55 protein-coding genes, 1 pseudogene and 1 riboswitch are annotated in these 54520 nt (G+C 65.5%); of the genes and pseudogenes, 49 read left to right on the top strand and 7 right to left on the bottom strand.

Annotated elements, in window-relative coordinates; genetic code table 11:
• The first annotated feature begins 200 nt into the window (after positions 1-200).
• A complete protein-coding gene (locus QP413_RS07945) occupies positions 201-1436 on the top strand; it encodes an MFS transporter (protein WP_284781375.1) in 1236 nt (411 codons plus the stop codon).
• A 44-nt stretch (positions 1437-1480) separates the two neighbouring features.
• Positions 1481-2854, top strand: a complete 1374-nt coding sequence (locus QP413_RS07940) for an MFS transporter (protein ID WP_284781374.1) — start codon at positions 1481-1483, stop codon at positions 2852-2854.
• Between the two features lie 176 nt (positions 2855-3030).
• Here QP413_RS07940 and QP413_RS07935 read toward each other — a convergent pair whose 3' ends face one another.
• Positions 3031-3435, bottom strand: a complete 405-nt coding sequence (locus QP413_RS07935; RefSeq protein WP_284781373.1) for a hypothetical protein — start codon at positions 3433-3435, stop codon at positions 3031-3033.
• Between the two features lie 485 nt (positions 3436-3920).
• Here QP413_RS07935 and rplN point away from each other — a divergent pair, with 485 nt between their 5' ends.
• From rplN to QP413_RS07820, 23 genes are all read left to right on the top strand, one after another.
• The gene (gene rplN, locus QP413_RS07930; protein ID WP_070758299.1) at positions 3921-4292 is read left to right on the top strand and encodes a 50S ribosomal protein L14; all 372 of its coding nucleotides are present in this window, start codon (positions 3921-3923) and stop codon (positions 4290-4292) included.
• Positions 4293-4604, top strand: coding sequence for a 50S ribosomal protein L24 (rplX, locus tag QP413_RS07925; protein ID WP_012359597.1), 312 nt, complete (start codon positions 4293-4295; stop codon positions 4602-4604).
• A 2-nt stretch (positions 4605-4606) separates the two neighbouring features.
• On the top strand, positions 4607-5188 hold the full coding sequence (rplE, locus tag QP413_RS07920; RefSeq protein ID WP_012359598.1) for a 50S ribosomal protein L5: 582 nt from the start codon (positions 4607-4609) through the stop codon (positions 5186-5188).
• A 217-nt stretch (positions 5189-5405) separates the two neighbouring features.
• A complete protein-coding gene (locus QP413_RS07915; RefSeq protein WP_284781372.1) occupies positions 5406-5894 on the top strand; it encodes a hypothetical protein in 489 nt (162 codons plus the stop codon).
• A 182-nt stretch (positions 5895-6076) separates the two neighbouring features.
• On the top strand, positions 6077-8140 hold the full coding sequence (locus QP413_RS07910) for a PhoX family phosphatase (protein ID WP_284781378.1): 2064 nt from the start codon (positions 6077-6079) through the stop codon (positions 8138-8140).
• Between the two features lie 422 nt (positions 8141-8562).
• Positions 8563-8970, top strand: a complete 408-nt coding sequence (rpsH, locus tag QP413_RS07905) for a 30S ribosomal protein S8 (RefSeq protein WP_012359601.1) — start codon at positions 8563-8565, stop codon at positions 8968-8970.
• Positions 8971-8988: 18 nt separating this feature from the next.
• Positions 8989-9525 (top strand): 50S ribosomal protein L6, encoded by a 537-nt coding sequence (gene rplF / locus QP413_RS07900; RefSeq protein ID WP_070758302.1) that lies wholly within the window; start codon positions 8989-8991, stop codon positions 9523-9525.
• Positions 9525-9935: a 50S ribosomal protein L18 gene (gene rplR, locus QP413_RS07895; RefSeq protein ID WP_012359603.1), complete on the top strand. Its 411-nt coding sequence runs from the start codon at positions 9525-9527 to the stop codon at positions 9933-9935. Before rplF ends, rplR begins: the two co-directional genes overlap by 1 nt.
• Positions 9936-9975: 40 nt before the next feature.
• On the top strand, positions 9976-10617 hold the full coding sequence (gene rpsE, locus QP413_RS07890) for a 30S ribosomal protein S5 (RefSeq protein WP_148792170.1): 642 nt from the start codon (positions 9976-9978) through the stop codon (positions 10615-10617).
• A 3-nt stretch (positions 10618-10620) separates the two neighbouring features.
• A complete protein-coding gene (rpmD, locus tag QP413_RS07885; RefSeq protein WP_012359605.1) occupies positions 10621-10806 on the top strand; it encodes a 50S ribosomal protein L30 in 186 nt (61 codons plus the stop codon).
• 2 nt (positions 10807-10808) lie between these two features.
• Entirely contained in the window at positions 10809-11255 is a 447-nt protein-coding gene (rplO, locus tag QP413_RS07880) for a 50S ribosomal protein L15 (RefSeq protein ID WP_012359606.1), read from the top strand.
• A 370-nt stretch (positions 11256-11625) separates the two neighbouring features.
• Positions 11626-12960, top strand: coding sequence for a preprotein translocase subunit SecY (secY, locus tag QP413_RS07875; RefSeq protein ID WP_070761545.1), 1335 nt, complete (start codon positions 11626-11628; stop codon positions 12958-12960).
• Entirely contained in the window at positions 12957-13502 is a 546-nt protein-coding gene (locus QP413_RS07870; protein WP_070761544.1) for an adenylate kinase, read from the top strand. Before secY ends, QP413_RS07870 begins: the two co-directional genes overlap by 4 nt.
• A gap of 157 nt (positions 13503-13659) precedes the next feature.
• Complete coding sequence (gene map, locus QP413_RS07865; RefSeq protein WP_284781371.1) at positions 13660-14454, top strand: type I methionyl aminopeptidase; 795 nt, start codon at positions 13660-13662, stop codon at positions 14452-14454.
• Positions 14455-14631: 177 nt separating this feature from the next.
• Positions 14632-14850, top strand: coding sequence for a translation initiation factor IF-1 (gene infA / locus QP413_RS07860; RefSeq protein WP_018018723.1), 219 nt, complete (start codon positions 14632-14634; stop codon positions 14848-14850).
• Between the two features lie 241 nt (positions 14851-15091).
• Entirely contained in the window at positions 15092-15460 is a 369-nt protein-coding gene (gene rpsM / locus QP413_RS07855; RefSeq protein WP_012359611.1) for a 30S ribosomal protein S13, read from the top strand.
• On the top strand, positions 15460-15867 hold the full coding sequence (gene rpsK, locus QP413_RS07850) for a 30S ribosomal protein S11 (RefSeq protein ID WP_070761542.1): 408 nt from the start codon (positions 15460-15462) through the stop codon (positions 15865-15867). The genes rpsM and rpsK overlap by 1 nt, the downstream gene beginning before the upstream one ends.
• A 25-nt stretch (positions 15868-15892) precedes the next feature.
• Positions 15893-16498, top strand: a complete 606-nt coding sequence (gene rpsD, locus QP413_RS07845; protein ID WP_012359613.1) for a 30S ribosomal protein S4 — start codon at positions 15893-15895, stop codon at positions 16496-16498.
• Between the two features lie 113 nt (positions 16499-16611).
• Positions 16612-17625 carry a DNA-directed RNA polymerase subunit alpha gene (locus QP413_RS07840; protein WP_284781370.1) on the top strand — a complete coding sequence of 338 codons (1014 nt, stop codon included), beginning with the start codon at positions 16612-16614 and terminating at the stop codon, positions 17623-17625.
• A gap of 46 nt (positions 17626-17671) precedes the next feature.
• Complete coding sequence (gene rplQ / locus QP413_RS07835) at positions 17672-18142, top strand: 50S ribosomal protein L17 (protein ID WP_070761540.1); 471 nt, start codon at positions 17672-17674, stop codon at positions 18140-18142.
• A 231-nt stretch (positions 18143-18373) separates the two neighbouring features.
• Positions 18374-19342, top strand: coding sequence for a tRNA pseudouridine(38-40) synthase TruA (truA, locus tag QP413_RS07830; protein WP_284781369.1), 969 nt, complete (start codon positions 18374-18376; stop codon positions 19340-19342).
• Positions 19343-19467: 125 nt separating this feature from the next.
• The gene (locus tag QP413_RS07825) at positions 19468-19659 is read left to right on the top strand and encodes a hypothetical protein (protein WP_232620248.1); all 192 of its coding nucleotides are present in this window, start codon (positions 19468-19470) and stop codon (positions 19657-19659) included.
• Positions 19638-20453, top strand: a complete 816-nt coding sequence (locus QP413_RS07820; protein WP_284781368.1) for a hypothetical protein — start codon at positions 19638-19640, stop codon at positions 20451-20453. The genes QP413_RS07825 and QP413_RS07820 overlap by 22 nt, the downstream gene beginning before the upstream one ends.
• Positions 20454-20503: 50 nt before the next feature.
• Here the strand turns inward: QP413_RS07820 and QP413_RS07815 are convergent, their stop codons facing one another.
• Entirely contained in the window at positions 20504-21508 is a 1005-nt protein-coding gene (locus QP413_RS07815; protein ID WP_284781377.1) for a hypothetical protein, read from the bottom strand.
• A 213-nt stretch (positions 21509-21721) separates the two neighbouring features.
• Here QP413_RS07815 and eccB point away from each other — a divergent pair, with 213 nt between their 5' ends.
• A complete protein-coding gene (gene eccB, locus QP413_RS07810) occupies positions 21722-23104 on the top strand; it encodes a type VII secretion protein EccB (protein ID WP_284781367.1) in 1383 nt (460 codons plus the stop codon).
• A 317-nt stretch (positions 23105-23421) separates the two neighbouring features.
• On the opposite strand, the pseudogene QP413_RS07805 reads toward eccB, so the two are convergent.
• Together QP413_RS07805 and QP413_RS07800 are read right to left on the bottom strand one after the other, a co-directional pair.
• A pseudogene (locus QP413_RS07805) lies at positions 23422-24321 on the bottom strand (S8/S53 family peptidase); the annotation flags it as partial.
• A complete protein-coding gene (locus tag QP413_RS07800; RefSeq protein ID WP_284781366.1) occupies positions 24318-25496 on the bottom strand; it encodes an EsaB/YukD family protein in 1179 nt (392 codons plus the stop codon). The pseudogene QP413_RS07805 and the gene QP413_RS07800, both read right to left, overlap by 4 nt.
• Before the next feature lie 282 nt (positions 25497-25778).
• On the opposite strand from QP413_RS07800, the gene QP413_RS07795 reads away from it, so the two are divergent.
• From QP413_RS07795 to QP413_RS07780, 4 genes are all read left to right on the top strand, one after another.
• Positions 25779-29237 carry an FtsK/SpoIIIE domain-containing protein gene (locus QP413_RS07795; protein ID WP_284781365.1) on the top strand — a complete coding sequence of 1153 codons (3459 nt, stop codon included), beginning with the start codon at positions 25779-25781 and terminating at the stop codon, positions 29235-29237.
• Positions 29237-30667 (top strand): type VII secretion-associated protein, encoded by a 1431-nt coding sequence (locus QP413_RS07790; protein ID WP_284781364.1) that lies wholly within the window; start codon positions 29237-29239, stop codon positions 30665-30667. The genes QP413_RS07795 and QP413_RS07790 overlap by 1 nt, the downstream gene beginning before the upstream one ends.
• Before the next feature lie 299 nt (positions 30668-30966).
• Positions 30967-31461 carry a 2'-5' RNA ligase family protein gene (locus QP413_RS07785; protein ID WP_284781376.1) on the top strand — a complete coding sequence of 165 codons (495 nt, stop codon included), beginning with the start codon at positions 30967-30969 and terminating at the stop codon, positions 31459-31461.
• Positions 31462-31540: 79 nt separating this feature from the next.
• Positions 31541-32143 carry a hypothetical protein gene (locus QP413_RS07780; RefSeq protein WP_012359624.1) on the top strand — a complete coding sequence of 201 codons (603 nt, stop codon included), beginning with the start codon at positions 31541-31543 and terminating at the stop codon, positions 32141-32143.
• Between the two features lie 124 nt (positions 32144-32267).
• Here QP413_RS07780 and QP413_RS07775 read toward each other — a convergent pair whose 3' ends face one another.
• Positions 32268-32990 carry a DNA methyltransferase gene (locus tag QP413_RS07775; protein WP_284781363.1) on the bottom strand — a complete coding sequence of 241 codons (723 nt, stop codon included), beginning with the start codon at positions 32988-32990 and terminating at the stop codon, positions 32268-32270.
• 384 nt (positions 32991-33374) lie between these two features.
• On the opposite strand from QP413_RS07775, the gene QP413_RS07770 reads away from it, so the two are divergent.
• From QP413_RS07770 to QP413_RS07730, 9 genes are all read left to right on the top strand, one after another.
• The gene (locus tag QP413_RS07770) at positions 33375-33659 is read left to right on the top strand and encodes a WXG100 family type VII secretion target (protein WP_012359626.1); all 285 of its coding nucleotides are present in this window, start codon (positions 33375-33377) and stop codon (positions 33657-33659) included.
• A gap of 75 nt (positions 33660-33734) precedes the next feature.
• The gene (locus QP413_RS07765; protein WP_012359627.1) at positions 33735-34016 is read left to right on the top strand and encodes a WXG100 family type VII secretion target; all 282 of its coding nucleotides are present in this window, start codon (positions 33735-33737) and stop codon (positions 34014-34016) included.
• A 467-nt stretch (positions 34017-34483) separates the two neighbouring features.
• The gene (rplM, locus tag QP413_RS07760; protein WP_015381272.1) at positions 34484-34927 is read left to right on the top strand and encodes a 50S ribosomal protein L13; all 444 of its coding nucleotides are present in this window, start codon (positions 34484-34486) and stop codon (positions 34925-34927) included.
• A complete protein-coding gene (gene rpsI, locus QP413_RS07755; RefSeq protein ID WP_070758321.1) occupies positions 34927-35472 on the top strand; it encodes a 30S ribosomal protein S9 in 546 nt (181 codons plus the stop codon). The genes rplM and rpsI overlap by 1 nt, the downstream gene beginning before the upstream one ends.
• Positions 35473-35703: 231 nt before the next feature.
• Positions 35704-35854: riboswitch (TPP riboswitch) on the top strand.
• Positions 35848-37443: a bifunctional hydroxymethylpyrimidine kinase/phosphomethylpyrimidine kinase gene (locus QP413_RS07750; RefSeq protein ID WP_284781362.1), complete on the top strand. Its 1596-nt coding sequence runs from the start codon at positions 35848-35850 to the stop codon at positions 37441-37443. Its footprint overlaps the riboswitch before it by 7 nt.
• Positions 37444-37609: 166 nt before the next feature.
• On the top strand, positions 37610-38950 hold the full coding sequence (gene glmM, locus QP413_RS07745) for a phosphoglucosamine mutase (protein ID WP_148813150.1): 1341 nt from the start codon (positions 37610-37612) through the stop codon (positions 38948-38950).
• Between the two features lie 198 nt (positions 38951-39148).
• The gene (locus tag QP413_RS07740; RefSeq protein WP_284781361.1) at positions 39149-39463 is read left to right on the top strand and encodes a hypothetical protein; all 315 of its coding nucleotides are present in this window, start codon (positions 39149-39151) and stop codon (positions 39461-39463) included.
• Positions 39460-40593: a hypothetical protein gene (locus QP413_RS07735; protein WP_284781360.1), complete on the top strand. Its 1134-nt coding sequence runs from the start codon at positions 39460-39462 to the stop codon at positions 40591-40593. The genes QP413_RS07740 and QP413_RS07735 overlap by 4 nt, the downstream gene beginning before the upstream one ends.
• A complete protein-coding gene (locus QP413_RS07730) occupies positions 40587-40931 on the top strand; it encodes a hypothetical protein (RefSeq protein WP_284781359.1) in 345 nt (114 codons plus the stop codon). Before QP413_RS07735 ends, QP413_RS07730 begins: the two co-directional genes overlap by 7 nt.
• 30 nt (positions 40932-40961) lie before the next feature.
• On the opposite strand, the gene QP413_RS07725 is transcribed toward QP413_RS07730, so the two are convergent.
• Positions 40962-41642: an alpha-ketoglutarate-dependent dioxygenase AlkB gene (locus QP413_RS07725; RefSeq protein ID WP_284781358.1), complete on the bottom strand. Its 681-nt coding sequence runs from the start codon at positions 41640-41642 to the stop codon at positions 40962-40964.
• 139 nt (positions 41643-41781) lie between these two features.
• Here QP413_RS07725 and QP413_RS07720 point away from each other — a divergent pair, with 139 nt between their 5' ends.
• The 3 genes from QP413_RS07720 to QP413_RS07710 all read left to right on the top strand — a co-directional run bounded on the left by QP413_RS07720 (position 41782) and on the right by QP413_RS07710 (position 43262).
• Positions 41782-42129 (top strand): helix-turn-helix transcriptional regulator, encoded by a 348-nt coding sequence (locus QP413_RS07720; protein WP_284781357.1) that lies wholly within the window; start codon positions 41782-41784, stop codon positions 42127-42129.
• Positions 42126-42950: an ImmA/IrrE family metallo-endopeptidase gene (locus QP413_RS07715; protein ID WP_284781356.1), complete on the top strand. Its 825-nt coding sequence runs from the start codon at positions 42126-42128 to the stop codon at positions 42948-42950. The genes QP413_RS07720 and QP413_RS07715 overlap by 4 nt, the downstream gene beginning before the upstream one ends.
• Positions 42951-43034: 84 nt before the next feature.
• A complete protein-coding gene (locus QP413_RS07710; RefSeq protein ID WP_187441110.1) occupies positions 43035-43262 on the top strand; it encodes a hypothetical protein in 228 nt (75 codons plus the stop codon).
• A 72-nt stretch (positions 43263-43334) separates the two neighbouring features.
• Here QP413_RS07710 and QP413_RS07705 read toward each other — a convergent pair whose 3' ends face one another.
• Positions 43335-44291 carry an alpha/beta hydrolase gene (locus QP413_RS07705; protein WP_148813163.1) on the bottom strand — a complete coding sequence of 319 codons (957 nt, stop codon included), beginning with the start codon at positions 44289-44291 and terminating at the stop codon, positions 43335-43337.
• 2 nt (positions 44292-44293) lie between these two features.
• Between QP413_RS07705 and glmS the strand changes: the two genes are divergently transcribed.
• The 7 genes from glmS to groL all read left to right on the top strand — a co-directional run bounded on the left by glmS (position 44294) and on the right by groL (position 54101).
• On the top strand, positions 44294-46156 hold the full coding sequence (glmS, locus tag QP413_RS07700) for a glutamine--fructose-6-phosphate transaminase (isomerizing) (RefSeq protein ID WP_284781355.1): 1863 nt from the start codon (positions 44294-44296) through the stop codon (positions 46154-46156).
• Between the two features lie 63 nt (positions 46157-46219).
• Entirely contained in the window at positions 46220-47161 is a 942-nt protein-coding gene (locus QP413_RS07695) for an NAD(P)H-hydrate dehydratase (RefSeq protein WP_284781354.1), read from the top strand.
• Between the two features lie 10 nt (positions 47162-47171).
• Entirely contained in the window at positions 47172-48434 is a 1263-nt protein-coding gene (gene alr / locus QP413_RS07690; RefSeq protein WP_284781353.1) for an alanine racemase, read from the top strand.
• Positions 48421-49065 (top strand): tRNA (adenosine(37)-N6)-threonylcarbamoyltransferase complex ATPase subunit type 1 TsaE, encoded by a 645-nt coding sequence (gene tsaE / locus QP413_RS07685; protein WP_284781352.1) that lies wholly within the window; start codon positions 48421-48423, stop codon positions 49063-49065. The genes alr and tsaE overlap by 14 nt, the downstream gene beginning before the upstream one ends.
• A 90-nt stretch (positions 49066-49155) precedes the next feature.
• A complete protein-coding gene (gene tsaD / locus QP413_RS07680; protein WP_284781351.1) occupies positions 49156-51840 on the top strand; it encodes a tRNA (adenosine(37)-N6)-threonylcarbamoyltransferase complex transferase subunit TsaD in 2685 nt (894 codons plus the stop codon).
• Between the two features lie 339 nt (positions 51841-52179).
• The gene (groES, locus tag QP413_RS07675) at positions 52180-52479 is read left to right on the top strand and encodes a co-chaperone GroES (protein ID WP_041628457.1); all 300 of its coding nucleotides are present in this window, start codon (positions 52180-52182) and stop codon (positions 52477-52479) included.
• A gap of 11 nt (positions 52480-52490) precedes the next feature.
• The gene (groL, locus tag QP413_RS07670) at positions 52491-54101 is read left to right on the top strand and encodes a chaperonin GroEL (protein WP_284781350.1); all 1611 of its coding nucleotides are present in this window, start codon (positions 52491-52493) and stop codon (positions 54099-54101) included.
• Positions 54102-54520: the final 419 nt, after the last annotated feature.

The raw sequence follows: 54520 nt of genomic DNA, 5'->3' as shown, positions 1-54520 counted from the left end.
ACCGGGTGGAAACAAGCCATCAACCAACTAGCTGTGGCATACCCCGACCGATTCGCGGACTACTTGTAAACCAAGCCTCCGCACACAAACAATCGGACACTCTCGGACACACTGTTCTTTACTTAACCCCGTAGCGTGGACAACCGTCTTTTTTAGTGATGCATCACCGCGCCCAACCGCCGAAGGAGGCCATACCGGAATTGAAGGAGAACACCACAGCCACACCCCAGCCTCCAGCAGATGACAAGCTGGTCACCCCTGCATTCGCGCTCGCGTGGGTCATTAACTTCACCCAGTACCTCGCCTTCTACATCCTGGTAACGACGATGGCCCTCTACGCGGTGAAACAGTTCGCCGCCTCGGACGCGGCGGCGGGTTTCGCCTCCAGCTCCTTCGTCGTCGGTGCCACGGTGGCGCGCTTGTTCTCCGGATACCTCGTGGACGCCTTCGGCAGGCGGCGGGTGCTGTGGATCTCCCTGGCGGTGGTTGCGGTCAGCAGCGTGGGCTATCTGGTTGAGGGTTCCTTCTGGGTGCTGATCCTGGTGCGCATGCTGCACGGCCTGAGCTACGCGATCGCGTCAACGGCGGTGATGACGACCGCCCAGCGCGTGATCCCGCCGGCTCGCCGAGCGGAGGGCACGGGCTTCTTCGCGCTGGGTAATACGCTCTCCACGGCGCTGGGCCCGGCATTCGGGCTGTTCCTGGTCGGTCAGTTCAGCTACCGCGCATTGTTCACGACGACGATCGCGGTTGCGGTGGTCAGCCTGGTTCTCGGCGTCCTACTGGGAATGACGGCGGGGGAGCGCGCCGCAGCGGAAGAGGCCCGCGGAGGGGAACGTCCGAGCTTCCACGCCTCGGATATTGCGGACGGTCGGGTCGTGCCGATCGGTGTGTTCATGCTGATCGTGGGTGTGAGCTACTCGGGCGTGATCACGTTCCTGATGAGCTACTCGGAGGATCGGGGCACGCAGACGGGCGCCTCGGTGTTCTTCCTGGCTTATGCCGCCGCGATGTTCATCTCCCGCTTCTTCCTGGGCCGTATCCAGGACGAGCGCGGCGATAACGCGGTGGTGTACTTCGGCGTGGCCATGTTCATCCTGGCGTTGGTGGTGCTGGCACTGGCGGGTAATGACGCGCTGGTGATCGTTGCTGGTGTGTTGAGCGGTCTGGGTTATGGGACGCTGATGCCCGCTTCGCAGGCTATCGCGGTGCGGTTGGTGGATGCCTCTCGGCTGGGCACCGGCATCTCAACCTTGATGTTGCTGGTTGATGTGGGCGTGGCCCTGGGGCCGATCTTCCTGGGCTCCCTGATCAGCGCGACGGGGTATTCGGCGATGTACCTGCTGCTCGCGGGGCTGGTCGCGGTGGCTGGGGTGTTCTACTTCTTTGTCCACGGGCGGCGGCCGCAGGCGAAGCAGGGGTATGCGGAGGCTTAAGCCGACGCCTGGCTGCACAACGCGGTGGGCTAGCGTTAGTTGATATGGCACGTGATGGTGATGAGTTAACGCAGGGGGCAGGAGCACGAGGGGAGGCCGACGGCGCGCAAGCGCTGGTGGCTGGTGGGGAGTCGAGCTCGGCGGCTGGACAGAAGCCCGATGCGGGAGCTGACGACACGCCGGGCTCGGCGAATGCCGAGAAGCCTAGCTCGGCGGTAGCCGAGAAACCAGCGGTACCGCAATCGATCTGGGTGCTGGTGGCCGCGGCGTTCATCATCGCGCTGGGCTATGGGCTGATCGCGCCGATCCTGCCGCAGTTCGCACAGTCCTTCAACGTGGGCGTGGCGGCGGCTGGCGCGGTCATCAGTATCTTCGCTTTCTCTCGCTTGGCTTTCGCCCCGGTCTCTGGGCGGCTGGTGGATCGGCTGGGCTCGCGGCGGATCTATCTTTCGGGCCTGCTCATCGTGGCATTGACCACCGGGCTGGTCGCGTTCGTGGGGGAGTACTGGCATATCCTGCTGCTGCGCGCGGTCGCCGGTATTGGTTCCACGATGTTCACGGTCTCCGCGATGGGGCTGATCGTGCGCCTGTCCCCACCGGAGATCCGCGGCCGCTGCTCCAGCCTGTACGCCACCGCCTTCCTGCTGGGTAATGTGCTGGGGCCGGTGCTGGGTGCGCTGCTGACGGTGCTGGGGATGCGCGCGCCCTTCGCGATCTACGGTGCGGCGGTGTTCCTGGCTGCCCTGGTGGTGTGGTGGCGCATGCCCGCCTCGGTCGGGGTGCGGCCCACCGAGGGTGGGCGGCCGACCACCCCGATGCGTTTCCGTGAGGCCTTCGCGGATTCCGCATATCGCAGCGCCCTGGTTGGTGGCTTCGCCAATGGGTGGCTGAACTTCGGCGTGCGCGTGGCGACGCTACCGCTGCTGGCGGCGGCGATCTTCGAATCCGGTGCGGCTTATGCGGGGCTGGCGATGGCGACTTTTGCTGCGGGCAATGCCGTGGTGCAGCAGTTCAGCGGGCGCGCGGCTGACCGAGTGGGACGCAAGCCGCTGATCCTGGTTGGGCTGCTGGCCAATGGTGCGTTCACGGCGGCGCTGGGCTTTTCGGACCGCGTGTGGTCGCTGTTGCTGCTCAGCGTGCTAGCGGGAGCGGGGGCCGGGCTGTTCAACCCGGCGCAGCAGGCGGTGCTGGCGGATGTGATCGGTGCGGAGCGTTCGGGTGGCCGGGTGCTCGCGAATTTCCAGATGGCGCAGGACACCGGCTCGATCCTGGGGCCCATCATCGTGGGGCTGCTGATTCAGTGGGCGGGCTTCCGCGCGGGTTTCCTGGCCTGCGGTGTGGTCGCGGGGCTCGCGGTGGTGGCGTGGTGCTTCGGTAGGGAGACGCTGCGCAAGCCGAGCTCGGTCTCTGCGCTGTAGGGGGCTGGCAAGTCTGCTCCCCACGATAGCTGCGCGCCATGGCGAAGCGGGGAGGGAAGCGGAGATAGCGGGGAGTGGGAGTCCAGTGGGAAAGACAAGAAAAAGCGGGGCCCGAGGGTGATCCTCGGGTCCCGCTGGGGCTCAGGCCGGCTTGCTAGCCGGGCAGAGCGGCAGTATTACTTGCCGAAGTTGGAGAACTGCTTGGCGATCTTCTCGATGTTCGCGAAGAGAGCGGAGATGGAACCCAACAGGGTGACAACGCCAGCGATGACAGCAGCGACATCCTTGAACTTGTCCCAGGAGGAGGTCGGCTCCTCGTAGCGGATGTTGCCCTCGGCATCGGTAATGACTTCGCCGTTCTTGTTCTTCAGTGGCTTGTTCTTGCCGTTGCTCCAGCCGAAGAAGTTGTCAGCGGACCCCTTAGCGGAAGGCTTCTCGCCGCCCTGCTTCTTGGAGGAGCCATTAGCGTTCTGCTCAGCGGCGGCAACCTTGTCGTCCTTGATCGGCTCCTGGGCGACGGCGACGCCGTGGGACAGAGCGACGGAGGAAGCAGCTGCGAGTGCGATGATGGTCTTCTTCACGAAGAATCCTTCCCGGCCCCTGATGTCGAGGACCGATTGTGTCAATGAAGTGTGAGAACGATCCGGCGCTGAATCCTCATGCACCACCGGCTCCCCGGTGCTGCCACGAACCCGGCGAAAAATTTTCGACCACGTCCAGCGCGTACGCAGCAAAGTATAAGCGAAAGATGATAAAAAACAACCACTATTTTTATTTCTTTCCAGCTTTTCGTGCAGGTCGCGGGTAAAGCCCCAGCCCGCGCGCGAAAAATGGGTCTAAAAGCGCGCACAATGTGCGGAAATTCACAATCCATCGCTCTGGGGTTTGGCTGAAGCCATAGCACCTCGACGGCCAAGATTTGGGAGGCCAGCCAGCCTGTGCCATAATGTGCAGGTTGCCTCGCGCGGGCACGCTTTGTCGTGCGCGCACAACCGAGGCAAGGACCGCGTGCGTGAGGGTCGGAAATCCCGCGCACACCAACTACTAGGTTCTAGGAGACTCTAAAGTGCTTCAGCAAGAATCGCGCGTGCGAGTAGCTGACAACTCGGGTGCCCGGGAAATCCTGGTCATCCGCGTGCTCGGCGGCTCCGTCAAGCGCAGCGCTGGCATTGGCGATGTCGTGGTTGCAACCGTCAAGGAAGCAGCCCCAGGCGGCACCGTCAAGGAAAACGAAATCGTGCGTGCAGTCATCGTCCGTACCAAGAAGCCAACCCGCCGCCCAGACGGTTCCTACATCTCTTTCGACGAGAACGCAGCCGTCATCATCAAGGCCAACGATAACGACCCACGTGGTACCCGTATCTTCGGCCCAGTCGCTCGTGAGCTTCGCGAGAAGAAGTTCATGAAGATCGTTTCTCTTGCTCCGGAGGTGCTGTAAATGAAGATCCGCAAGGGCGATACCGTCATTGTTATCTCCGGCCCGGACAAGGGTGCTAAGGGCAAGGTCATCGAGGCTTACCCGAAGCGCGACAAGGTTCTTGTCGAGGGCGTCAACCGCATCAAGAAGCACGTAGCCAACTCCGCCCCTGAGCGTGGCGCAGAGTCCGGCGGCATCGTGACCCAGGAGGCACCGATCCACGTCTCCAACGTGATGGTCATCGACTCCGACGGCAACCCGACCCGCATTGGTTACCGCTTCGAAGACGGCAAGAAGATCCGCGTATCCAAGCGCAACGGGAAGGACATCTAAGGATGAGCGACAACTACACTCCTCGTCTGAAGGCTCAGTACCGTGAGGAAATCCGGGAAAAGCTGCAGGCTGAGTTCAACTTCGACAACGTCATGCAGATCCCAGGCGTGACCAAGGTTGTCGTCAACATGGGCGTCGGCGACGCTGCACGTGACTCCAAGATGATCAACGGCGCAATCGCTGACCTGACCGCAATCACCGGCCAGAAGCCGCAGGTCCGCACCGCGAAGAAGGCAATCGCTAACTTCAAGCTGCGCGAGGGCATGCCGATCGGCGCCCGCGTCACCCTGCGTGGCGACCGCATGTGGGAGTTCCTGGACCGCCTGCTCACGATCGCACTGCCGCGTATTCGTGACTTCCGCGGCCTCTCCGACCGCCAGTTCGACGGCCACGGCAACTACACCTTCGGCCTCTCCGAGCAGACCATGTTCTACGAGATCGACGTGGACAAGATGGACCGTCCGCGCGGTATGAACATCACCGTCGTCACCACTGCCACGAACGACGAAGAGGGCCGCGCGCTGCTGCGCCGCCTCGGCTTCCCGTTCAAGGACAAGGACGGCAAGATGCAGCAGGCTGACTAGTTTCTAGTCTTCTGTAGCTGTGTGAAAGCGCTCCACCGGCAACGGTGGGGCGCTTTTGCTATGGAGGGGAGCGGGTGCGGGGACGACGCGCACGGAAAATAAGGTGATACGTCATCGACAGGGGTGGGGTTTCGTCGCTAGGCTGGGGACCATTCTGTATTTATCAGCATCCCGGTGTTTCCGTGCCGGAGGTGCGAAGAACAGCAAAGGAGCAAAAATGTCTTTCCTGCCTAGCGCAATCCTGCGTTCCGTCCCGGGCGCCTACATCGTCAACTCTGCCATCGAGAAGTTCGGCGCCGAGCCAGCCAAGTCCGCCGGTCTTCAGCAGTTCGCCGCCTCTGGCGTGCCTGCCCTGAAGAAGCTGCCCAGCGATCAATTCGCCAATATCCTCGGCGGGGCAGAACTCGCGGTCGGCGGCGCCCTGCTCGCGCCCTTCGTCTCCAACAAGCTCGCCGGCGCGGCCCTGACCACCTTCGGTGCCGGCCTGCTCTCCATGTACTTCCGCAACCCCAACATGACCCACGAGGACGGCATCCGCCCCACCGAGGAGGGCCTGCAGCTTTCCTCCAACGTCTTCCTCGTGGCGATCGGCGCCGGGCTCGTCGCCATGGATGCCGCCGACGGTGCCAATAAGTTCGCCACGAAGCGGAAGATCAAGAAGGCCGAGAAGCGCGCCGAAAAGCGGGCGCTCAAGGCCGACAACTAACCCCGCGCAGGTTCTGGCGTTGCGCACTCCGGGGAGGTTGAACCAGTAGGGGGTAAACCAAGGGGTGCCACGCCAGGGGGGGGGACAGACAATTAACGCCGGATTCACTCTGGCCTCCCTTGCGGGTTACCTCGCTTGCCTATCTTGTTCTTCGCAAGACCCACAAGAAGAAGGACAATTACGTGGCAATCAAGGGCATGAACCTGCTGTTCCAATCTCGTCGCTCGTCCCGCACCTGTACCTACAAGTGCGGTAACGCCTGCTTCGGAGAGTGCTCAAACACCTCCTCGAACCCATACTTCGGGGACATCTCCCGCCGCAGCGTGCTGCGGGGTGCTGGCCTGGCGGCGCTGACGGTCGGCGGCGGAAGTGCACTGGCGGCCTGCGCAGACGGCAGCACCGCCCAGTCCGCGGGCTCGTCGGAGGGCGGCAAAGCCCCCGGCCCGCTCAAGGGCATGCAGTTCGAGCCAGTGGCTGCCAATGAGAAGGACGAGCTCGTGGTTCCCGAGGGCTACGCCTCCGGCGTCCTGATCGCCTGGGGTGACCCGATCTTCCCGGACGCCCCGAAGTTCGACCCGTACAAGCAGACCGCCAAGGCCGCGGAGCGCCAGTTCGGCTTCAACAACGACTTCGCGGGCCTGCTGGAACACCCGAAGGACCCGAACCGCCTGCTGTACGTGTGCTCCCACGAGTACACCACCGAGCCACACATGTTCCCGCGCTACGATGCGGAGAACCCCACCGACGAGCAGATCAACATCGGCCTGGCCAACCACGGCCACACCATCCTCGAGGTCTCCAAGGTCGGCAAGACCGGCGAGCTCAAGCGCGAATTCGGCCCGCTGAACCGCCGCATCACCGGCGAAACCATCTTCGAGATGCGCGGCGTGGCCGCCGGCCACGAACTGGTCAAGACCAAGGCTGACCCGACCGGCAAGAAGGTCCGCGGCACCCTGAACAACTGCTCCGGCGGCATCACCCCGTGGGGCACCTTCCTCTCCGGCGAGGAGAACTTCGAGCAGTACTGGGCCAACGCCGACAAGGCCCAGGTCGAGGGCAAGGCCAAGGAAGACATCAAGCGCTTCGACCCGCCAGAGGGAGCCTCCGAGCGCAAGTGGGAGCGCCTCCACGACCGCTTCGACCTCTCCAAGGAACCCAACGAGTTCCACCGCTTCGGATGGATGGTCGAGGTCGACCCGACCGACCCGTACTCCACCCCGGTCAAGCACACCTCCATGGGCCGCTTCAAGCACGAGGCCGGCAACATCTACGTCACCGACGACGGCACCGTCGTCTGCTACTCCGGCGACGACGCCCGCTTCGAGTACATCTACAAGTTCGTCTCCTCCAAGAAGATCAAGGAGGGGGACATGAAGCACAACATGACCATCCTCGACGAGGGCACTCTCTACGTCGCCACCCTGAAGGGCAACTCCCCGGACAAGGAGATCACCGGCGACGGCGAGCTGCCAGAGGATGGCAAGTTCGACGGCACCGGCCAGTGGAAGAAGCTGCTGACCGTCACCGCGGACGGTGCGGAGTCCCACGTCGAGGGCTTCACCCCGGAGGAGGTCGCCGTCTACACCCGCATGGCTGCAGACAAGGTGGGTGCGACCAAGATGGACCGCCCGGAGGACTTCGAGGCTAACCCGCACACCGGCCTGCTCTACGTCTCCCTGACCAATAACAAGTACCGCGGTGCGACCGGCGAGAACGCCGAGAAGAACCAGGAAGACCCGAAGGAATACGCTCCGATCAAGGAGAACAAGAACGGCCTGGTCATGGAGATCGACGACGAGCACGCGGGGGAGAAGTTCACCTGGAACCTGCTGCTGGTCTGTGGCGACCCGGAGGAAGCCGAGACTTACTTCGGCGGCTTCGATAAATCCAAGGTTTCCCCAATCTCCTGCCCGGATAACCTGGCCTTCGACTCCCACGGCAACCTGTGGATCTCCACCGACGGCAACGCCCTGGACAGCAACGACGGCCTGTACGCGGTCGGCCTGAAGGGCGAGAACCGCGGCGAGACCCGCTGCTTCCTCACCGTTCCGGTGGCTGCGGAGACCTGTGGTCCGATTGTCACCGATGAGCGAGTCATGGTGAACGTCCAGCACCCAGGCGAGGACGACGACGCCACCTTCGAAAAGCCCGCTTCCCACTGGCCGGATGGCGGCAACTCCATCCCGCGCCCGGCCGTGGCTGTGGTCTGGCGCCGTGACGGTAAGAAGATCGGCATCGAGGCCTAGCAGAAAGAGCCCAGCGGAAAGCCCTAGGGGGGATGGCCGCGGCGACCGGTATATCGGCGCCGCGGCTTTGGCGTTAGTTCTCCAGCCGGAGAGCAGGACGGTCGGATGGATACTAGCGGGGCCAACAGACGCCGGCTTGGCAATAAATACGCAGGTTGCTAAGCTTGTTGAGTCTTGTTGCGGGAAAAGTGTGCCCACAGCACACTTGACGTGCGCAGATCTGCTCACACAGTCAACAAGAGCTAGTAAGAAAACATCCACTTTGTTGTAGGCCCCCTGCCCATAGCGGCCGCGGACACATCTTGGTAGCGAGCGCCCCAAGCTATTGGGCTTGGAAGTGCGTTAGTCGCCAGCGAGACGCGGTGCACGCGAAAAGGGTGGGAACGGGAACCGCAACGAGAAAGGTAAAGGTCACCTAAACCATGACCATGACTGACCCGATCGCGGACATGTTGTCCCGCGTGCGGAACGCTTCCAACGCGTTCCACGACAGCGTCACGATGCCTTCCTCCAAGCTCAAGGCTCACATTGCTGAGATCCTGAAGCAGGAAGGCTACATCGAAGACTTTGCCGTCAACGACCGCAAGGATGGCAAGGCAGGCAAGGAGCTTGAGATCACCCTCAAGTACGGCCCGACCCGCGAGCGCGCACTCGCCGGTGTCCGCCGCGTCTCCAAGCCAGGCCTGCGTGTGTACACCAAGTCCACCAATCTGCCAAAGGTTCTCGGTGGCCTGGGCGTGGCAATCATCTCCACGTCCCACGGCCTGCTGACTGACCGTGAGGCCTCGAACAAGGGCGTCGGCGGCGAAGTGCTCGCCTACGTCTGGTAATAGAAGGAGGAACCAAGCATGTCTCGTATCGGCTTCGCTCCGGTGTCCGTCCCTTCTGGCGTCACCGTCACCATCAACGGTCAGAACGTTGAGGTCAAGGGCCCAAAGGGCACCCTCAACACTGACATCCCAGCGCCGATCGCAGTGGCACAGGAAGGCGACGAGATCATCGTCTCCCGCCCGGACGATCACCGCAAGAACCGCTCCCTGCACGGCCTTTCCCGCTCCCTCGTCAACAACATGGTTGTTGGCGTGACCGAGGGGTACACCACGAAGATGGAGATCTTCGGCGTTGGTTACCGTGTGCAGCTCAAGGGCAAGGACCTCGAGTTCTCCCTGGGCTACTCCCACCCAATCCTGATCAAGGCTGACGAAGGTATCACCTTCGCCGTGGACGGAAACACCAAGTTCTCCATCTCTGGCATCGACAAGCAGAAGGTCGGACAGATCGCCGCCAACATTCGTGGCCTGCGTAAGGATGACCCATACAAGGGTAAGGGCATCCGCTACGAGGGCGAGCAGGTCCGTCGCAAGGTCGGAAAGACGGGTAAGTAATGAGCAACAACGATTCCAACAAGGCTGGCAAGCGCCTTCCGCTGGGCAAGGACATCTCCACTCGCCGTCGCGTTGCGCGCTCCCGCCGTCACAACCGCATCCGCAAGACCATCCAGGGCACCCCAGAGACCCCGCGTCTCGTCGTGCACCGTTCTTCTCGCCACATGCACGCACAGATCATCGACGACACCGTCGGTCACACCCTGTGTGCTGCGTCCACCCTCGAAGCAGAGGTCCGTGGAGTCGAGGGCGACAAGAAGGCACGTGGCGCCAAGGTTGGCGAACTGATCGCACAGCGTGCGAAGGAAGCTGGCATTGAGGCAGTCGTCTTCGACCGCGCTGGCTACCAGTACCACGGCCGCGTCGCCGCTCTGGCAGACGCCGCCCGCGAAGGTGGTCTGAAGTTCTAATGATCACCAACACCATGAACTCCAACGGAAGGAACGCGTGATGTCGGAACGTGACCGTAACGGCGGACGCTCCGCCGATAACAACCGCAACGATCGCAACGAGCGCGGCGGCCGCAACGACCGCGGTGGCCGTAACGATCGTCGCAACAACCAGCAGGACGAGCGCAACCAGTACATCGAGCGCGTCGTCACCATCAACCGTGTGTCCAAGGTCGTCAAGGGTGGTCGTCGCTTCAGCTTCACCGCTCTGGTGATCGTGGGTGACGGCCAGGGTATGGTCGGTGTCGGCTACGGCAAGGCCAAGGAAGTCCCGGCTGCTATCCAGAAGGGTGCCGAGGAAGCTCGCAAGAACTTCTTCCGCGTCCCGATGATCAACGGCACCATCACCCACCCGGTGCAGGGCGAGGCCGCAGCAGGCGTCGTCATGCTGCGTCCGGCTGCCCCAGGTACCGGTGTTATCGCCGGTGGCGCAGCCCGCCCGGTGCTGGAGTGCGCTGGCATCCAGGACATTCTCTGCAAGTCGCTCGGCTCGCCGAACGCCATCAACGTTGTTCACGCAACGGTGGCCGGCCTGAAGGAGCTCGTGCGCCCAGAAGAGGTCGCCGCACGTCGTGGCAAGAGCCTCGAAGAGGTTGCTCCGGCAGCCATGCTGCGCGCCCGTGCTGCAGGACAGGGGGCATAACCCATGGCACTGAAGATCCGTCAGATCAAGGGCACTGTTGGTAGGAAGCAGAACCAGCGTGACACGCTGCGTTCCCTCGGCCTGAAGCGCATCGGTCAGGAGGTCATCCGCGAGGACAACTCTGTCACCCGCGGCATGGTCCACACCGTTCGCCACCTGGTCGAGGTCGAAGAAGTGGCAGGGGAGTAAAAATGAGCGATCCAATCAAGCTCCACGACCTCCGTCCGGCCAAGGGTGCAAACAAGGCCAAGACCCGCGTCGGTCGTGGTGAAGCATCCAAGGGTAAGACCGCTGGTCGTGGTACGAAGGGCACCAAGGCCCGCAACAAGGTTCCTGCATACTTTGAGGGTGGCCAGATGCCACTGCAGATGCGTCTGCCGAAGCTCAAGGGATTCAAGAACAACAACAAGGTCATCTTCCAGGTCGTGAACGTCTCCGACCTCGAGAAGGCCTTCCCGAACGGCGGCGACGTCGCAGTTGCCGACCTCGTCGCAGCTGGCCTGGTCCGCGCTAAGCAGCCGGTCAAGGTTCTGGGCAACGGCGAGATCAGCGTCAAGCTGAACGTCACCGCACAGAAGTTCTCGGGCTCCGCTAAGGAGAAGATCGAGAAGGCAGGTGGCTCCGTCACGGAGGCTTAAGCCTGATCAACGCCACCCGGCGAGGGGCTTTCCCCTCCCGGTAGCGTCGCAGCAAGACCCCGCATGGTGCATCACGCACCGGCGGGGTCTTCTGCTTTCTGTGACCTGCGCGCCTAGCAGGCCGAAGACTTTCTAAACCAGTAGCCAAACTGTTACTCTAGTTTGGTTATCTGCCTAGGCGCCTCTCACTCAGTGGCCGCCTAGGGGTGGCATAATAAGCAACCGGCAGCGTGGCAAAGAAAACCGTGTCCGCACCGGCTGCTACTTTGCTACTAGAGACTTCAATTCCAAGGCGCACGCTCTGCGGCATCGGCCCTGCGATAACTCGCGCGGCCACCACGGCGCGGGCCCACCAACACAGGAGGCCAGTTTGTCCGCCATCACCGGGGCGTTCAAAAACGTTGATCTCCGCAAGAAGATCCTTTTCACTCTTGCGATGATCATCCTGTACCGCATCGGCTCGCAGATCCCAACGCCGGGCGTCGACTACGCAAACATCACCAAGCAGATCTCGGAGCTCACCGAATCCTCCGCGGTCTACTCGCTGATCAACCTCTTCTCCGGCGGCGCGCTGCTGCAGCTGTCGATCTTCGCGATCGGCATCATGCCGTACATTACGGCGTCGATCATCGTGCAGCTGCTCACCGTGGTGATCCCGAAGTTCGAACAGCTGAAGAAGGAGGGCCAGACCGGCCAGGCGAAGATGACGGAATACACCCGTTATCTCACCGTCGCGCTGGCCCTGCTGCAGTCCGCGGGCATCGTCGCCCTGGCGGACCGCGAGCAGCTGCTCGGCCAGGGCATCCCGGTCCTCAAGGACGAGGTCGGCATCTTCGGCCTGATCGTCATGGTCCTCATCATGACCTCCGGCGCTGTTCTCGTGATGTGGCTCGGCGAGCTCATCACCGACCGCGGCGTGGGCAACGGCATGTCCCTGCTCATCATGGCGGGTATTGCAACCACCCTGCCGGGGGAGGGTGTGTCCATCCTCTCCAACTCCGGTGGCTTCATCTTCGGTGCGGTGGTCTTCGGCATGCTGCTGCTCATCGTCGGCGTGGTCTTCGTCGAGCAGGGCCAGCGCCGCATCCCGGTGCAGTACGCCAAGCGCATGATCGGCCGCCGACAGTACGGCGAGACCTCCACCTACCTGCCACTCAAGGTCAACCAGGCCGGCGTGATCCCGGTGATCTTCGCGTCCTCCCTGCTGACCGTCCCTATCCTGATCACCCAGATCATCCAGTCCGGCGCTGCTGCCGGCGAGGACGTCGCGAACAACTGGTGGAACCGCAACGTCATGTCCGTGCTGCAGAACCCCGCGGCATGGCAGTACATCCTGGTCTACCTCGCGCTGATCATCTTCTTCTCCTTCTTCTACGTCTCCGTCCAGTACGACCCGTACGACCAGGCGGACAACATGAAGAAGTACGGTGGCTTCATCCCGGGTATCCGCCCGGGTCGCCCGACCGCCGAGTACCTCGGCTACGTCATGAACCGCCTTCTGGTCGTGGGCTCCCTGTACTTGGGTATCATTGCGGTGTTGCCCAACATCCTCATTAACTTGGGAGTGGACACGTCCCAGGCCTCCGGCGGCGGCATGCCGTTCGGTGGTACCGCGGTTCTGATTCTCGTGTCCGTGGCCCTGACCACGGTCAAGCAGATCGAATCGCAAATGATGCAAGCTAACTACGAAGGATTCCTCAAATGAGACTAGTTCTCCTCGGCCCTCCCGGTGCCGGCAAGGGCACCCAGGCCCAGCTGCTCTCCGACGCACTGAACATCCCGCACATCTCCACGGGTGACCTGTTCCGCGCGAACATCTCCCAGGGCACCGAGCTTGGCAAGCAGGCTCAGGAGTACATGGACGCCGGCAAGCTGGTCCCGACCGAGGTCACCGCGAACATGGTTCGTGCCCGCCTCGACGAGGGCGACGCCGCCAACGGCTTCCTGCTGGACGGTTTCCCGCGCACCATCGAGCAGGCCGACCTGCTCGAGGAGATGCTCAAGGATAAGGACCTGAAGCTGGACGCGGTGATCAACTACCAGGTCTCCGAGGACGTCGTGGTCGAGCGCATGCTCTCCCGTGGCCGTAACGACGACAACGAGTCCACGATCCGCACCCGCCTGCAGGTCTACCGCGAGGAGACCGCACCGCTGATCGACTACTACCAGGGCCGCATCCTCAACATCGATGCCGAAGGCTCCGTCGAGGACATCTCCGAGACCACCCTGTCCGCCCTGGACAAGTAAAACCGGGATTAGCCGCCGCCCGCATGCGCGGCGCCGATCCTGGTAGGGCCCAACGGTCCGCCTTTTCCCGCCCATCTTCCGGACGTCACCGGTGGGCGGGTTTAACTTTTGGCCCACCAATCCGGGCTACAAGAACACAAGAACAAGGAGGCTTTCGGTGGCTTTCCGAAAGAAGAGCAAGAAGATCGCCGCGAAGACACCCGCGGAACTGGACGCCATGCAGGCCGCAGGCGAGGTCGTCGGCCGAACACTGCAGGCCGTGAAGGCCGCCGCGAAGCCAGGGGTGAGCACCCTCGACCTCGACGAGATCGCCGAGGCCACCATCCGTGACGCCGGTGCAACCCCAGCCTTCCTCGGCTACCAGGGCTTCCCGGGCTCCATCTGCAGCTCCGTCAACGACATGGTCGTCCACGGCATCCCGGCGGCGGACGTCGTCCTGAAGGAAGGCGACCTCGTCTCCATCGACTGCGGTGCGATCCTCGACGGCTGGGTAGGGGACTCCGCCTGGACCTTCGGCATTGGCGAGATCGCCCGCGAACACGAGCTGCTCAACCAGGCCACCGAGTGGGTCCTCATGGAGGGCCTGAAGGCGATGCGCCCGGGCAACCACCTCACGGATATCTCCCACGCCCTCGAACTCGCGACCCGCAAGGCCGAGGAGAAGTTCGGCGTGCCACTGCACATCATCGACGGCTACGGCGGGCACGGCATCGGCCGCAGCATGCACGAGGACCCGTACCTCGCCAACGAGGGGCGCCCGGGCCGCGGTCCGGTCATCCAGGAGGGCTCCGTGCTCGCGATCGAGCCGATGCTCTCGCTCGGCACCATCGACACCGCCGTCCTCGACGACGATTGGGGAGTGGTCACCGTGGACGGCAGCTACTCCTCCCACTGGGAGCACACCGTCGCCGCCACCGCCGGTGGCCCGCGCATCCTCACTCCGCGCCACTAATCCACCGGCCTCCTCCGCCCTGGCCTGCAGTTGTTAAAGCCCCAGGTCACGTGTACGATAGACCGATGGTGCAGGTGACGCACCCCAAAAACGGGGAGCCAAGCAGACCGCACCATCGTAGCGATACACGCACAAATAGCCGATGACCAGCATGTTCATCGGGGAAATGTGGAGGATATGGCCAAAGAAGGTGCCATTGAGGTTGAGGGCCGCATCGTCGAGCCCCTGCCGAATGCAATGTTCCGAGTCGAGCTGGATAACGGGCACAAGGTGCTCGCACACATCTCTGGCAAGATGCGCCAGCACTACATCCGCATCCTTCCTGAGGATCGCGTTGTAGTCGAGCTTTCTCCATACGACCTCTCCCGTGGTCGTATCGTCTACCGCTACAAGTAAAAAAACTCTGTCAGCCTTCGTGCATCCAAATCTCACCCGCCCATGGTCACATGCGGCACGGCCGCGCAACACGTGGCCATGTGGGTGAGGTTGCCTACCTCTGGCCGCGGCGGCCGGAGCCCGCTGCTGAACCTCTTGAACACGACCCCGCCCCATCGCGGGTGACGTCGTCAAAAGAAGGAAGTAGACCACCGGGATGAGTACGGAGAAAACCGCCGTAAAACCGGAAGGATAATGCCATATGGCACGCCTTGCTGGTGTAGACCTGCCACGCGAAAAGCGCATGGAGGTCGCACTGACCTACATCTTCGGAATCGGCCCAGCCCGATCCAAGGAGCTGCTGGAAAAGACCGGCATCTCCCCGGACCTGCGTTCCAAGGACCTTAGCGACGAGCAGCTCGCAGCTCTGCGTGACGTGATCGAGAACAACTGGAAGGTTGAGGGTGACCTCCGCCGCGAAATCCAGGCCGACATCCGTCGCAAGATCGAAATTGGTTCCTACCAGGGACTGCGCCACCGCCGTGGCCTGCCAGTCCGTGGCCAGCGCACCAAGACCAACGCTCGTACCCGTAAGGGCCCGAAGAAGACGATCGCAGGAAAGAAGAAGTAATGGCTGCACCGAAGAGCACCGCTACGCGCGCCCGCCGCGGCCGTCGCGTAGTCAAGAAGAACGTGACCCAGGGTCACGCGTACATCAAGTCCACCTTCAACAACACCATCGTGTCCATCACGGACCCGAAGGGCCACGTCATCTCGTGGGCATCCTCCGGCCAGGTTGGCTTCAAGGGGTCCCGCAAGTCCACGCCTTTCGCCGCACAGATGGCCGCCGAGTCCGCTGCCCGCAAGGCAATGGAGCACGGCATGAAGAAGGTCGACGTTTTCGTCAAGGGACCGGGCTCTGGTCGCGAGACCGCAATCCGCTCCCTGTCCACCGCTGGGCTTGAGGTCGGCACCATCGCCGACGTCACCCCACAGCCGCACAACGGCTGCCGCCCACCGAAGCGTCGTCGCGTCTAAGAAAAGAAAGGTTAAGGGATAAACAATGGCTCGTTATACCGGCCCAGTTACCCGTAAGTCCCGTCGCCTCCGCGTCGACCTCGTCGGTGGCGACCGTTCCTTCGAGCGCCGCCCGTACCCACCGGGTCAGGCTGGCCGCGCTCGCATCAAGGAGTCGGAGTACCTGATCCAGCTGCAGGAGAAGCAGAAGGCTCGCTTCACCTACGGCGTCATGGAGAAGCAGTTCCGCCGTTACTACGCAGAGGCCAACGCAATGCCGGGCAAGACCGGTGACAACCTGGTCATCCTGCTGGAGGCTCGCCTCGACAACGTGATCTACCGCGCTGGTCTGGCACGCACCCGTCGCCAGGCACGTCAGCTGGTCTCCCACGGTCACTTCACCGTGAACGGCAAGAAGATCAACGTTCCGTCCTTCCGTGTCTCCCAGTACGACATCATCGATGTCCGCGATCGTTCCCGCTCCATGCTGTGGTTCGACGAGGCACAGGACAACCTGGTCGACGCCAACGTTCCGGCGTGGCTGCAGGTCGTTCCGTCCACCCTGCGCATCCTCGTGCACCAGCTGCCCGAGCGCGCTCAGATCGACATCCCGCTGCAGGAGCAGCTCATCGTCGAGTACTACTCCAAGTAGTCCACGACACCGATCTGAAAAACAGACATTTACTCCCCGCCGTCTACCACCACGGTGCACGGCAATCCTGCTACCGGCGTCAAATAGCGGTCGCCGACAAGGAGAAGTAACACATGCTGATTTCCCAGCGTCCAGAGCTGTCCGAGGAGTTCATCGACGACTCCCGCTCCCGGTTCGTCATCGAGCCGCTTGAGCCGGGCTTCGGCTACACCCTCGGCAACTCCCTGCGCCGCACCCTGCTGTCCTCCATCCCAGGTGCAGCCGTGACCTCCCTGCGGATCGATGGTGTGCTCCACGAGTTCACCACCGTCCCGGGCGTGAAGGAGGATGTCTCCGACATCATCCTGAACATCAAGTCCCTCGTCCTGTCGAGCGACTTCGATGAGCCGGTCACCATGTACCTGCGCAAGGAAGGCCCAGGAGCGGTCACCGGCGCAGACATCGAGACCCCAGCAGGCGTGGAGGTCCACAATAAGGACCTGCACATCGCCACCCTCAATGAGCAGGGCAAGCTGGATATCGAGCTGGTCGTTGAGCGCGGCCGTGGCTACGTCCCATCCGCCACCTCCACCGACGAGATCGGTCGCATCCCAGTCGACCAGATCTACTCCCCGGTCCTGAAGGTCAGCTACAAGGTCGAGGCAACCCGTGTCGAGCAGCGCACGGACTTCGACAAGCTGATCCTCGACGTGGAGACCAAGAGCTCCATGTCCGCGCGCGACGCCATGGCGTCCGCCGGCAAGACCCTGGTCGAACTCTTCGGCCTGGCACAGGAGCTCAACACCGAGGCGGAGGGCATCGAAATCGGCCCGTCCCCCCAGGAATCCGAGCACATCGCCGCATACAACATGCCGATCGAGGACCTGGACTTCTCCGTGCGCAGCTACAACTGCCTGAAGCGGGAAGAGATCCACACCGTTGGTGAGCTGGCTGCTCGCACCGAGTCCGATCTGCTGGACATCCGGAACTTCGGCCAGAAGTCCATCAACGAGGTCAAGGTCAAGCTGGCTGGCTTGGGCCTGGCACTCAAGGACTCCCCAGAAGGTTTCGACCTCTCCGACATCGAAGGCTACGACGCCGAGACCGGTGAGTGGGTCGAGACCGAGGGCGAAGACATCGCGGAGTAAATCGCACTTAAGCGCTCAAAGCTTTTAACCCACTCGAGGAGAAGACATGCCAACCCCTAAGAAGGGCGCCCGTCTGGGCGGATCTGCTTCCCACCAGAAGAAGATCCTGTCCAATCTCGCAGCCCAGCTGTTCGAGAACGGCGCAATCAAGACCACGGACGCCAAGGCGAAGCTCCTGCGTCCCTACGCTGAGAAGATCATCACCAAGGCCAAGAACGGCACCCTGGCTGATCGTCGCAACGTTCTGAAGCTCATCCCGAACAAGGACGTCGTGTCCCACCTGTTCACCGAGCTGGCCCCGAAGTTCGAAGGCCGTGAGGGCGGTTACACCCGCATCATCAAGCTGGAGAACCGCAAGGGCGACAACGCTCCGATGTCCCAGATCTCCCTGGTGACCGAGGAGCTGGCCTCCAAGGAGGCAGAGCGCGCAACCCGCGCTGCTGCATCCAAGAAGGCCGAGGAGAAGAAGGCTGCTGAGGCAGCTGAGGAGAAGGACGAGGCCGCAGAGGAGAAGTAATTCTCCGCTGAGGTGATCCTTCAATCTCTTCAGCCGGCGGGTTCTGTAGGGCCTGCCGGTAAGCCGGGTACTACGCACGAGCGTGGTGCCCGGCTTTTGCTATTGGTGGGGTTTCGGTGGCTGGGGTTGCTTGGCTGGTGCGGTGAGCCGGGTTGGGGAGGAGCCCTGGAGGGGAGCACACGTTGGTGGCGTGGTTTCGGTGGCAACGAGCCTGCCGGGTAGGTTTGGGGCATGAGTTCAACGGAAACTGGGGCGGCGGAGACTGCGACGACCGGGACCGGGACGACGGTGACGGGGGCGGATGGCGACGTCGCTGCTAACGGTGCGGTGGGTGACGTCGTGACGGACGCCGCGGACGGTGGAGGGGAGACCGTTCGGGTGCGGATGGACGTCTCCTACGACGGGACGGATTTCCACGGCTGGGCGGCCCAGAAGGGCGGCTTGCGGACCGTGCAGGGCGTGCTGGAGGAGAAACTCTCGCTGGTGTGCCGCACTCCGATTGAGCTGACGGTGGCGGGGCGGACGGATGCTGGCGTGCACGCCGATGGGCAAGTCTGCCACGCGGATATCCCGGCGGAGGCTTTTACTCAGCGGAGCCTGGCGCGGCCGGAGCATCTGGTGCGGCGGCTCTCCCGGATGCTGCCGGAGGATATTCGCCTGAACGCGGCGGTGGCTGCCCCGGAGGGCTTTGACGCCCGCTTCTCTGCCCTGCGGCGGCACTACGTGTACCGGGTGTGCACAGCCCCGGGCGGGCCACTGCCACGGCGGGTGCGGGATACCGCCCGGTGGCGCAGGCCCGTGGACCTGGATAAGGTGCAGATCGCGGCGGATGCGCTGGTGGGGCTGAATAACTTCGCCGCCTACTGCAAGGCCCGCGAGGGGGCGACGACGATCCGGGAGCTGCAGGAGTTCACCTGGAAGGACGTGTCCACGCCCTCGGAGCCACAGACTTATGAGGCGCACGTGGTGGCGGATGCGTTTTGTTGGTCGATGGTGCGCTCCATCGTGGGGGCATGCCTGACGGTGGGGGAGGGTAAACGGCCGGAGGGCTTCACCGCCGAGCTGCTGGAGATGGATGAGCGCAGTTCGCAGGTCCCGGTGGCGCCGGCGGAGGGGTTGAACCTGGTGGGCGTGGATTACCCGGCACCGGAGGAGCTGGCGGCGCGAGCGGCGGAGACGCGGGCGGTGCGGGAGCTGTAGGGGGCTGTAGGACCCGGGCTGTGGATGAGTTTGACGGCGGCTGTGCCTGGGTGGCTTTCTGCCTATCTTTTCCGGCCAAATGAGGGCATACTGATGGTGGAGGCTATCGGTATTGAAGGGAGGGCATGATGTCTGCACCACTGTTGGAACCACTCTCCAAGGATGCTGCTGAGAAGGAGCTGGCTGAACTGGAGCGTTCTGTGGGCGGAGACCTCGCAGAGTTCGAAAGCCGTGCCTATAGCTACAACCTGACCCCGCGAGAGTTCGCGAAGTGGGAGCGTATCTCCGAGCTGCGGTGGCTACTGGGCCTGGAGTAGCGCACGCGAAAAGGACGAAGCAGGGGGATGCTTCGAGGGAGGGGGAAACAATCGAAAAACTCGACACTCTGGTACATGAGTTTGTTGATGACCTGCGGGATTCTGTCAGAGCCTTCACGGGTCGAGACTTCAAGTTTTCGACCGAAGTGATGGAGCCAGGCGCCGTCTCCATCCGGCTGGCACAACACGACGAGGAAGCAGGGATTATTCCGCTCCGCTTGAATGAACACGCGATTTTGGGGTTAAGGATCGAGTTCAGATGCTCGTGGGACTCAACGAAGTCCTTCTTGGCGGTTGAGCGGTCGTCGTTTGCGGTTTATCCCCGAGATAAAGCAAATGGCGAGCCCCTATTTCGAGTCGAATACGACCGACGGAAGTCGAGCTACCCCAGTTCTCATATCCATGTTCATGCCCATCGGGATGAGATGACTCATCTTCTGGGGCTGCATAGGAAGCTCAACCCCAGTAACGATAAAAAGGTTAAAAACTTCATCGAGACGTATCCCTCCTTGTCGAGGTTTCACTTTCCTACGGGTGGTCACAGGTTCCGTCCATGCCTGGAAGATGTATTGGAAGCCCTGCGGCAAGAATTCAAGCTGAAAGTTCCGAGGAAAAAAGACTGGGAAGATCGGCTGGCTGAAGCGCGACTGAAGTGGCGGAAGATTCAGACAGCTGCGGCTGTGCGGGATTGTCCCGACGCTGCTCTTCGAGTTTTGGTGGATGATCTCGGTATGCCTAGCCCCGTGGGCTGGGAGTGCCCTCCGGGAAAGAAATCCAAGATTGTTCGCGGTTAGCGGATTGCTTTTGCTGATAGCGGTATAGCGCGGCGCGTTTTCCAGAGTCGCTAGTGGGAGGCTTCCGCGTGCTCGAGCGCGTTGGTGCTTGGCAGATGCATCGGATCGAAGCGGACGTCGTGCCCGCGGTGGTTTACAGTGCCGCGGGAATCAATCACCAGATCCGCGATGATGCCGTGGCGACTGGCTTCCTCGGTGGAGGAAGCCAGCACCACCCGGCAGACTGTCGGCGACCATGCCTCGCGCCAGCGGGCCCCGAGATCACGGGGCCCCTTAGTTGGTGTCGAGGCCTCGGCGACGGACTGCGTGTTCGTGGTCTTTGCCTCGCCGCTTGGGAGGGGGAGGGTTTCCGCGCGGAGAACCTGCACCCAGGGCAGGTCTGCGGGCAGGCGTTCCAGCAGGCGCTCGGCGGAACCAGCCCCATGCAGCAGCACGGTCGCCCCCGGCACGAGCTGCACCTGCACCGGATTGCCCGTAGCGCTCAACCCCAGCAGCCAGCCGGGCGCAGGCAGCGCCTGGAACGTCGGGCCCGGGTCAGTGAACTCCCGCTGCGCGCCGTTCTCTGGCCCTGTGTCGGTGGACGGAGCAGCACCATCTACCGGCCAGGCCACCACCCCGGAGCCGACAGCCGCGAACGGTACCCGCTCGCTGAACGATGCCGGGATCGAGGCGAAGGTCGCGCCCACGTTCCCGGTGAGCAGGGCGGGCAGTTCCCCGCCGAGATCCTGCTGGTGTACCAGCAGCGGCGGGGCGGCCACCGCGCTGGCGTTCGTGCTGACGTCCCCAATGGAAGAAGACGGAGCGTGAAAAACGGTGCTGGGGTGGGCGGCGTCGACGTCCTCTCCCGGCACCTCGGAGCCGGACGCGCCCATGCCGGCAACCAGGCGCGAAACACCCACGGTGACCGGCTCCGGGGCGTCGAAAAAGTCGTGCGGAGCAGGCGCGATCCGCCACACCTGCCGCTCCTGATCCTCCGGGCGGCCCCGGGCGCTCCACAGCCACCAACCACCCGCAGCAGCCAGTGCCGCAACGATCCCGATGAGCAAAACATGCACTATAGCCACGCGAATTCCCCCTGAATATCCCCCGGGATGCCCCACATCCCTTGTTGATTCTCCCGAATTTTGTCACAGCGGACCGGCGCGCGCATTAGATTGAAGAAATCGCCCTCGGGGGAGGGCAGCGGTGCGGCTCCTGCGGCAGGACTGCGGGGAACGAGCGTTAAGCACCGCGCACCAGGGACAACGCACAGAATTCAGGGGGAGATCGTGCGCACCACAAGTCTGCAAGTATCGGGCTACCGTTTTCTGCTCCGACGGCTGGAGCTCGCGCTGATCATCGGCGATCCGCGCATGGCGCACGACCCGCTGCGCGCCCAACGCCGCAGCATCGGGGTCGGGCTGCTGCTGAGCGCGCTGATCGCAGGTGGTGCGGTGATGCTTTCGCTGTTGCGACCGGCCCCTTCCATTGACGACGCCGCCCTCGTCGCCGATGAGCAGGGAAGCCTTCATGTCCGCTTGGAGGACGGTTTCCACCCGGTGAGCAACGTGGCGAGCGCCCGGCTGGTGCTGCGGCAGCCGGTGGAGGTGAAGAACTCCACTGCGGCGCTGATCCAGGAGGGCAATGGGGGAGCGCCGATGGGGCCCGCGGTGGGCATTGGGCACGTGCCGGGGCTGAACCCCGCGCCGGTGCGGCGGTGGCTGGTGTGCGATACCTCGGAGGCTGCGGGGAAGCCGGATACGCTGCAGGTCCGGGCCGTCGGGGAGGTGGCAAGCTACCAGCGGGGCGTGGTGCGCTCCGGCAAGGCGGTGTGGCTGATCGACGGGACGAAGCGCAGCCTCGCGGAGGGTGGGGCCGCGCGTGCCCTCGGGGCGGTGGAGATCCCGATGGCCCCGGAGCTGCTGAATCGCTTCGATGAGCAGACCGATAGCTTGATCCCGCGTGGGCTTTCCGGGTTGAAGAAGCCCTTCCACCGGGCGGGGACGGTGGCGCACGCCGGTGACCGGGCATTCCTGGTTGGCCACGGCGGGGTCTCGGAGGTGACCGGCCCGCGCCGGGAGTACGTGGAGGCCCTCGCACCGGGTGGGAGCTTTGATGCGGAGCTGGGGGCGGTCATGGCGCAGCCGATGATTGACCTGCTGCCAAACGTTCCCGACCGGGAGGCCTCTTGGGCGCACCCGGAGCAATCCTGCCTGGGGGAGAAGGGCTTGGCGGAGCCGGCGGGTGACGGTGATGGTAAGAGCACCGGGACTGACGGGGACGGCGACGGTAAGCGCACCGGTGCCGGTGACGGGGCCGCTGGCGGGGAGGCTGGCGGGGAGGCTGACGGTTCTGCTGGCGGGGCTGGGACCGAAAGCAAGGACGACGCCGCGGGGCAGGACCCCCGGGCGGCTTACGCCGGACCTGCGGGCACGAGCGCGTTGCTCACCGAGCGTGGCTTCTTCTTGGTCGACGCCACCGGCACCCGCTTCACGGTGGGTAAGGCCGAGGACCTCACGGCTCTCGGCTTCACCGAGCACACTCAGGTGCCCTGGCGGGTGATCTCCGGGCTGCCGGAGGGTGGGGTGCTCTCCGAAGCGAATGCCCGGGCAACGAGCACAAGCACTAAGGCCACCGCCAACACCGCAGAGAGCGCCAACGGCACCCGGTAGTCCGTCACCTGCTCGGCGACGGGCGCGGCGGTGACCGCCACCGGGACGTCGGCCACGGCATCGCCGGGCGCATCGAAGGCGCCGGAGGTGGCCGCGTCGTGGGCCCCGGCTTCGTTGCCGGGGTTTTTATCGTGGGGGCCGCCGGGCAGGCCCGCCTTGGCGCGTTCCACGGCACCGTCCCCACGGTGATCCTGGCCCGCCGCGTCCGCCATATGGTTCCGTTGCTGGTCGCGAGCCAGGCTCAGGGCGGCCGAAGGATCCACGACCCTCGCGGTCTGCAACCCCTCCACACCGTCGATGGCGCCACCTGGTTGCGCGGTCTCCCGCAGCAGGCCTGTCACCTCTGCGGCCGTGAGCTCCGGGCGGAGCTGCCAGACCATCGCAGCCACCCCACTGACCACGGGGGCGGCGAAACTCGTGCCGATGAAAGGCTCCGGCGAGCCCAACACCGGCGGGCCATCGCCCACCTGCGCGACCACCGGGCCACCCGGCGCGTAGATGTCCGCGGGAACTCCGGCCAGCCCATAGGCGGCAGGCACCCGGCCGCTGTTGAGGACGGCCGGGGCGGGCTGGTCGCCCGGAGAACCCCCGCCCGTGGCGGCGCGTCCTGCACCAGCTCCGGCGGTGCTCGTCGCCGCGGAGCCTCCGGCAGATCCCGCACCACCGCCCATGACGGTGCCGCTTTCCACAGCCCCGACGGACAGCACCCCTGGCTGGGAGGCCGGGAACGTCGCGGCCCCGGCGTCGCACTGCCCCATATTTCCGATGGGAGCGACCACCAGTGTGTTGTCGGCGACGAGCTCGCGCACCGCCTTCTCCAGCGCCGGGGCGGGTTCGCAGGTGACCATCGAGACGTTGACGATCTTGTGCTTGGCCTTGACCTTCCGCGCCTGGTCGAGGGCCGTGACCAGCTCCTCGACGGTGCCCTCCACCGCGTCGGGCCTAGAGGCGTGTCGGAGGCTGTGGATGTGCGCGCCGGGCGCGGCCTGCGCGGCGGTCGTGGCCACCGCGGTGCCATGCAGAATGCACGAATCCCGTTCCCCGGTCGCCCCCGGCAGGGCCACACCGGTGTCCACCACGATGATGGTGCTGCCATGGCCAGTGGCCAGGTCGTGTGGATATGCCGGTGCTGGTAGGTGGAGGTCCGGGTCGCGTGCCTGTTCCTGGCAGTTGAGGTTGATGTTCCCGCGTGCGGGAGCTGCTGGTGGGGGAGTCATCCGAGCCCCCTGATCAGCTCAAACACGCCCGCGCCATGCAGCGCCAGCGGGACTGCGGCGCAGAAGGCCACGGCCTCCAGGGCGTCGACGATCCGGCCCACCCGAGGCGAGGAGATTTGCACCAACGGCAGCGCCACCAGCACCAACGCGAGCACACCCCACGGCACCTGATGACCCAGCCACACGATCGAACAACCCGCCATCACGGCCAGCGCATTGGCGTGGAAGGGGCGAGTACCGCGGGCAGATAACGCGGCCACGACCAGCGCGACCACCAGCAGCACCGTCCACACTGACGGGGTGGGCCCACCCCACGGCACCAGCTGAACCACGGAGGCGAATAACCACGCACAGGCCGCCGCCACCAGAGCGGAGTGCACCTGCACTACCGGGCCGGCCTCGTTGGCCACCGGATCGCGGAACACACCCGCGGCCGGTACGCGCGGGACCACGACCTTCGCAATCGCCAGCGCCAACTGGCCGGAGTAGATCAGCAGCACCACCGCGGCCAGCGCAGTGATCGGCGGCCAGAAGTTGATGGCCGCCAACACCGCAGCCGCGATCGTGCCCACTCGCACCGGCCCCGGCCGCCACACCAACAGCGCGGCGACCACGCAGCCCACCAGCACGTTCACGTTCAACCCGACGGCAAAACCCAGGGCCGCTGCCACCGGGACAAACCGCCGATCAAACAAGCTCAGTGCGGCCACTGCCACCGCAGCGAAGGTGCTGAAGACCAGCGGCAACAACACTGCGAGGTCGACCCCACCGCCCGCGGCGGCGTCCTGAAAACCAAAATGAGCGGCACCGTGGAAATCCAACGGATGCCACAACGGGGTCGCGCGGAAGGCGAGCAACACCACGGCAGCAGCGATGATCCACGCCGCGTAATTGGTGCCGACGTCCCCGGAAAGCTCATCCGCCGCCTCCAACGGCGGGGCGGGTGGTTCGGCGGGCTTGCGACAGTGCAAAGCCAAGGCCTCGCCCGCGTGGATGCCGGCCTCCGCGAGCGACTGCTCCGGGGCAACCACCCCCACCGCGCGACGCAGCTCCCACAGCTGCCCCGGCTCCGGGTCCACGAGATGCGGAATGAGCTCCGCGACCGGCACGTGATCCGCCACCGCGGCGTTAATCACCTTGCCCGTGCTGGGCACCGAAATGCTGATGGCAATCAAAATATCCCCCTCAAATTTTCCCCCAATTTTTCGCCCCGACCCGTATACCCCAGCCAGGACTGAACAGAACAATAGCGGGTGGGGCGGACACGGGGGTGGCAAATTGGGGGATTTCGCCACGAGATGTCTGCACCGGGGTCTATGTTTAGGCGCACACGGCCATTGAGCTGCCCTGTCCGGCGCATTCCCGCTGGGCACACGGGGTGGCGATAGTGTCAGCAACCTGCGGGGGCAGGGGCGCGAGTGGCCGGTTGAGGGGTTCAACACAAGGGGGAAACCGCGGTGAAAGCGCAATCACCACCAACTCTGCCGAAGGAAAAACAGCCCTTCGTCCGCATACTCATGCCCGCGATCATGCTGGTCGCGGTGCTGGGAATGGTCGCGGCGATGGTGATGTCCGGGGCGGGACGCTCGCCAATGACATTCATCTTTCCGCTGATGATGCTGGGTTCGATGGCGATGATGTTCCAGTCCGGCACGGACGTCAACGAGGTCCGTAGGGGGTTCCACCGGCACCTGGACGCGCTGTCCGATTCGGTCAAGAAGGCCCGGCGCGAGCAGCTGGTTCGCATGAACCGCGAGCATCCGCACCCGGGCACGCTGTGGAACCACATCCATGCCGGCGAGTTGCCGAGCGCGGCCCCTGGAGTGGTGCGCATTGGAGTGGCGGTGCAGGCACCGGATGATCCGCTGGAGATCCCGGTTAATGCTCCGCCGGAGGACCTGGAGCCGGTGAGCGCGATGAGCCTGCGTGACCTGGCGCTACGCACCGCGACGATCGAGGCACCGGTGGCGGTGGATGTGCGTGCATTCCCGTATATCGCGATCGTCGGCGACGGTGCGGCGGGGTTGGCGCGTGCGATGCAGGCGCAGCTGGTCGCCCAACCTCCGGAGGACGTCGGCGTGCGCGGGCCGCATGATCAGTGGCTGCCCCACGATGGGTCGGTGCGGGTGAATTTCTGCACGGGCGCGGACCCGGTGACGTTGAACTCGGTGGTGGTGGAGCCCAGCAGCGAGTGGGTGGATGCCGCACAGAGCCAGGGGTTGTACCTGCACGTCGCCGGGGCTGAGGAAGGCTTCGCGATGAGCGCGTGGACCGTTGATGGTTGGGCGCCGTTCGGCCTGGCGGACCAGCTCAGCGACGTGGAACTGGCGATGGTGTGCCGGTCGCGCTCCCAGGTGACTTCCGGCACGAGCCTGCTGGAGCTGCCGGGCGGGGACCTGCGCGCCCCGATCGGGTTCTCTGGCGCGCCGGTGTACCTGGACATTAAAGAATCCGCGCTGGGCGGGATCGGGCCACACGGGTTGTGTATCGGGGCGACGGGCTCGGGTAAATCCGAACTGCTGAAATCCGTGGTGGTCAGTTTCGCGCACAACCACAGCCCGGAGGAGCTGAACTTCATCCTCGTGGACTTCAAGGGTGGCGCGGCCTTCCTGGGGTTGGACAAGCTGCCGCACACCTCCGCGGTGATCACCAACCTGGTGGATGAAGCCGGGCTGGTGGATCGCATGCAGGACTCGCTGCTCGGTGAGATGCACCGGCGGCAGGAGCGGCTCCGGGCGGCAGGGATGTCCACGGCCCTGGAGTTCAACGAGGCCTTCCCGGGCCAGATGCCGGCGCTGTTCATCGTCGTAGATGAGTTCTCTGAGCTGCTGCAGAACCGACCGGAGTTCGCGGAGGTCTTCGCCGCGATCGGGCGGCTGGGCCGCAGCCTGCGGATGCACCTGCTGCTGGCCAGCCAGCGCTTCGAGGAGGGTAGGCTGCGCGGCCTGGAATCCCACCTGAGCTACCGGATCGCGTTGCGGACATTCTCGGCTGCGGAGTCGCGGGCACTGATCGGTTCCACTGCGGCGTTTGAGCTACCCGCGAACCCGGGTGCCGCCATCCTTTCGGCCCACGACACCGTGCGTTTCCACAGTGCCTACGTCTCCGGCCCAGAGCTGCCCCGTGACCAGCGGCTGATCCAGGAGCTCGGCAGCGAGGTGGAGTCCACGACCACCACCCTGCAGCTGGTAGTGGACCGGCTTAAGGGACCGAACAAGAACCCGATCTGGTTGCCCCCACTGCCCAAGATGCTTCCAGCCCACGAGGTGCTGGCGGAGTCGGATACAGGCGCACCGGAGGCTGGACCAGAGAACACCGGGACGGGGATCGGAGCGGGTGCGGCAGCGGCGTCGTCGTCGGTGAAGATGGAACCGCTGACGGCGACGATCGGGCTGGAGGACCTGCCGTTCGAAGGGGTGCAGCGGACGTACCGGATGGACCTGAACCGGCGGCACTGGGCGATCGTTGGGCAACCACGGACGGGCAAGACAATGGCGGTGCGCGCGCTGGTGCTCGCACTTGGGCTGAGCAGCCCGGGCGTGCCGATCTACATCTTCGACCCCGGTGGTTCGCTGCGCGATCTGGCGCGGTTGCCGCAGGTCGCGGCGGTGGTTGGCCCGGAGCATGCGGGGCGCCTACTGGACGAGGTGGACCTGGTGGAAGGCCCGCGCGTGCTGATCGTGGACGGGCTGGACCAGCTCACCGCGATTGGGGAGGAGGAGCAGCGGCTCATCCAGCTGGCCACCAGCGGGCTGGAACGTGGCCTGCACGTGGTGGTCACCGCGCTGCGCTGGAACTTCCGGCCCTCGCTGCGTGACGTGCTGACCGGACACGTGGAGATGAAGATGACCGCGCTGGATGCCGAGTTCCGGGACGCGCAGAAGTCCCTGCCGGACGTGCCGGGGCGGGGCGTGTCGCACAACGGCAAGCACATCCAGGTGGCGTTCTGCGCTGCCCAGGATGTGGAGCACGTGCGCAAAGTCAGCGTGGCCCGGGGCGAGAAGGATGTTGCGATGCGGGTCCTGCCGGACCGGATCGGGCTGGCGGAGCTGTTGGACGGCGTGCCGGGTTGTGGATCCGCGCCGGGCGTGGATGCCGGGACCAGCGGTTTTGGCACGGGTACAGCTACGGCTGGCAAGCACGCTGCCGTGGACTCAACGGGGGAGGTCGCAGCGGGGAGCCACGCGATGGGTGCACACGCCCCGGTGGTGCCTTTCGCCCTGGGCGGCCCCCGCCTGGATGCGGTGGCCTGGGACAGCGGGGAGTTCCCGCACCTGGTCGTCATCGGTCAGGCCGGGGCAGGCGCGACCAGCGCGCTGCGCACGGTGGCCGCCAGCATCAACCAGCTTCCCGAAGGAAGTGCGGACGTGCTGGCCACGGACACCCGGCGCGGCCTGCTTGGCAGCCCCGGTTACCTGGGCGCGGAGCAGTTCCGCCAGCGCCTTGCCGAATGGGTCGAGGTGCTGCAGTCCCGCGTGCCGAAGGACGTCTCCGTCGAGCAGCTCCGGGACCGTTCCTGGTGGTCCGGGCCGGAGCTGTTTGTGATTGTCGACGATTCGGACAACGACCCTGGCCTCGACGCGCTCGTGCCGTTGCTGCCCTACGCGGCGGACATTGGCTTGCACCTGGTGCTCGCCCGGCGTTCGGGGCAGTTCGCTCGCTCGGCCTTCCAGCCCCTCATGCAGGCGATGCGCGACCACAGCGCGTGGTTGCTGCTCTCCGCGCCGCGTGAGGACGGTCCGATCGCAGGCCAGAAACTGTGCCGACGCCAACCCGGCCGCGGCGTGTACGTCCACGCAGAATCCTGGCTGGTCCAGGTCGCAGAAGCGGAGGTCGGTGCATCGTCAAAACCAGTTGAAGCTTGTGAACAAACCGGAACCGGCGCCACGGGTGCGTCCGAGAAGGAGGAAGAGTGATGAATCCGAGTGCAACCAAACCCCCGATCCCAGCGATGGGGCTGCTCGCGGAAGCCGTTGCCCGCTATGAGTCGGGGTTGCTGGTCCACGGTGACCAGGTCACGGACCTGCTTACCGGGTTCAGTCTCACGATGCCTCCTATCACCGGGCCCGATACAGCCAGCACACTCGCGTTCCGCGGCAGCGGGATTGACCTGCAGGAGCTGGACGACCTCACCGAACTGGTCACCCAAGTAATGCAGCAGCGAATGAATAGTCCGCACGCAGCGGGGCTGGACTCCGGTATCCCGCGGGACCACTTCCCCTATGGAGTGGGTGAGTCCGAGCCGGACGTGCTGGTCACGGGTGGGCAGGCTGCCCCGATTGCTACCTATCTGCGTGCGGCTGGGTTCCGAGCGCGGGTGGTGGACACCCAGTACGCGATGAACCTGGCCAGCAGCCTCGCGGTCGCACAACAGGAGCTATTGGCGCTGAGCCCGGAAGAGCCGATGAGGGCGGGCGCCGGGGCCACGGGTGGCGCCGGAGGTGGCGCGGATGCCGGGAAGCTCACGCACGCGGAAGCACTCGGGCAGGGTGCGCCCGCGCCGGGCGTGCCTCCTGGAGAAGAGCCGCGGGCGACACCCAACCGGGTTCTGTCCTGGGACCTTTCAGGCTCACGGGATAAGGCCGGGGCAACTCGGCCCGCAGTACACCGTGGGGGAGCGGGTGCGGCGGCACCGCGGAAACTCCCGCTGGGAGCCAGCCCGGTGGCTGCGGCCTTCGTCGCGATCATCATCGTGGCTGGAGCAATGGCCGCCGGGCTCGCGCTGGACGCTGCCGGTGGTGCCGGGGAGGACACCCAGGCGGTCGCGAACGCCGAAGGCGGTGCCGCCGGGCAGGCCGGGCAGGTCGAGCCAGGTGCCGGGGAGAGCGCCGGCGGGGAAGATGCCGGGGAGGGGGATTCGGACCGAAACCGCCAGCCAGAGACCCCGCCGCCATTCACCCCGCCGCCGAACCGGCCGGGCATGCAGGACCCGAAGATCAATGGTAAAGGTGCCGACCACCGCGCCGCCGACCGTGCCGACGTCCCCGTGACAGCGGACTGGCCGAAGGGATGGAACCTCGCCGAAGCCACCCCGCAGCGGGAGACCTACCAGTCTGAGAAGGACGCCGGAATGCGCGTACTGCTCGCCGCGAAACCCGCACCACTAAAGAGCCAGGCCGAATTGGACAAAGCCGTGCTTAAAGCGCTGCGGGACGCGCCGGGCACGAAGGTCGCCAGTGAATCCCCGGTCAGCTACCGGGAGAAGTACCCGGACTCCGAAACGCTCTGGTACGTCCGGCTCGTGGATGGCCACCAGGTATCCATCGGCTGCCAATACCGGGAACCCAACCCGGTGCGTTCGCGGGTCTGTGAGCAGGTGGTGGACTCGGCTCGACCAGAGAAGTAAGCGCTGCGGTACCGGCGCCCTTTCCACCGCACCCGGCGGGGGAGAGGCGTCCGCCGGGGTGAGGCGAGCGCGGCACGCCGGGATGAGGCGTTCGCGACAACCGGGATGAGGCGTTCGCGGCAGGCGGGTGAGGTGTGTGCGCCCGTTCCGCCTCGACCAATTCGCCACGCCGGAACGATGCCATTGCCGAGTCAGTGCCGGGCCGAGGCCACGCCAGGGCCGCTTCGGTAGGGTGCAGGCAGAAGCGGTGCTTAGTGACAGCACCACAGGAACGGCTGGGAAGAGCGGAGGTGAAGGCGGTGGCGTCCCCGGAAAACATCCTGCTGCACCTCGCGGAAGAACAAGAAGCGCAGGTCCGGGAGATCTTCGCCACGCTCGAACAGCGGGGCTTTCCCACCCAACACCAAACCCCGCACATCACCATCACCTTCGCCCCACGCATGGAAGAACCCGTCGTAGACCTGGCCGAGGAACTCCTCGCGCCCCTGATGCCCGCCACCCTGCAGCGGATGGGCACGGTCGTGTTCGGCACCCGGCGCAAGCAGACCGTCGCGTGGCTGCTGGAAGCCAGCGACGAGCTCGAAGCCGCGGCGCGCGCGATCAGCACCGCAAACCCGGAGGGGCGCGGCCCGCGTTGGATCCCGCACCTGACGATGGGGCTGCGCCTGCCGCGGGCCATCGTCCCGGACTACATCCGCGCCCTCGACGAACTCAGCCCGCCAGAACTGCGCCAGCTCACCGCGGCGGAAGCCGGCCTCCGCGTGCCGAGCACAGACCAGTTCTTCCCCTTTTAAACCCGCTGTTTCCCCGGGGGAGGTCGATCCCCCTCCCGGATCGGTTTTCGCGCAAAAAACAATATAAGATTAGCGAATTATGACGAAGAAGCTTCTGTCCGCGCTCGCTGCGTTTTTCCTGGTCCTCGTCCTTCTAGGTGGTGGCTTCCTGTGGGGGAAGTCAAGCAACCTCGGAACGCCTGTGGAAACCGTCACCGAGCAGAGTAACTCAGAGGTTATTCACGCGGTCGAACGTCGTGAGGAGATCGTGCTGCTCTCCACTGCCACCCAAGGGCTGCACACCACGCAGAACAGCGCGAAGCTCTTCAAGTGGGGCGTTCCGGGAAGTCAGAAGCTCAACATCCTGCAGTACAAGTTCACGGCCAAGCTAGGAATTGACGGCAAAGCTGTGAAAATCGAGGAGACCGAACCTGGTCACTTCAAGCTCACCATTCCGCCTTTTAAGTTCATTGGCTTTTCTGACCCAGAGTTCAAAACCGTGCACCAGCACGGGCAAGTTTTGAGCTTCGCGACGGCCAACATCGATAACGCCGAGGCTATCAACGAGGTGCTGAACAAGGAGAAGCGCCAGGAGCACATCCGGCTCAACCTGGGCCTGCTGAAGGACCAGACCAAGAACTTCTACGGCGGCATCGTTCACGCCATCGATCCCGAGGCGAAGCTGGAGTACGAGTTCAAGTAGCTAGGGCGCGCCCACCAGCGTGCGGCCCGGCTATGAAGCTCAACCCCGCAGTCCAGCCCGCCCGGTGACCTCAGCTCCACCACACCAGGCAGCTCCGCCTCCTCCAGCCAGCCCCGGCAGCCACCTACGCCTTGCGCCGGAAGACGAGCAGCGCGTCGCGGATGATGTCGTGCGGATACTCATCCCATTCGATCTCCACTACGGCCACCTGCTCTAGGTGCTCTGCCAGCAACTCGGCGCAGTCCGCGATCAGTGGGGTCAGCGCCCCCGCGTGGCGAATATCGCCCACGTTCCACACCACGTGCCCACCGGGAACCACCAGTCGCGCGCATTCGGCCGCCACCTCGCCCAGCTCCGCGAGGTAACGCCGATAGTCCCCGCCGCCGCACTCATAAGCCTCCAGCGGATCGGCCTCGCCCTCCGTCGCGGCCATGTACGGCGGGGACGTGAGAACCAGGTCCACCGCAGGTCGCGGCCCGTTTTCTTGCCGATGTTCTGACGACGATGCCAACATCGGCAGGAGCCGGCGCGCATCCCCAGCGACCATGCTCGCCCCCGGTGCGGCGGCGCGAATTTGAGCCACCCGTTCCGGCAGCAGTTCGATGCCCCCGGCCCGCCGGCCGAGCCGCACGGCACGGATGAGTGTGGTTCCAAAGCCCGCGAAGGGATCAAAAACCATGTCGCCAGGAGCGGAATATGCACGGATCACGTGGTCCACGATCGCGGCGCACATGTGGACGTCCTCGTCCGCGTCGACAGGGCGATCCACGAGGAACTCGGCGATGCTCGTCCGCAGGGGTGTGGCGGGGGCTGCCGTTGGCGCATCCAGGGGCGGGGAAGGCGTCATGACCTGCAGCTTAGCCCGACGTCCTGAAAAGACCAGTGACCGGTCCGTGACGTTTTGGGGCATCCCGGCCCCGTGCCCGCGTTGTGTATTGGGCTCCGCCTCCGTGGGTGTTGCGCTCCGACCCCGTGTGTTTCGCCCTCCACCCCGTGTGTTTTGCAGAGTTTGATGCCGGAAATCGGGCCAAAAGCGACATCAAACTCTGCAAAACGTGCTGGGGGAGTGGGGTGGGGAACGCGGAGGGAAGGCCGAGGGAGCGCGGGGGAGCGGGTAGGCAGGGCGAGGAATTTGAAGGATTTTTGGGAAACCGGGAACCTTTTGGGCTCGTTAGTTGTCTAATACTTCTGACGGACCGATAACCGGTTCGCGAAAACATGGGGAGGGAACATGAGTTTTAGGACAGATGTCGCAACGATGACCGGGGCGGCCAGCAACGTTGACCAGGTCAACGCCAGCATCCAGGGGGAGCTGTCCCGGCTGCAGGGCATCGTCGCGGAAACCTCGGGCGTGTGGCGCGGCCAGGCGCAGGGGGCATTCCAGAACCTGATGGAGCGGTGGAACACCAGCGCCCGGGAGCTCAGCGAGGCGCTGAACAGCATCTCTGAGAACATCCGGGCCAACGCGCGTTCCTTCGACGACACCGAGCTCGAGAACATGCAGGCATTCCGCTAAACCAGCGGCTGATGCGGCCGCTTCCGCAACAGGGGCCGCACCGCACAGAGAAAATCCAGGGGGGATTTGAGAACAATGATCAAGTACAACTTCGGCATGATCGCGCAGACAGCCGACGATATTAACCAGACCCGGGGGCGGATCAACGGCAATCTGGAGGACCTCAAGCAGCAGCTGCAGCCACTGGTTGCGGACTGGGAGGGCGAGTCCTCGGAGGCCTATCAGCAGGCGCAGCTGCGCTGGGACCGTGCGGCGGCTGAGCTCAACGAGGTGCTCGGCCAGATCAGCGTGACGGTCCGCCAGGCCAACGATCGCATGAGCCAGATCAACACCTCGGCGGCCCGCAGCTGGGCGTAGCGGGCGGCGTAACTGACCACACCAGCCCGATCAGCTGAACCGGCCGAAGCGCTTGGAAGCCTGAACCGGCTGCGCACGCACCCCGTGGGGAACTGTCCCTGCGGGGTGTTGCCGTGTGTGGGGGTGCAGTGAAGAGCGCGTGGGCAAGGGACACGACGCCACCGTTTTCCCGGGCAAGGGTCGTTCAAGAGGAGGACGTCGCCGCGCCCAGTGTCACCGCGAATCGCGCCGTGCGTGGTCATGAGGCGCTCTGCTGGCGGGCCAGGAGGCGGGCGTAGCGACGTCCCAAAATTTGGCGTATGAGCTGCGGATAGCTAGGATATTAAAGGTTGCATAACGTGTCCTCGGGTCTCCACCGGCCGCCGAGGATCCTTGAGCAGCGGAAGAAACTGCCCCCGAGCAGTACATCGACCGCGCTCGAGCGCAGCTCTGGCTGGCAGTTCCGATTCGACCTACAGGAGTCCAACGTGACTACTTTCCACCCGAAGAGCGGTGACATTACCCGTAAGTGGTACGTCATCGACGCCACTGACGTGGTGCTGGGTCGCCTGGCCGTCACCGCAGCTGACCTGCTGCGCGGCAAGGGCAAGCCGACCTTCGCGCCGAACGTTGACTGCGGCGACAACGTCATCATCATCAACGCCGACAAGGTTCACATCTCCTCCAACAAGCGTGACCGCGAGATGCGCTACCGCCACTCTGGCTACCCAGGTGGCCTGAAGTCCATGACCCTGGGCCGTTCCCTGGAACTGAACCCAGAGCGCGTCATCGAAGAGGCTGTCCGTGGCATGATGCCGCAGAACAAGCTGTCCAACGCTTCCGTTAAGAAGCTTCGCGTCTTCGCCGGCTCCGAGCACCCATACGCTGCTCAGAAGCCAGAGACCTACGAGATCAAGCAGGTGGCACAGTAATGGCTGAGAACTTCGACAACACCGAGGCCTTCGAGAACGAGGCCGCACAGTACACCTCCACCGACGCTGCCAACGAGGAGTTCGTGGCATCCATCGGTGACTCCCTCAACGTTGAGGGCCAGGAGGCCGAAGAGGCCGCACCGGCTGCTCCGCTGTACGAGGGCCCGATCCAGACCGTTGGTCGCCGTAAGCGCGCCATCGTCCGCGTCCGCATGGTTGAGGGCTCCGGCCAGATCACCTGCAACGGCCGCGCACTGGAGGACTACTTCCCGAACAAGCTCCACGAGCAGCTCATCAAGGACCCGCTGGTCCTGCTGGAGCGCGAGAACCAGTTCGACATCCAGGCAACCCTGTCCGGCGGTGGCCCGTCCGGCCAGGCTGGTGCGATGCGTCTGGCTATCGCCCGCGCCCTGAACAAGTACAACCCGGAGGAGCGCACCCAGCTGAAGAAGGCTGGCTTCCTGACCCGCGACGCTCGTGCTGTCGAGCGTAAGAAGGCAGGTCTGCACGGTGCACGTCGTGCCCCGCAGTACTCCAAGCGCTAAACCTTCACCGGTTTTACTGCCCCACACCCCCGCATCGGCTGTTTCGGCCGGTCGGGGGTTTCGGCGTTCCTGGGGTGGGAGTACGGGTGCATGCGCGGGATCCGGCCCAGGTGCAGGCGAGTCAAGGTGCGCGAGCCGCTCTGGGTGCTGAAACGGGTCGACTCCAGCTGCGGGGCTGGCCTCACGCCAACCCCAGCACTGCAGTTGCTAGGCTGTGGAGCCACAGGTCAAAAATAACGCAAGGGGTGCGGCCCCGACCGCCCCCAATCCGCGCAAATGCGCAGGTGGCAGATACTCGCCACCAGCCGTCGGGGCCGCTGAGAACACACCCTAAGAACCTGATCTAGTTCGTACTAGCGAAGGGATGCTCGCACAATGCACAACTCGAATCTGCCCAACGCCAACCCAACCCCCGCGATCCCGCGCGTGCTCTCCATCGCGGGCACCGACCCCACAGGCGGCGCGGGCCAGACCGCGGATCTGAAGTCCATCGCGGCGGCCGGCGGCTTCGGCATGTCCGTCATCACCGCCCTGGTCTCCCAGAACACCCACGGCGTGCAGGCCATCGCGGAGATCGACCACGACTTCGTCCGCAAGCAATTCGACTCCGTCTTCGGGGACGTCACCGTCGACGCCATCAAGATCGGCATGCTCGGCGACGCCGCGACCGTCGCCCTCGTCCGGGAGGCGCTGCGCGACAACCCGGCGCCCGTCGTCGTCCTCGACCCGGTCATGGTCTCCAGCTCGGGGCACCGCCTGCTGGAAGAGGACGCGGAGGACGCGGTGCGCGGCCTGGTCGCGGACGTGGACATCATCACCCCGAACGTCCCAGAACTCGCCGTCCTGACTGGGAAGGACGCCGCCACCGACTACGCCGCCGCCGTCGCCCAGGCCCAGCCGCTCGCCAGGGAGAACGACACCATCGTCATCGTCAAGGGCGGCCACCTCAGCGGGGAGCGGGCGGACAACGCCGTGGTGTACCCGGACGGGCGGGTGGACCGGGTGCCGACCTACCGCATCGATACGCGCAATACCCACGGCACCGGCTGCAGCCTCTCCTCGGCGCTGGCTACCCGCATGGGGCTCGGCGAGGACGCCGGGGCCGCGCTGCGCTGGTCGACCCGCTGGCTGCACGAGGCGATCGAGAACGGTAAGAAGCTGCAGGTCGGCGACGGCACCGGCTTCGGCCCGGTCGACCACAGCCACCGTTCCCGCCGGCTGGAGCAGGTCGCGAGCAGCGAGATCTGGCCGCACCTGCGCGGCGAGCTGCCGGAAGGTCAGGGCTACGCCGCCGCCCCGACCCCGCACCTGGAACCGGCGGGGCCGCACACCCGCCGCCTGTGGGAGCTGACGGGTCAGGTGTGGCAGGAGATCATGGAGCTGCCGTTCATCCGTGGGCTGGCTTCCGGGCGGCTGCCGGAGGAGGATTTCAACTTCTACCTCGCCCAGGACGCCCTGTACCTGAACCGCTACTCGCGCGCGTTGGCGGAGCTGTCCACCAAGGCCCCGGATTCGGCGGGCCAGGTGATGTGGGCGAATTCCGCGGCCGGCTGCATCGAGGGTGAAGCGGAGCTGCACCGCTCCTGGCTGGCGGGTCGCGGCATCGAGGACGCGTCCGCGAACCCGGTCGCCCCCTCCCCGGTGACCCTTGCGTACACGAACTTCCTGGTCGCGACGGCCGCCGTGGAGCCGTATGTGTGCGGTGTTGCCGGGGTGCTGCCGTGCTTCTGGCTGTATGCGGAGATCGGCCTGGAGCTGACGCGGGCGAACCACAGCGGCCACCCGTTCAAGGCGTGGCTGGATACTTACGCTGACGAGGAGTTCCTCTCCGGGGCGCGGGAGGCGATCCAGCGCACCGAGGCAGCCTTCGAGGCGGCGAGCGAGGAGGAGCGGGAGGCGGCGACGTCCGCGTACCTCAACGCTGCGGTCTATGAGCGGGAGTTCTTCGACCAGGCGGATCGCCGCTGGTAGCAGGCGGTGGCGCTTGTCCCCACAGCGTGGACGATGACGTCCGTCCCTTCCGCTTAGCTTTCGACGGGGACGTCCCTGCTGGTTAGGGCCCGCCCTTTGGTGCGCCACCGCACCCGCTCGCGCCGCAACCCGGTGGTGTCGCAGGCCTCTTGTAAGCTATTGAGCCATGGGAAGATTGTTCGGAACCGACGGTGTTCGTGGCCTTGCTAACGAGAAGCTGACCGCCCCGCTGGCTATGCGGCTGGGCGCGGCGGCGGCCCGGGTACTGACGGAAAAGAAGTCCACCGACCGCCGCCCGACCGCGATCATCGGCCGGGATCCGCGCGTGTCCGGGGAGATGCTGACTGCCGCCCTGTCCGCGGGCTTGGCTTCGCAGGGTGTGGACGTGCTGGACGTGGGCGTGCTGCCTACCCCGGCGGTTGCGTTCCTGACCGATGATTATGGCTCCGACATGGGGGTTATGGTCTCCGCGAGCCACAACCCCATGCCGGATAACGGCATCAAGTTCTTCGCCATCGGTGGGCGCAAGCTCGAGGACTGGATCGAGGACGAGATCGAGCAGGAGATGGGCAAGCTGCCGGAGGAAGGCCCCACCGGTGCGGCCATCGGCCGGGTTTTCGACCAGTCCCACAGCGCGCTCGATCGCTACCTGCACCACCTGCAGCAGGCGGTGCACACCCGCCTGGACGGCATCAAGGTCGTGGTGGACTGCGCCCACGGCGCGGCGTACCAGGCCGCCCCGATGGCCTACGAGGCCGCGGGCGCGGAGGTCGTCGCCGTGTCGAATAAGCCGAATGGCTACAACATCAACGACGGTGTTGGTTCCACGCACATTGACCAGCTGCAGAAGGCTGTCGTCGAGCATGGTGCGGACCTGGGCCTGGCGCACGACGGCGACGCCGACCGCTGCCTCGCCGTGGACGCGCAGGGCAACGTCGTCGATGGGGACCAGATCATGGCCGTCCTCGCGCTGTCGATGAAGGACGGCGGTGAGCTGAAGCGCAACACGCTGGTCGCGACGGTGATGTCCAACCTCGGGCTGAAGCTGGCGATGGAGCGCAACGGCATCACACTGCGGCAGACGCAGGTGGGCGACCGTTATGTGGTGGAGGACCTGCGCGCCGGGGATTACTCCCTGGGCGGCGAGCAGTCCGGCCACATCGTGATCCCGGAGCACGGCACGACCGGAGACGGCCTGCTCACGGGGCTGTTCCTGATGGCGCGGATGGCGACGACGGGCAAGACGCTGGCGGAGCTGGCGTCCGCGATGCAGGTGTTGCCGCAGACACTGATTAACGTGCCGGTGTCCAACAAGGCTGCGATCGCCGGTGACGAGCGGGTGAAGCAGGCCATCGCGAAGGCGGAGGAGGAGCTCGGCGAGACCGGCCGGGTGCTGCTGCGCCCGTCCGGCACCGAGGAGCTGTTCCGCGTGATGGTGGAGGCCGCGGATTCCGCGACGGCGCGCAAGATCGCCGGCCAGCTGGCGGCAGTCGTCGCCGAGGTGTAGCCGGGCGCGGGCCTGGGCTCGGTCGGGGCCCTAGGCGTTGGATCCGGGGCGGGGTTCGCGGTATCCCCGCGGATTTCGGATTTTCGGGAACCTTTCGCCCCGTGGCGTTGTCTAATAGGGCGGAAGGTTTTTTGCTGCCCGGTGCCGGCCACGACCGGTAGGCGTTGGGCACGATGCGCGAAGGGGGGCGCGGGGGACGTGTCTGAGGGGTCGAAGACGCTTGCGGTGGAGCCGCAGAAGCTGATCGAATACGCGGAGCTGCTGGGGCGCCACCAGCAGTCCTGGACGCAACTTTTGGCAGGTCAGAGGCCAGACATCGCAGCCAGCGCGTTCGGGGAGGGCTTGAGCGCGCAGGGGCACCGCGTCGAGCGTGTGCTCGCGCAGCTGCATGAGTTGCGGCAACGCCAGTCCGAGCAGGTCGCAGCGGAGGCGCGGGCAGCCGCCACACTGGCCCGTGACGCCGAGGACGCCGACCACAGCGCGGCGGGTGCCATCACTGAGGTGCTCCGATGAAGCAACAGCAGCGCGTGGAGCGCGCCATCAAGCAGCTGGCCAGTTACGGTGTTCCGGTGGGGCCTGCGGAGTCCGCCGCCGGATTCACCCGCGGCCTGGACCCGGACGCCCTGCAGTCCGCCGCCCATCTTTTGTTTAGGACGCCACCGCCGGTGCTCCAGGCTGACCCGAAGGATCTTGCGGGCTGCGGGGGCGTGCAACTAGCCCAGGCCTGCGCCGCGCAGCAGCAGTACGACCAGGGCTTGGTGCATGTTGCGGAGTCCGGCCGGGGTGCCACGGAGCTCATCGGCAACCTCTGCGAGCACACCGCCGCGGAGGTGGAGCGGATCGTCTCCCGCTTCGAGGACCAGGTGGAGCAGTCCCGCATCGCGTTGCCGGAGTGCCCGCCGGAGCTGCTGAAGGCGATGGGGGATTCGGCCCAGCGCGCGGTGTGCGAGCAGCTGGAACGCCGCAACAAGGCGCTCACCGAGGCGGCTGATCAGCTGGTCGTAGATTGCGAAGCGGCTGTGGCTGGCAGCGAGGGGGAGGTACAGCTCAGCACCACCGATCCCGCGGTGCTGGAGGCGGTGACCGGACAGGACGCCGCCGGTGGCCACGGTGAGCAGCCGGAGCAGGGCAGTGCGGTTGTTCAGGGCAGCCCGGAGGGGCAGGACGCCGCGCCGGTGGCCGGCACGGACTCGCCGGAACATGGAACCCCAGGGGCCGAGGATTCGGCAGCCGGAGCGGAACAGACGGAGGAGCCACCGCAGCCCCAGGAAGCCCCGAGTCCTGAGGCTGACGCGGCAGGCTCGGACCAGGATGGTGCGGCGAACGACGATGCAGGCGGAACAACAACCGACGATGGCGATGTGCAGTCGGGTGACGACGCTCCCGTCGTCGAACTGGAGACCTCCGGGGCGCTGCCGCAGGACGTCGAACCTGCCGAGGTGGCGGCCTGGAGCCCGGATATCTGGTTGGCCGAGGGCGCGGACACCGCCCAGGCAGAGCAGGCTTTCCATGCTTCCGGCGATGGGGCGATCGGTGGGGTGAATGCTGAGCCCGGAGGCTCACCCGCGGTGAAGCCCGCGACCACCGGGATCACCCTGGAACGGACCTATGAGGTGGGGATTGAAAGGAGCGGGCAGTGGTAGACCGCGATAAGTACGAGGCGATCATGGGGGAGTTCCTCGCCCGCATGGATGAGGCAGCGACGGCCTTCGAGCGTGAGATGTCCCAGCACCGGGATACCCTGGAGAAGCTCGTGGAACGCCAAGCCCAGGCGGGGCAGGACGGCAAGAGCGCTCACGGGGGCTTCGACGCCAGCACTGCGGGTGGCCGGGAGGCCGCGGATCGGGCAGTTGGTGCCGCGGGTGTCGATAGCGAAGAGCCTGCGAGTCACCGGGCGGGGGCCGGTCATCCCGGCCCGGGCCTGGCGGAGCGGGACCTCAAGCGTGCGGGCTGGTGCGTGCCCTCGAACCTCTTCGACTAGGGGCGCCAAGCGGGTTCCTCCTAGGCGCAGCTAGCGGTCATCCAACTGCCTGAAGGTGATGTTGATCCGGCCTTTCTTGAGTCCGCATCCGTCGGGGAGGGTCTCTGGTCGGGTCTGGGGGATACCGTGGAAGGCGAGGCGTTTCGGTCCGCCGAAGACGATGACGTCGCCGCTGATCAGGGTCACTTCATCCCACGGTTGATTGCGAGTCTCGGTGCTCCCGATGCGGAACAGGGCCTCATCACCGATGGACAGCGAGACGACCGGTGCCAGCGAGTTCTCGTTGCGGTCCTGGTGCATGCCCATGGTCGCGCCGGGCGGGTAGTAGTTGACCAGCGCCATGTCGGGTCGGAAGGTGTCTGCCCAGGCGGACAACGGGGCGTCGTAGCGCGCGGCGCTGGCCAGCGCCTGCCTAGCGATCTCCGCGAGGTTCTTCGGCACTTGGGGTACGCGATGCCCTGCGACGTGGGTGACGTAGCGGTACGTCGGTTCGGTCACCCACATGCGGCCCAGGTGCAGCATGAATACCTGCATGCGGCCGCTTTTCAGCTGCGGACGACTCATGCTCAACGGGGTGCCCGCCAGCTCACGGGCGATCTCGCGGAGCTGGGAGACGACCGCGGCCTGCTGCCCAAGCTCGAGCCAGCCCGGAAGGTGTACGACGCCAGGGGTGATGCGGGCGTCGTCACGCGGAAGGTCGTCGAAAAGCATGATTCCCGATTCTAGGGTGCCTCGGTGCCGGCCTGCCCGAGCTAAAGGGAAGTGACATCAAACAGGGGGCAGTGACCTCACGACGTGACCTATTGTCTTGCGACTGGAATTGCGATACCCTTGAATCAAGAATACAAAAATGATTCACGGTTCGGGGGTGAGTGAAATGATTTCGGCAATTGAGAACGCTCTTAGCTCTGCAGGCCTCTCGCAGCGTGACCTGGCCGCACGTACTGGACTGTCACAGTCAACGGTGCATCGCATACTCAAGGGGGAGCGGAACGTGAAGATGCCGGAGCTAATTCGCATCGCCGATGCAATTGGCTGCACCGTTGCGCAGCTCACGGGTGAAGGGGTTGCGAAACGTGTCGTGTGCGCAGCGCGCAGCACCAATGGCGCCAAGATGGACGCAATGCGCCAGAGGTTGCTCCACTTCATGGAGCTAGAGGCCTACCTGGACGATCAAGCGATCGCGGAGGTCCTATGACCGGTTCGAACGAAACCCAAGCGAAAAAGGCAGCCCAAGAGTTTCGCACTGCCCATGGGTTGGGCGTGCAACCACTAGGAGACCTGGTCGGGCTCGTCGAGCGATTCACGGGGTACGACGTCGCGGTTGTTGATGCGGATGCAGACGAACATGGGCTGACGATGTTTGATCCGGTGCGTGAACACATCCTTATTGGTGTGGCTCGCACGCGTCATCCGATGCGGCAGCGCAGCACTCTTGCGCACGAACTGGGGCACGTAATTTTCAAGGATTACCTTGAAGATCCGCAGAGCCGTGCAAGTAATTGGGGCTCCCGCCGCCCAGCTGAGGAGATCCGCGCCGATGCCTTCGCCCGGCACCTGTTGATCCCTCAAGAGGGCCTCAAGGCGTGGCTGGGGGCCGAGGAGCCTGTCTCAGAGGTGACACTCTCGCGGGTTGTGCAGCGTTACCTCGTGTCGCCAGCGATTGCTGCTATTGCGCTCCGGGACACGGGTTATATCAATTCTGATTTAACGGAAAAGTGGCAGGAGATCTCCACTGGCGCCCTGGCGACGAAATACGGTTGGCGTGACTATTATCACGGACTCCAGGAGGAATCAGATCGGATCCGGGCGCCGCAGAAACTTTTAGCTCGCGCAACCAAGGGGTATATCGAAGGCGTGGTGAGCGCCCAAACCATTGCCACGCTGCGCGGTAGCCCTGAGGCGGAGCTACTTGCTGAGTTCGCCGAAGCAGGAATTGCGCCGAAGCCGCAGCCTGAGGATGAATTTGAGATTCAGCACTTGCCGCCTGTGAACGTGGATCTCAGCGGTTTGGAATAGATACGGTCATCGCGCATGCCGTCGTCGCTGCTGAACAGGGAAACGACGTTATCGTCCTGATCGATGACGGAGAGGGACGCGCGGATGGCAAATCAGGAGGCCCGCCGCCTTCAAAGGCTACGGGCGAGCGGATCCTCGGTCGGCAGCCTGGCGCTCATAAGTACGGTGACGGTTCTGAAAAATGCCGCCGGGAAAGAAGAGTTGCCGGATCGTTCGTCATTGCGGAAGCTGTACGCCCGGCTGCGCAGCCTTGATGACGGCTTAAAACCGCTGGAGGAGACAGGACTATTAGGCCTGGATGTGTGGAGATGAGAGCCCGGAGGAACTTACTCCCCAGCTCCGGCATCATCGGAAACCGGAGCGCAGCCCGCGTCCAGCTGCCAGCTAGCCCAGCCGGATGTTGCTCAGCGCTTCCTCAACGTCGATGTTCTCCGGCAGCTCGCGGTACAGCTCCAGCTGATCCTTCACGCTTGTGTCCTTCAGCTCCGCGCGAGGGTCGCGGAAAGCCTTGTACTTCCGGGACTCATCAGCCAGCACGAAACCAGTCATCAGGCCACGCACTGTCTCCTGCGCCGAGAACTCCGGCAGCCCAGAGCCCATCACCAGGCGGCGGCCGTAATTCTCGTGGAAGCCGGCCTGCGAGGCCTTATCCATCCGGCGGTACACAACCTCGCCCTGCCAGTTCGCGGCCAGGCGCTCCGGGTTACCGGACGGGGCGGCGTGAATACCACCGGGGGAGAGCACCAGGCCCGGGGCGTCCACGTGTTGCGCGGCGTCATACGGGCTCGGGTTCGCATCAGCCGGGTACACAGCCATCACACCAGCCAGGGTTGGCTTGTCCCCATAAGAATCAAAGCTGTCCTTGACGTACTCGCGGGCCGTTGCTGCCAGCACCGCTGCCGCCGCGCCCATGCCGTGGCCAGCCAGGTACAGCTTCGACGGGTGCACCGTCACGTTGCCCTGACCCAGCTTCACGCCAGCCAGGATCTGCAGGGAGGTCTCCAGGTCGGAGGCGAAGCCGCGGTGGTTCGGCAGCACGCCGCGCTCCGTATCGGGAGCGGCCACGGCGAAACCCCAGCTCGCAAGGTGCCGCAACGTCGCGTGGTAGGCCTTCGCGCCCACCCGCCAGTCGTGTCCGAACGCGATGCCCGGGATGCCCTTGCCCTCGGCAGGGGTGTATACGCGGCCCGGGATGCCAGCGAAATTCAGATCGCCGGTGAGCACCCGGTGCGGGCCACGCTTGCCGAGCCTTGGAACGAGGTTTTTCAAACTATCAGCCACGCAACTCACACTAGTAGAAAGTGCTTCCGCATGGGCCAAGCGGGCGTGTATCGTTTCCATTTATGTGCGCAATCGTTGGATACGTAGGAAAGAACCAAGCCCTGGAAATCGGGCTCGATGCACTGCAAAGGATGGAGTACCGGGGCTACGATTCCGCCGGTATCGCCGTCAATAACGCAGAAGGTATCCGCGTAGAAAAAGCCGAGGGCAAGCTCAGCAACCTCGTCGAGCGCATCGACATCATCGGCCGCGACACCCTGACCGGCAACACCTGCCTGGGGCACACCCGGTGGGCAACCCACGGTCGCCCGAACGACGTCAACGCGCACCCGCACCTCTCCTTCGACGGCAAGGCCGCCATCGTCCACAACGGCATCATCGAGAACTTCGCCGCCCTGCGCGACGAGCTCGAGGCCCGCGGCATCGAGCTGGTCTCGGACACGGACTCCGAGGTCGCCGCCCACCTGCTCGCCATCGAGTACAACGAGGGCGAGTTCGCCGGGGACGTCAAGGCCTCCGCGCTCGCCGTTCTGCGCCGCCTGGAAGGTGCGTTCACCGTCCTGTTCACCCACGCTGACGAGCCGGACCTCATCGTCGCCGGTCGCCGCAACACCCCGCTGATCGTCGGGGTCGGGGAGGACGGCATGTTCCTGGGTTCGGATGTTGCCGCCTTCATCGCCCACACCAAGAACGCCGTCGAGCTCGGCCAGGACAGCGCCGTCGCCATCACCGCCGATAACTACGAGATCATGGACTTCGACGGCGCCCCCGCCGAGGGCAGCCCGTTCACCATCGACTGGGACCAGGAGGCCGCCGAGAAGGACGGCTTCGACTCCTTCATGATGAAGGAAATCCACGAGCAGCCCGCCGCCGTCCGCGACACCCTGGCCGGCCGCTTCGTCGACGGCAAGGTCGTCCTCGACGAGCAGCGCCTCTCCGATGACGACCTCCGCAACATCCAGAAGGTCTACGTCGTCGCCTGCGGTTCCGCCTACCACTCCGGGCTGCTGGCGAAGTACGCCATCGAGCACTGGGCCCGCATCCCCGTGGAGATCGAGGTCGCATCCGAGTTCCGCTACCGCGACCCGGTGCTGAACCAGCAGACCCTCGTCGTTGCCGTCTCCCAGTCCGGCGAGACCGCCGACACCCTGGAGGCCGTGCGCCACGCCAAGACCCAGGGTGCGCGCGTGCTGGCGGTGTGCAACACCAACGGCTCCCAGATCCCGCGCGAATCCGACGCGGTGCTCTACACCCACGCCGGCCCGGAGATCGGCGTGGCCTCCACCAAGGCCTTCCTCGCCCAGGTCGCGGCGAACTACGTGGTCGGCCTGGCGCTCGCCCAGGCGCGCGGCACGATGTACCCCGACGAAATCGGTGACATCTACGACACCCTCGCCGAGCTGCCCGCCAAGATCGAAAAGACCCTGGAGCTCGGCGAGCCGATCGAGCAGCTCGCCGAGGAGCTCGGGCCCGTGAAGACGATGCTCTTCCTGGGCCGCCACGTCGGCTTCCCGGTCGCGCTCGAGGGCGCATTGAAGCTCAAGGAGCTGGCTTACATCCACGCCGAGGGCTTCGCCGCCGGTGAGCTCAAGCATGGCCCGATCGCCCTGATTGAGGACGACCTGCCGGTGGTCGTCGTCGTCCCGTCCCCGACGGGCCGCCCGGTGCTGCACTCCAAGATCGTGTCCAATATCCAGGAGATCCGCGCCCGCGGTGCGAAGACGATCGTCATCGCGGAGGAGGGCGACGAGGCGGTGCGCCCGTACGCCAACTGGCTGCTGGAGATCCCGGCCACCGGCACGCTGATGCAGCCGCTGCTGTCCACCGTCCCGCTGCAGTTCCTGGCCGCGGACATCGCCCGCCAGTGCGGCAACGAGGACATCGACAAGCCGCGCAACCTGGCCAAGTCCGTCACCGTGGAGTAGTCCTCGGGGCGCCCGGGCTACTCCGGCATTAACTCACCACTCACCACCCAGGAGCTTCGCCCCATGCCGAATTTTTTGGACGACACCCCACCCGGCGAGTTGCTCGCCGCACGCGATTGCCTGGTCGCGGCCGGGGAGGTCTGGCCCTCCCCGCAACCACTGGAGGATAAGTACGCCGGTGTGGTGGGCATTTTCGCAGGCTCCGATACGTTCCCGGGGGCCGCGCTGCTGGCGCTCAAGGCGGCGGTGAAATCCACCGCTCCCATGGTGCGCTACGCAGGCCCCGTGGACCCGCGCTTGATCGCCCTGGCCCTGCCGGAGGTGGTCAGCGCCCCACGCCCGGAGAAGGCCGGGAGGGTGCAGGCCTGGGTCGCAGGCCCCGGGATCGACGAAAACTCGCCGGAAGCGCTGAACATCCTGGACTGGCTGGTGCGCCAGCCCGAACCCCTGCTGCTGGACGCCTCGGCGCTGCAGCTGGCGGCTAAGAAAACGCAGCTGTTGCGCGGGATTATCAACCGCCGCACCACCGGCCGGGCGACCGTCCTGACCCCACACGCCGGGGAATTCGCCGCCCTCGCGCGGGCGCTGGGCAACGAGGAGCAGGCTGAGGCCGCGGCCGTCGACCAGGACTTCGACCGCCGCCGCACCGCGTGCGCCTGGCTGGCCCGGGAGACCAAGTCGGTGGTGCTGCTCAAGGGGCGGCACACCATCGTCTCCGATGGCGATGTCGCCTGGGGCGTGGACGCAGGCCACTCCTGGTCCGCCACGCCCGGCTCCGGGGACGTGCTCGCGGGCATCGCCGGCGCTGTGATTGCGGCGGCCGAAGAGGCCCCGCTGCTGCACTGCATCCTGGGCGCGGTGGCGGTGCACGCGGTGGCGGCACTCCGTGCTGCGGAGACCCCGGAGGGCGTTGCGCCGATCTCGGCGTCCGACATCGTGGAGAGCATCCACACCGTGGTCGCCGTTGCGCTCCGGCACGCGCATGAAGACGCCGACGGCGACTAGCCTTAAGGCCATGACCCACACCCCGAAGGACAAAACGGGTCGCGGCGAGCTTATCCAGCTCATCGTCGACCTTCCAGCACTGGCCACCAACACCCGCTTCTTCGCGGACTTCGTCGCGCCCGCCCAACTCATGGCGGTCGTGAAGGCCGATGGCTACAACCACGGCGCGCTGCGTATCGCGCAGACCGCGCTGGATCACGGCGCTGCGGTGCTGGGGGTGGCTACTGTCCCGGAGGCTCTGTTACTTCGCGGCGAAGGCCCTGTGAAGGACGGCGAGCCGGCCACCATCTTCGCCTGGATGTGGGAACCAGCCATGGACCTCACCCCGGCCTTCGAGGCCGAGCTGACCCTGGGCGTGCCTTCCCTGGCACACGCCCGCAGCCTCATCGACCAGGCCCGCTCCTGGCAGGGCAAAGCACGCCCGGTGGTCGGCGTGATGGCCGATACCGGCATGTCCCGCTCCGGGATCAGCCCGGCCGAATGGCAGGAAACCATCGCGCTGCTCGCCGCCGCAGAGAAGGAGGGGCTCATCGCGGTGGACGGGGTGTTCACGCACTTGGCGTCCGCGGATGAGGACACGCAGCGCGCCGTTACCGACCGGCAGCACCAGCGCTTCCAGCAAGCCATCGCCGACTGCCGGGCCGCGGGCATGGCAGTGCCCCGCAACCACATCGCCAACACCCCGGCAACGCTGACCCGCCCGGATATGCACCACGAGCTCGTGCGCCCTGGCCTCGGCGTCTACGGCGTGGACCCGGTGGCAGGCGGAACCCCCACCGGGGCGGCGGAGAACGCCGTGCCGGGACTACCGGACGTCCTGCCCCTCCAGCGGACGATGAGCATGCGCGCGAAGGTCATCACCACCCGCGTCGTCCCGAAGGGCGAATCCGTCAGCTACGGCGGCATCTGGACCGCCCCGGAGGACACGCGCACCGCCGTCGTCGCCGCAGGCTACGCGGACGGGGTGCCACGGTCGGCGTCCGGAAAGATGCAGGTCAGCATCAACGGCGAGAGCTACCAACAGGTCGGGAGGATCTGTATGGACCAGTTCGTCGTCGCCCTGGGGCCCGCCGAGAGCGCTGCCGCCGAGGCCGTGCAGCCAGGCGACTGGGCCGTGATCTTCGGCGATCCGGCAGCAGGGGAGCCCGGCGCGGAGGATCTGGCAGCCGCCGCCGATACCATCCCCTATGAGATCGTCACGATGCCGCGCGGGCCACGCGTCCAGCGGGTCGTCGTGGACGTGGAAGGCGAGGAACACGTTGTCGAACGCTAAGGCTGGCAGCGGGGTGGACCTGGGCGAGGTAAAGGGGCACTCGCATGCCCGGACCCCCGAAGACATGCGCGCCATCGGCCGCGAGCTGGGGGAGCAGCTCGCCGCGGGCACCGTCGTGATCCTCACCGGCCCACTCGGGGCGGGCAAAACCACCATCACGCAGGGCATCGCCGAAGGGCTGGCGGTCAAGGGGCGCGTGCAGTCGCCGACCTTCACCATCGTGCGCACCCACAAGCCCGGGGGCCGCGGCATCCGGCTGCTGCACATGGACGCCTACCGCCTGCTCGGCGAGGGGGTGGCCGAGTCCATCGCGCCGGGCGAGCAGCTCTCCCGCGACGACGTCCTGGACACGCTGGAGTCCCTGGACATCGACGCCGACCTGGACGACGCCGTGCTCGTCGCCGAATGGGGGCGCGGGGTCGTGGAGGAGCTCGCGGACCGGGTGCTGGACGTGGAGATCACACGCGCCGTGGGTGCTGAGGGAGATGATGACAGCGACGTCGTGACCGCGGACGTCAACGGTGATGGCTCGGACGTCGTAGATGGCGACCTCGCGGACGGCGGGGTCATCGACATGACCGACGGCGACGAGGACGACCCGCGCGAGGTCCACTGGCGCTGGCGCGAGTAGCTGGTGCTGTCGGCGCGGGGGACGTCGGCGTCGTAGCGTGCGCTGGATGAGCGCGAAAGGCGTGTCTGCGCGGGGTAGTACACTAACCCCATGCTCGTGCTCACGATTGATACCGCCACGTCCTACGTTGTTTCTGGCCTCGTTGAGGTCAACCGCCGGGCGGGCAGTTGGGGCACGTTTGAGTACTCCGCGACCACGCTCTCGCAGCGGGTGCAGCGCAACCCGCGCGGCCACATGGAGCTGCTCGTGCCGCATATTCAGGAGTCCCTCGCGGAGGCGGGGCTGCGACCGCGGGACGTCGAAGCGGTGGTCGTCGGCACTGGTCCGGGGCCGTTTACGGGGCTGCGCGTCGGGATGGCGACGGGGGCGGCGTTCGCGGACGCGATCGGTGTTCCGGTGTTCGGGGTGGATTCGTTGTCCGCCACCGCCGCCAGTGTTGCGGCTGGTCACCAGGAATGTCTCGTTCTTTCCGACGCCAGAAGGCGCGAGTGGTACTCCGCCACCGCCACCGAGACCGGTCGGCTGGTCGCTGGGCCCGCGGTGGGCAAGCCCGCGGACGTGCTGGCTGAGCACGGCTCCAAGCCCATCGCGGTGGCGCTGACCGCCGAGGTGGCGCGTGCGATCGAGAAGCTTGAGGGGGAGGAGAAGGCCGCGACCGAGGCCTGGCGCATCATCACGGAGGATGCGTACCCCACGCCCGAGGGGCTGGCGCTGGCGGGCGCGGATCAGCTGTGGTGGCTCGAGGGCGAGGGACACTTCGTGGAGCGGCTGGGGCGCCCGCTGGTAGCGCAGTATTTGCGTCGGCCGGATGCCGCGGAGCCGAAGCGCAAGGAGCGCACTGCCGCGGTGAACTTCGCCGCGGCCGCTGAGGATGTGGCGGCTTTTGATCGGCTGGAGGCTGAGCAGCGGGCGGCGGAGGCCGCGCTGGAACGGGCAGGGACCGAGCCAGCGGGTGCCGTCGCCGAGTCTGCGAATGCTGAGGCTGCGAAGGCCGAGGCCGCGGATGCTGAAACCGCGGATGCCACCACCGAGTCTGCGAACGCGGAGCGCGCGAATGCGGAGCCTGAGACTGCCGAGTCGGCAGTGGAGCCTGCGAATACTGAACTAACAGTGGAGCTGCTGACCCTGGATCGCGCATCCCTGGCTGACCTGGAGGAGATGGCGCGGATCGAGCAGGAACTCTTCAGCGAGGAATCCCCGTGGTCCCTGGAGGCCTTCCGCGCTGAGCTCGCCAACCCCCGCAACTACTACGTCGCCCTGCGGGTGGCCGGTCAGCTGCAGGGCTATGCAGGCATCGCGCTCAACGGGCCGACCGCGGACCCGGAGTGGGAGATCCACACCGTCGCGCTGTCCCCGGAGCAGCAAGGCAAGGGATACTCCAGGCTGCTGATGGACAAGCTCTTCGAGCCTCTGCAGGTCATCGGCGGGCCGGTGTACCTGGAGGTTCGGGATGGCAATGCCCCGGCCGTGGGGCTCTACGAAAGCTATGGCTTCGAGGTCACCGGCCGGCGCAAGGGCTACTACCAGCCCTCCGGTGCCGATGCCCTCACCATGTTCCGGCCGGACGAGAAGCGCCCGAGCCAGGCGGACGAGGGTGCGCAGGGCGGAGCAGAAGGCATCGCCGAGCAGGACGCCGCCACGGCGGGGAGCGCTACCGATGCCGCAGAGTCCATGCTCGTCATGGGTATTGAAAGTTCCTGCGACGAGACCGGCGTCGGCGTCGTACGCATGAGCGCGCCTGCCGGTGACCAAGAGGAAACAGGCAGCGCCCCGGTCGTCGAGGAACTCGTCAACCAGGTCGCCAGCTCCATGGAACAGCACGCCCGCTTCGGTGGCGTGGTCCCGGAGATCGCCAGCCGCGCCCACCTGGAGGCCATGCAGCCCACCATGCGGGCGGCGATGCGCAGCCTGCAGAAGCGGACCCGCATCGGCCAGCGCCCGGACGCCGTCGCCGTGACCATCGGACCTGGGCTCGCCGGCGCGCTCATGGTTGGTGCCGCCGCGGCCAAGGCTTACGCCGCCGCCTGGGAGGTGCCGTTTTACGCGGTGAACCACCTGGGCGGGCACGTCGCCGTCGAGGCGCTCACGGAGGAAGGCCGCGAGCCGCTGAAGAACGCCATCGCGCTGCTCGTCAGCGGCGGGCACACCCAGATCCTGCAGGTCGACGGGGTGGGCAAGCCCATGACGGAGCTCGGCAGCACCCTCGATGATGCCGCCGGTGAGGCCTATGACAAGGTCTCCCGCCTCCTCGGGCTCGGCTACCCGGGCGGGCCGGTGATCGACCGCCTCGCCCGCCAGGGCAACCGCAAGGCCATCGCCTTCCCGCGCGGCATGATGCGCCCGCAGGACTCCCGCTACGACTTCTCCTTCTCCGGCCTGAAGACCTCCGTCGCGCGCTTCGTCGAGCGCGCCGAAGCGGCCGGGCAGGTGGGGGAGAACGCCATCCCGGTGGAGGACGTCTGTGCCTCCTTCCAGGAGGCTGTGGCCGACGTGCTCACCGCCAAGGCCCTGCGCGCCTGCGAGGACACCGGCGCGAAGGTGCTGCTGCTCGGCGGGGGAGTCTCCGCGAACTCCCGGCTGCGCGGGCTGGCTGCCGACCGCTGCCGCGACGCCGGGGTGGAGCTGCGGATTCCGCCACTGCCGCTGTGCACCGATAACGGCGTGATGATCGCCGCCCTGGCCGCGCAGCTCATCAGCGAAGGCGCCCAGCCAACCGCGATGTCCGTCGGCACCGACCCGGCCCTGGAGGTGGAGGTCCCGATCCTCACCGACTAGGCGGAAGATACGCACCAGCGGTGGTGGGGGCGTCGTCGTTAAAACAAAAAGGGAGGGGGACAATGGACGGGAACTGGAGGGGCGCGCCGTCTGTCGACGCGCGACGAGCGACCGCGGCGGCAAGTCAGAGCGGGGCTGAACAAGGGTGAGTAAGCCCGACTCAACCGGCGCTGTTGAGGGTTAGCACTTGGGTGGGTAGAGTGCTAGTCAGGTTGTTTGACACACAGTTGTTCACCCGCGACGACGGCTGTGCACGGAAAACAAACCGGCACAAAAGAACCAAGCCCCAATCAACGGGGCGAAAAAGAAAACCTTGAGGAATACACGGAGGTATTCAACGTGGCTAACGTCAACATCAAGCCGCTCGAGGACCGCGTTCTGGTCCAGATCGTCGAAGCAGAGACCACCACTGCATCCGGCCTGGTGATCCCAGATTCCGCACAGGAGAAGCCGCAGGAAGCAACCGTCGTCGCAGTCGGCCCGGGCCGTTGGGCAGACGATGACGACCGCATCCCGATGGACGTCAAGGAAGGCGACACCGTCATCTTCTCCAAGTTCGGCGGCACCGAGCTGAAGTACGAGGGCCAGGAGTACCTGCTGCTCAACCAGCGCGACATCCTCGCCGTCATCGAAAAGTAAGCGGGTAACGCATGTCCAAACTCATCGCATTTGATCAAGAAGCCCGCCAGGGCCTCCAGAAGGGTGTCGACACGCTCGCTGACGCGGTGAAGGTGACGCTCGGCCCGCGCGGCCGCAACGTCGTGCTGGACCGTGCCTTCGGTGGCCCACTGGTCACCAACGACGGCGTCACTATCGCCCGCGACATCGACCTCGAAGGCCCCTTCGAGGACCTCGGTGCGCAGCTGGTGAAGTCCGTCGCCATCAAGACCAACGACATCGCAGGCGACGGCACCACCACCGCCACCCTGCTGGCCCAGGCGCTCATCAACGAGGGCCTGCGCAACGTCGCCGCCGGCGCCAACCCGATCGCGCTGAACCGCGGCATCGCCACCGCCTCCGAGAAGGTCGTGCAGCTGCTGAAGGAGCGCGCGCAGGAAGTTTCCGACGCCGCTGCGATCGCCAACGTCGCCACCGTCTCCTCCCGCGACGAGTCCATCGGCACGATGGTCTCCGACGCCTTCGAGAAGGTCGGACGCGACGGCGTGGTCACCGTCGAGGAGTCCCAGTCCCTCGAGGACGAAGCCACCGTCACCGAAGGCCTGTCCTTCGACAAGGGCTTCCTGTCCCCGTACTTCGTCACCGACACTGACTCCGGTCAGGCCGTCCTGGAGAACCCGCTGGTCCTGCTGGTCCGCGAGAAGATCTCCAGCCTGCCGGACTTCCTGCCAGTCCTGGAGCAGATCGCCCAGTCCGGCAAGGAAGTACTGATCATCGCCGAGGACATCGAGGGCGAGCCCCTGCAGATGCTGGTGGTCAACTCCATCCGCAAGTCCCTGAAGGTCGTGGGCGTGAAGTCCCCGTACTTCGGTGACCGCCGCAAGGCGTTCATGGATGACCTGGCCATCGTCACCGGCGCCACCGTCGTCGACAAGGAACTCGGCGGGAAGCTTTCCGCCGTCACCCTGGACGACATGGGCTCCGCGCGCCGCATCACCGTCACGAAGGACGAGACCGTCATCGTCGACGGCGGCGGCTCCCAGGACGCCGTGGCCGAGCGCCGCACCCAGCTGCGTCGGGACATTGAGAACACCGACTCGAACTGGGACCGCGAGAAGCTCGAGGAGCGCCTCGCGAAGCTCTCCGGCGGCGTGGCTGTGCTGCGCGTCGGCGGCGCGACCGAGACCGAGGTCAACGAGCGCAAGCTGCGCGTCGAGGATGCGATCAACGCGGCCCGCGCCGCGGCGCAGGAGGGCGTGATCGCCGGTGGCGGTTCCGTTCTCGTGCAGATCGCTGAGGAGATCGACAAGCTGGCTGCTGCCGAGACCGGCGACGAGGCCGTGGGCATGAAGACCCTGGCTAAGGCGCTGCGTCGCCCGGCGTTCTGGATCGCTGAGAACGCTGGCCTCGATGGGGCAGTGGTGGTCTCCAAGACCGCGGAGCAGGAGAATGGCTCCGGCTTCAACGCTGCGACCCTCGAGTACGGCAACCTGCTGGAGCAGGGCATCATTGACCCGGTGAAGGTCACGCACAGCGCCGTCGTGAACGCCACCTCGGTGGCGCGCATGGTGCTGACCACCGAGACTGCTGTGGTTGATAAGCCAGAGAAGGCTGAGCCTGCAGCTGGTGGTCACCAGCACTAGCAGGTAGGGCGCTCTTGGAGGCTCTGGGCGCTCGGAAAATGAGCGGCCTGGGGATGCTTTGGGGTGGCGCGCCCTGAGGATGCTCTGGGGTGGCGCTGGGCGCTCGGAAAATGAGCGCCCTGCGGGGATGCTCTGGGGTGGCGCGCCCTGCGAAACCTTGGAGTGCTCTGGAACGCATTCTGGGAGCGCGTAGCCCCCGGGACTAGTTCATCGTGAACTGTCCCGGGGGTTTCGCTTTGGGTATTGCTTCCGCCTCGGGCGCGTGGGGCCACCTCGCCCCGTTTTGCAGAGTTTGATGTCGGAAAATCATGGAAAACCGGCAATAAACTCTGCAAAACATAAAGAGTGGGAGGGATGGGGTGCTGGGGCCAGTGGGTCGGGGCGGACACTTGTGCGGTTTCGGGCCGTGGTGTGTCGGG

This window comes from Corynebacterium sp. UMB4614, assembly GCF_030217065.1.
GTDB lineage: Bacteria > Actinomycetota > Actinomycetes > Mycobacteriales > Mycobacteriaceae > Corynebacterium.
The sequence above is the reverse complement of the archived record's forward strand: the minus strand, read 5'-3'. Positions and strand labels throughout refer to the sequence as shown.

Excerpts from the sequence above, each read along its gene's own strand:
- QP413_RS07940 (WP_284781374.1), top strand. The coding sequence starts at position 1,481 with ATGGCACGTGATGGTGATGAGTTAACGCAGGGGGCAGGAGCACGAGGG.
- rplX (WP_012359597.1), top strand. The coding sequence starts at position 4,293 with ATGAAGATCCGCAAGGGCGATACCGTCATTGTTATCTCCGGCCCGGAC.
- rplE (WP_012359598.1), top strand. The coding sequence starts at position 4,607 with ATGAGCGACAACTACACTCCTCGTCTGAAGGCTCAGTACCGTGAGGAA.
- QP413_RS07915 (WP_284781372.1), top strand. The coding sequence starts at position 5,406 with ATGTCTTTCCTGCCTAGCGCAATCCTGCGTTCCGTCCCGGGCGCCTAC.
- rpsH (WP_012359601.1), top strand. The coding sequence starts at position 8,563 with ATGACCATGACTGACCCGATCGCGGACATGTTGTCCCGCGTGCGGAAC.
- rplF (WP_070758302.1), top strand. The coding sequence starts at position 8,989 with ATGTCTCGTATCGGCTTCGCTCCGGTGTCCGTCCCTTCTGGCGTCACC.
- rplR (WP_012359603.1), top strand. The coding sequence starts at position 9,525 with ATGAGCAACAACGATTCCAACAAGGCTGGCAAGCGCCTTCCGCTGGGC.
- rpsE (WP_148792170.1), top strand. The coding sequence starts at position 9,976 with ATGTCGGAACGTGACCGTAACGGCGGACGCTCCGCCGATAACAACCGC.
- rpmD (WP_012359605.1), top strand. The coding sequence starts at position 10,621 with ATGGCACTGAAGATCCGTCAGATCAAGGGCACTGTTGGTAGGAAGCAG.
- rplO (WP_012359606.1), top strand. The coding sequence starts at position 10,809 with ATGAGCGATCCAATCAAGCTCCACGACCTCCGTCCGGCCAAGGGTGCA.
- QP413_RS07870 (WP_070761544.1), top strand. The coding sequence starts at position 12,957 with ATGAGACTAGTTCTCCTCGGCCCTCCCGGTGCCGGCAAGGGCACCCAG.
- infA (WP_018018723.1), top strand. The coding sequence starts at position 14,632 with ATGGCCAAAGAAGGTGCCATTGAGGTTGAGGGCCGCATCGTCGAGCCC.
- rpsM (WP_012359611.1), top strand. The coding sequence starts at position 15,092 with ATGGCACGCCTTGCTGGTGTAGACCTGCCACGCGAAAAGCGCATGGAG.
- rpsK (WP_070761542.1), top strand. The coding sequence starts at position 15,460 with ATGGCTGCACCGAAGAGCACCGCTACGCGCGCCCGCCGCGGCCGTCGC.
- rpsD (WP_012359613.1), top strand. The coding sequence starts at position 15,893 with ATGGCTCGTTATACCGGCCCAGTTACCCGTAAGTCCCGTCGCCTCCGC.
- QP413_RS07840 (WP_284781370.1), top strand. The coding sequence starts at position 16,612 with ATGCTGATTTCCCAGCGTCCAGAGCTGTCCGAGGAGTTCATCGACGAC.
- rplQ (WP_070761540.1), top strand. The coding sequence starts at position 17,672 with ATGCCAACCCCTAAGAAGGGCGCCCGTCTGGGCGGATCTGCTTCCCAC.
- truA (WP_284781369.1), top strand. The coding sequence starts at position 18,374 with ATGAGTTCAACGGAAACTGGGGCGGCGGAGACTGCGACGACCGGGACC.
- QP413_RS07825 (WP_232620248.1), top strand. The coding sequence starts at position 19,468 with ATGATGTCTGCACCACTGTTGGAACCACTCTCCAAGGATGCTGCTGAG.
- QP413_RS07790 (WP_284781364.1), top strand. The coding sequence starts at position 29,237 with ATGAATCCGAGTGCAACCAAACCCCCGATCCCAGCGATGGGGCTGCTC.
- QP413_RS07780 (WP_012359624.1), top strand. The coding sequence starts at position 31,541 with ATGACGAAGAAGCTTCTGTCCGCGCTCGCTGCGTTTTTCCTGGTCCTC.
- QP413_RS07775 (WP_284781363.1), bottom strand. The coding sequence starts at position 32,990 with ATGACGCCTTCCCCGCCCCTGGATGCGCCAACGGCAGCCCCCGCCACA.
- QP413_RS07770 (WP_012359626.1), top strand. The coding sequence starts at position 33,375 with ATGAGTTTTAGGACAGATGTCGCAACGATGACCGGGGCGGCCAGCAAC.
- QP413_RS07765 (WP_012359627.1), top strand. The coding sequence starts at position 33,735 with ATGATCAAGTACAACTTCGGCATGATCGCGCAGACAGCCGACGATATT.
- rpsI (WP_070758321.1), top strand. The coding sequence starts at position 34,927 with ATGGCTGAGAACTTCGACAACACCGAGGCCTTCGAGAACGAGGCCGCA.
- QP413_RS07750 (WP_284781362.1), top strand. The coding sequence starts at position 35,848 with ATGCACAACTCGAATCTGCCCAACGCCAACCCAACCCCCGCGATCCCG.
- glmM (WP_148813150.1), top strand. The coding sequence starts at position 37,610 with ATGGGAAGATTGTTCGGAACCGACGGTGTTCGTGGCCTTGCTAACGAG.
- QP413_RS07735 (WP_284781360.1), top strand. The coding sequence starts at position 39,460 with ATGAAGCAACAGCAGCGCGTGGAGCGCGCCATCAAGCAGCTGGCCAGT.
- QP413_RS07725 (WP_284781358.1), bottom strand. The coding sequence starts at position 41,642 with ATGCTTTTCGACGACCTTCCGCGTGACGACGCCCGCATCACCCCTGGC.
- QP413_RS07720 (WP_284781357.1), top strand. The coding sequence starts at position 41,782 with ATGATTCACGGTTCGGGGGTGAGTGAAATGATTTCGGCAATTGAGAAC.
- QP413_RS07715 (WP_284781356.1), top strand. The coding sequence starts at position 42,126 with ATGACCGGTTCGAACGAAACCCAAGCGAAAAAGGCAGCCCAAGAGTTT.
- QP413_RS07710 (WP_187441110.1), top strand. The coding sequence starts at position 43,035 with ATGGCAAATCAGGAGGCCCGCCGCCTTCAAAGGCTACGGGCGAGCGGA.
- QP413_RS07705 (WP_148813163.1), bottom strand. The coding sequence starts at position 44,291 with ATGGAAACGATACACGCCCGCTTGGCCCATGCGGAAGCACTTTCTACT.
- glmS (WP_284781355.1), top strand. The coding sequence starts at position 44,294 with ATGTGCGCAATCGTTGGATACGTAGGAAAGAACCAAGCCCTGGAAATC.
- QP413_RS07695 (WP_284781354.1), top strand. The coding sequence starts at position 46,220 with ATGCCGAATTTTTTGGACGACACCCCACCCGGCGAGTTGCTCGCCGCA.
- alr (WP_284781353.1), top strand. The coding sequence starts at position 47,172 with ATGACCCACACCCCGAAGGACAAAACGGGTCGCGGCGAGCTTATCCAG.
- tsaD (WP_284781351.1), top strand. The coding sequence starts at position 49,156 with ATGCTCGTGCTCACGATTGATACCGCCACGTCCTACGTTGTTTCTGGC.
- groL (WP_284781350.1), top strand. The coding sequence starts at position 52,491 with ATGTCCAAACTCATCGCATTTGATCAAGAAGCCCGCCAGGGCCTCCAG.